Genomic DNA, 44,149 nt, shown 5'->3' with positions numbered 1-44,149 from the left:
CTGGTTGCCAGCGTGACCGACAGCCTGGGCAGCACCGGCAGCAGCGCAGCGGTGGTCGATACGCTCGACAATATCGCGCCGACGGTGACGATCACCAGCGCACCGGAACCGGGTAATGCCGGGGCACAGACGATCTCGGGCTTGGTCGCGTCGGGAGGCACTGCAACCGTAACTGGCCAGACTGTCACCCTGACGGATAATGGAAGCTCGCTGGGTACGGCAATCGTGCAGTCAAACGGAAGTTTCTCGACGTCGGTGACGTTGCCTAGTCAGGCCGACAACGCGATCTTGGCGAGCGTGACCGACAGTTACGGAAATACAAACAATAGCTACCTCGTAACGACGGGCAGTGGTCAAATAGCGGTCAACGCTCAGCAAGGCACCGGTACGACCAACACTCTCGGTTTCACCGGTAATATTGACGATCAGAATCTGTGGTTCTTGCAGTCGGGCAATAATCTCGTGATCGACATCGTCGGTACAAGCACGAGCGCCACTGTCAACAACTGGTTCTCGATCGACAGTCCGGGTCAGCTTCAGGAAATTGTGGCCGGAGGTTTGAAAATCGACAGCCAAGTATTTCAGCTTGTGCAGGCCATGGCGACCTATTCCTCCAATCACCTCGGGTTCAATCCAGCATCATCGGGGACGAGCATGCCGAACGACAGTAACCTTCAATCAGCAATCAGTGCAGCATGGCACACCTGAGAAGATTGCAGAGCCGGCGCAACGAGCCAGACCGGATGAACTTGCACGTGTCAATCTTGTGCGCATCGCTTGATTGTATCTGGAGGAGATTGTCGGTACCGCGAGACGGACGGCAGTAGGCCTTACGGCGGGTACGGCGCTTGCGCACCACGAGCCCTTCCTCCCGGTAGAGCCGGTGGATCCGATTGATCCCGGACGGCTCGCCCTCCCGCCGCAGCAGGATGAACAGCCGCCGATAACCGAAGCGCCGCCGCTCGCTGGCGAGCTCACGCAAGCGCCCCCGAAGCTCGGGGTCAGGTGGCCGACGGGACCGGTAGCGGACCATCGTCTGGTCCGCTCCGACAATCGAACAGGCCCGCCGTTCCGACAGGCCCAGCTTGGCCTGCAGATGCGCCGCCGCAGCGCGCTTGGCGGCAGGCCCTACCATTTTTTTGAGAGCAGTTCCCGCAGTGCGGCCGCATCGAGCATCTGTTCTGCCAGCAGCTTCTTCAGCTTGGCATTCTCGTCCTCGAGAGCCGTTTCGCCTTGACCTTGCCCCTGGGGCTTAATCCAGTTTGAAGTTCGTTCTGGCCCCAACGAGGACCAGAGCATGAAGCGCAGCCGCTTTACGGAAGAGCAGATCATCGGGATTTTGAAGGAGCACGAGGCTGGCGTTCCGGTCGCCGATCTGTGCCGCAAGCATGGCGTGAGCGACGCCAGCATTTACAAGTGGAAGGCCAAGTTCGGCGGCATGGACGTCTCGGAGGCCAAGCGGCTGAAGACGCTGGAGGGCGAGAACACGCGGCTCAAGCGGCTGCTGGCGGACGCCATGCTGGACAATGCAGCGCTGAAGGATCTTTTGGGAAAGAAGTGGTAACGCCCGCTGCGAAGCGGAAAGCTGTCGCACATCTCATGGGCGTTCACGGGATGAGCGAACGGCGGGCGTGTAAAGCCATCGGATGTTGTCGCATGACGGTCAGATATCAGACGAGCCGGGCCGACGATGCGGGGCTGCGGCAGCGCATGAGGGCGATCGCCCATGAGCGTCGCCGCTTCGGCTATCGTCGCCTGCACGTCCTGCTCAAGCGGGAGGGCTACCTGGTCAATCACAAGAAGCTGTTCCGGCTGTACCGGGAGGAACGGCTCAAGGTGCGCCGCAGAGGTGGCCGCAAGCGGGCCCTCGGCACACGAGCGCCGATGACGGCGCCGCTGCTCCCGAATGATCGCTGGTCGCTCGACTTTGTGTCGGATCAGATGACCGATGGCCGGCGCTTCCGCGTCCTGACCGTGGTCGACGACTGCACCCGCGAGTGCCTTGCGCTGGTGGCCGACACCTCACTCTCGGGCGCCCGGGTTGCTCGGGAGCTGGACCGGCTGGTCGCCGAGCGCGGCAAGCCCGGGATGGTGGTGAGCGACAACGGCAGCGAGCTCACCAGCAATGCCATCCTGACATGGACCGATCAAAGCCGTGTCGCCTGGCACTACATCGCGCCGGGCAAGCCCATGCAGAACGCCTTCATCGAGAGCTTCAACGGCCGCCTGCGGGATGAACTGCTGAATGAGACGCTGTTCACCTCGCTCGCCCAGGCCCGCGTCGCGCTCCGATGCTGGCAGGCCGACTATAACGACGCTCGACCGCACTCCCAGCTCGGATGGAAGACGCCATCCGAGTTCGCCGCCACCTGCAATCCGCGTCGGGATCTGGCGCTGCGCTATGCCGAGAGCTCCGCGCCAGCTCCCGCCGCTACGACCGCCCAGATGGGCACATCAAACCGCCCGAACGAACTCAGATCTGGATAAAACTTGGGGGCAAGGTCACGCATTTGCGCGAGCAGCCGGATGGCCTGACGATATCAAAAGGGACTCCGGCTACACGAACGACGGCGAGGAACCTTCCGGGTCTGATGCGTCGCGTAACAGCGGCTACGACGACAAGCTCATGCACCGCTATTGGCACTATAAGGACATCCCATTCTCGCCCGACGGCACGCCGACCAAGGGTAGTCCGGAGCCGAATGCCGAGACGCAAATCCTTGCATTCAGGAGTGTTCTGGCGTCACCGACCGCTTCGGACGACCCGAAGTCCTACGATCTGGTCTGGCTGCTGCATTTAGTTGGCGATGTACACCAGCCCCTGCACGCGAGCTCCCGGTTCACCGCTGATCTGCCAGACGGAGACCGAGGCGGAAACTTGGTGAAGCTATGTGAGAGGCCATGCAGGAACGAGCTGCATGCGCTATGGGACAATGCGCTAGGCACGGGTACCAGCACGCGCGCGGCCATCAACGCTGCTCGCAATATCAATGATGCGCCAGAGGCGAGCGGTACCAATCAGGATGTCCATAGTTGGATCCAGGATAGCTTCGAGGTGGCCAGGTCCTCTGTTTACAGGAAGCCTGTAGGAGAGAGCGGAGGACCCTTCACGCTCACGGATACTTACAAAAGGGCGACGAAGAGGATCGCGCAAGAATGCGCGGCTATCGCGGGGGCGCGATTGGCGAAGCTTATCAATGATAGCTTGCAGTGACACGCAGAAGAGCCCGGCGCCCTCAGAGCAAGACGGCCGCGGGAGCCCCCTTTGTGGCGGCGGAGCTGGGCGCGGGACCGGCACTCGTCCGAAGCGTTCCGTCTTTCTTAGGCGGCCCTTGCGAAGTAGGTTGTGCACCAGGATCGTTACGATTGCACATCACGCGTGTCGATGCGCGCCGCGGCCCGCCCACGACGGAACCGGGTGCGGGCTCCGGGCGGATATGCCCGTGCGAGCCGGTTGTGCTCGATCCGATGCTGCATCATGTCTCTGCGGGTTTGACGCTCATCCTGGCTCAGGACGAGGTCTGAACGCGGCATGGTTGAGCACAGCAGAAGAAAGCCGCCTTCGACGTCCTCCGGGTACACCGTGAGCGCGCCGGAGCGATCGACGTCGCCCGCCAGAAGGCGCGCTGCGCAGGCGATGCACCAGCCTTGCTCGCAGATGTAGGGACTGTCGATTCCGGCATCGATCATGGCATAGAGGAGATACTCGTCGGCCGTCGCGTCGAAGCTGAAAATGCCATTCGGCCGCTCGAGCCGGACGCGAAATGGCTTGGCGCCGCCTGCATTGGTCTTGGCTGGGAGCTCCGTCATCGTTCACCACCGGCTGTCGGGCAGCGCGATTTCGCCGATGCGGCCGGTCGCGTAACAATGCGCCGCCTCGATGATGCGTATGGCAATCGCCAGCTCGCTCTCATCGCGTGGCGCGTAGATGATCAGGCTCTGCGGCGGCACGGCGCCCGCCATGTAGCGCGCGAAGGGATGCACCGTTCCCCAGCCCTTCGCCGCAATCTTCTGCGCCCATTCCGGCCGCAGGGTCAGATGCAGCGATGCGTCGGGGCGCACGATCAGCCACACCGGGGCGAACACGAAAGCCTCCGGCTGGCCCATCGCGTGCGCGTCGTCGAGCGCGAAGGCGTGGCCGGCGGCATTCAGCGGCGCGGGCGCCTCGTCGACGCCCGCCAGGGTACGCGCGTAGGAGCCAAGCTGCGTGGCGAAATTGGCGGGCGCGCCGTCGTCGAGATGGTGGCATGGCCAGGTCCGCGCCAATCGCGGGCCGTCGCCGCGACGCGCCGCGAGGCGGCGCAATCCAGGGGCCATCGCCCAGACCGGAGGAATCCGGCGCAACCTTGGCCTAGCCGAAACTGTCATAATGAACCTGCGTGATCGGAACGTCGGCGCTGCGTAGCAGCGACTTGACTGCGTTCACCATGACCGGAGGTCCGGCGACGTAGAACTCGGCCGCGGCGGGCTCGGCGATCGTCGATGTGATGGCGTCGGTGACGAAGCCTGACGCATGCGGCCAACCCCCCGGCGCGATTTCGACCACGGGCAGATAGCGGGCCTGGGGAATCCATGCGACTGCCGACGCCAGCATGTCACCGGCGGCGAGATCGGCCGGAGCGCGCGCGCCGTACAGGACATCCACGGGCGCTTTAAAATCGAGACGCGCGGCGGCCGCCTCGCGCAGCATAGCCAGGATTGGGGCGAGGCCGGTACCGCCTGCCACGAACACCTTGCGACCCGGCTGGCGCCGCAGGGTGCAGACGCCGAACGGCGCCTCGACGGTGAGGCGTGCGCCGGGCGCAAGTGCCGCGAGCGCGTTGCTGCCTCTGCCGCCATCATAGCGCTTGGCAATGAACTGCAGGAGTCTGCTACCGGGCAGGTTGCTCATCGAGTAGCAGCGCCGCATGTCCTGGCCGAGATGCAGGATCGCATATTGGCCGGGCCGGAAGGCGATCGGCTCTAAAGTCTCGAAGCTGAACTGGCGAATCTCCGGCGCGAGATCCTCGACATCCAATAGGATTGCCTGTTGCTCGATGCATCGCGGCGCCGGCGCGGACCATTCGCCAGGGCCGCGCGCGATGGTGACGTCGGAGATCGCGCGCGACTGGCAGGCAAGAATGCGGTTGCGCCCCGCGTCGCGCGGGTTGACGGCCGGCGCGCCCGGAAACATCAGATCGACCTGGCCGTGGACGAGCGTCACCTTGCACGCCCCACAACTACCCCAGCCGCATTCGTAAGGCAGCACGACGCCCCCGCGTCGCGCTGCCTGCAGGATGGTGTCATGGTCGGCGACGTCGACAGCGACACCGTCGGGCTCGATGCGGAGTTGCCGGGTCATGATTGCCATCCTTTCCGGCTTGGCGGTCGGCGCCGCACGCCGACCGCGCCTACCAACTACAAGCCGCACTCCGCAACCTGCCGGGCCTGGGCGGTCATGGTGCGCGCGAGGATCGCCTGCGCACCGTCGGCCCCTGGCGCGATGGACAGCGCCTCGCTGAGCCCGCGCGCGGCGCGCTCGCCGAGCGGCAGCCACTTGGCAATCCACTCCCGCAGCAGATCCGCATGCGCCGGGAGCTTGCCGGTGGCGTAGCCGACCAGGGCCTTGGTGGTCTCGACCGCATAGGCTTCGTCGTAGTTGCGGAAGTCGTCGTGCAGCAGCGCCAGCAGATCATCGTCGTTCGCGCGCGCCAGCTCGACGATTTCACGATTGAAGATGTGATCGAAGATCGGCCGCAGCACCAGATTGCGGGAGACGAAGGCCTCGCCCCAGTCATAGGCGATCAGCTGCTTCTCGATCAGCTCGCGCAGACCCTGCCAGTGCGGTGCCTGCGTCCAGATCGCCCGCGCGATGTTGCTGTCGGCGAGCTCCGGTCGGCCGGCATCGAGCGCGACCGCCTTGGCCAAATAGGCTTGGCGCTGTACCCGGCGCATCTCGTTACCCATCTGGAAGTAGAAGGTGTTGGTGACGAAGGCCGACGGCGCCATCTGCGCGACATAGGCCGCGCTCATCTGCATCGCATGTCCGGGGAAACGCACCGGCAGATAGGCCTGGCCGAGGAAGTCGAGCCATGCCGCCGGCAGCTTGCGATAGCTGTCCTGGCGTTCGAACTCGTCGATCAGATTGTCGCAGTAGACCTCGCGGTCCTTCTGATCGCCAACATAGCGCCGATAGGTGTAGGTGAGGGGATCGCGATAGCCCTCCCAATCATCGAGGTTGAACCTCGAGCCCTCGCGGTTCCGGACGTAGAACTGGTTGACCGGCCAATTCTCCGACAATTCGAACGGCGCCGGCGCGCGGCGGAAATGACTGTGGAATTTGTAGGTGACGGCCTCGTATTCCGAAGGCAGCCGGCGCTCGGTCCACAGGCTCCATGTCTTCTTTGGCTTGCGCGCAGCCGGCTTTGCGGTCATTGCGGTCATGACGTGTCCTCCCGGGATTTATGCTGTGTGGATGGTCCAGACCCACGCGTCGTCCATCGATTCCAGCCGGCCGCCGAACGACACCAGGCTCGGTTCGATCTCGGCCAGCCGGAATGGCCGCCCCAGCGCCGCCTGCATGCTCTTCTGCGTCAGACGGAAGCTCCGGTCGGCTTGGATGCGGACGTAGCCGCCGCGGTCCTCGACGACGATCTCGACGTCCGGATTGTCCTGCTCGCTCGCCGCGATGACGGCGTCGATGATGTCCTCGTCGACGCCGCGGATGACGGGCCCGACCAGTTTCGGTGCTGCTGTCGTGGTCATGAGCTTTGTCCTATGCGTCCTGTTCGGTCTTATGGCGCAGGCGGCGCAGCCGGCCATCATGCGGCACGCCGACGAGAATGGCTTCGCCATCCCTCTTCACCTCATAGCGGAAGAGGCGGCAGTCGCGCGGGTTGAGGCCGCGGCCGTCATCCATGCTGAATTCCCACTCATGGGCCGAGCAGGTGATGGTGCCGGCTTCGAAATCGACCTTACCGTCGGCCAGCAGGATTTCCTGATGCGGGCACATGCCCTGGAAGCAGCGCAGCTCGCCGCCCGGCAGATGCACCACGATTACCTCCTCGCCGTCGACCTCGACACCGAGGAAGTCGCCTTCCCAGAGGTCGTCCAGGGTGGCGACCTGGCGCCACGTCAAGCCGGCATCGTCAGACATAGGCCACCTCGATCCAATCCATCGGCTGGATGCCGGATTGCGCGACCGTCATCGACGAGGGCAACTCGCGGCCGTTGTAATAGACGCATTTCGGCGCGCTCTTCTCGGCGACACGCAGTCCGACCGCGTGCTGTGCGACCTTGTCGGCCACGATGCTCATGTCGTCACCGTCGTCGACCGGGATGAGCAGGACGACGAAGTCACCCCGGAAATTGGCTTGGAGCGGGAACAGGGCCACGCTTGCCTCCCATATTGGTTGTTTGTCTTGATTGGTTGCTTGTCTGGGATTGTGTCGGTCAGCTGCGTCGCTCGTGAGCGGCGCCTTTGGCCATGCCGGCCGCGGGTGGCGCCCGGGTCACTCCGCCGCGAGGCGGGATGCGCCGTTCCAGGCGTAGGCCTGGGCGTCGTTGCCGGCGACGTCGGGTGTGATGCCCATGTATTGCAGCGCGCCTTCCAGCGTCGGCGGCTGGATGTGGCCGGCGAGGAAGCGGTCGACAATCGAGAGATGGGTGCCGTAGCGCTCGGGCTGGCTCTTCCACACCCACTCGCAGATCTCGCAGCAGAAGTTCAGCTTGCGGCCGTTATGCGTGGTGATGCTCGGCGCCTTGCCGATGCTCGGGCTGCAGATCGGGATGTGGCAGCAGTTGCAGACGATCGGCAAGGTCGCCGGATAGGTCTTCTCGATTTGGCCGGTACGGACGTTGTCGCCGATCACGTCCCACAGCTTGCCGAAGCGGTCGTTCCAGCCGGGATATTTCTGTTCCAGCCAGTCCCGCTCGGCGGCCGACACGCCGGCGTCCGGATTCCACCACACGGTCGGCCGCCAGAACCAGACGCCCATGTGATAGGCGTGATGGATCCAGTCGAGCTCCGGCAGGAAGTGCTCCTCCCAGTACCATGGCACGTTCATGCCGAGGTCCTTGAACTGGTCCATGAACTGCCGGCAAATCCAGTCCTGCATGAATTCCTTGAATGACATTGTCCGGCTTTCCAGCGGCGTGTAGTAGTCCATGGAGATGCCGGTGAGCAGCGCGAACAGCTTCCACGATCGCCAGAACATCTGATCGACCATCTTCTGCGCCTCGGCCTTCCTGCCGTTGTTGATCATGATCTTCAGCGTCGGCTCGCCCTGCTGCGAATGCCGCGCCTCGTCGGTCTGGATCGAGGAGATCAGCGCGCCGAACTCGATGTCGCCGACGTGCAGCGCGTCCGAGGCCATGCCGAGGAATTGCAGGTTGGTGAAGCCGGTCTCGAAGGTGAAGGTCAGCTGGATCGCCGTCGACACCGCGTCGTTGGCGGTGAACATGTCGTCGAACAGGCTGCGCGCCGCGATCACGCCCCATTCGTTGGTGTGCATCGCCTTGTGCGCCCAGTCGAACTGCGGGTCCTTCGCCAGCAGGCAATAAGGGAAGTAGATCTGCGCCTGGCCGTGGCGGCATTCATCGAGGGTGCCGAACGCGGCCATGTTGCGCCAGGCGGCGGCACGGCCGAATCGCGCCATGCGTGCCTCGCCGATTGAGGCGAAATATTCCGGAACCGGAATCGCCCCGTAATGCGCCTTGATCGCCGACTTCCAGCCGGCGTCGAGATTGTCATACAAATTGGAGCGCGCGATCGTCGAGCGGATCGAATAGATGCCGTCGTCCTTGCCGGCCTGGTTGTGAACGTATTCGCGATAGGTCAGCTTGTACGGCTCGTCCCAGCCCCACCATTGCTCGCCATGGATGCCGAAGCTCTTGGAGAGCTCCTCGGGAAAGACCTCGTCCTCGCTGACATAGGAGAAGACCCAGTTCATGTCGCGGGCTGTGTCGTAATAGTCCCGCCGCTGCAGCTTCGGCATGCGTTGCTCCTCCCGAGCTTGATGGTCGCGTTCGTTCTTCTTCGTTGCGGCCGCTGCGCCGCCCTTGAACGGGCGATCCTTGTGCGGCTGCTGTCGGGCGTACGATCTGTTGCCTTAGGACTGATCGGTCGTCGCTCGATGTTATGTGCTCCAGTGTAGGACGCGTCCTTTGGTTTTTCTTTAGGTCGTCCCGAGCAGCGATCGGCGGCGCGCAAGCTGCGATTCAAGTGCAGGCGACCGCAGCGATGCTGCGGCATCACTCACGAGATGATGCGATGCGGAATGATGGATCGGTGGCGCCGAATCGACGCGTCGACCTGCTCGAGCGAGCAGCTCGGGGCGCGTCATAAGCCGGTTGTGTGGAGGAGAGGAGCAGGCCAGCGCTGCCTTTGGACTCAGCGGCTGCCGCCGACGACGCGCAACGTCAGTCCATCGAGCGCGTCGGTGATCGTGATCTGGCACGCCAGGCGGCTCTCCGGCCGCACGTCCGTGGCCTCGAACTCGAGGACGTCGGCCTCGATCTCACCCGCTGGGCCGATATGGTCGAGCCAGGCGACGTCGACGTGGCAATGGCAGGTGGCGCAGATGCAGGAGCCGCCGCATTCGCCGATGATGCCGTCGACACCGTTGCGCTTCGCCGCGTGCATGGCGCTTTCGTCGCGCTCGGCATCCACCGTCCGCACGGTGCCATCGGGCTCGATGAAGGTGATACTGGGCATGAGCGTTCGCGTCCCTAATTGAACTGCCGGCCGCCGTCGACGATCAGGGTCTGGCCGGTGATGAAGGCGGCGGCGGGCGAAGCGAAGAACAGCGCGCCGCCGACCATGTCGTCGACATCGGCTGCACGTTTCAGCGCGCCGCGCGAGACGCCGTATTCGGCGGCGTTCTCCATCAGGCCGAGGCTGGCCTCGGTGAGTGTGAAGCCGGGCGCGATGACGTTGACGGTGATCCTGTCGTCGCCGAGCTCGCGCGCCAGCGCGCGGGTCATCGCGATCACAGCCCCTTTCGACGACACGTAGTGCAGCCACATCGGCGAGCCGCTCATCACGGTCGCCGAGGAGACATTGACGATGGCGCCGCCGCCTGCCCGTCGCATCAAGGGGGCGGCCGCCTTGCTCATCATCCACACGCCCTTGACGTTGACGCGCATGACTCGGTCCCACTCGGCTTCGGGGATCGCCTCGAAGCCGCGGCGCTCCAGCCCGGCATAGATCGCGGCATTGTTGACGAGAACGTCGACGCCGCCCATGCGCGCGGCGGCGAATCGAGCCAGCGCTGCGGTCGAATGCTCGCTCGTGACGTCGACCTCGGCGGCATGCGCCTTGCCGCCGGCGTCGCGGATCAGCTGCGCGGTGTCCTCGACCCCGCCAAGACGGATGTCGGCGGTCACGACCTCCGCGCCTGCGGCGGCGAAGGCCAGGGCGAAACCGCGGCCGAGCCCGCCGGCCGCGCCGGTGACGATCACGCGCTTGCCATGCAGCTGGATCGTGCTCATGCGGACACCTCGATATGCAGCAGGTCGGTCATGTAGGCGGAGGCCATGCCCTCGGCCATCAGAGCCTGGGCCATGCTGGTGCCGGCGTCGGTCAGCATCGACGGCAGCACGAAGCTCTCGAGCATCGCCAGCGTCTCCTTCGGCTGTGTATCGAACCAGCCGCCGATCGTGGCGACGCCGTGGCCGGTGAAGCGCCACAGCTTGTCGGCATCCTTCATCAGCGCATCCTCCCGCGAGATCGCGGCCTTGCGGGTGTCATGACCGTCGATGATGGCAAGGATGGTCTCGACCTGAAGGCCGGGGATCGCCAGCCGCCCGAACGCTTCAGCCGCAATCTTCACGCCTTCGATCTCGTGGGCGCGCTGCAATTCGGGATACTTCGGATTGGGACCAACGGCAGCGGCGAGCTGCTCCGGCGGGAACTTCTTCCAGCCGACGTCGTGCATGAGGATCGCGGGCAGCACCACGGAGGCGTCCGCCTCGGGATGGATCCGCAGCAGCGCCTGGCCCAGCCGATAGGAAATCAGGGTGTGCTCGTCGTTCGAGCGCACGTCGAGCCAGGGCCGCGCGGCGAGCCAGATCGGCAGATCCTGGTCGCGCAGAAAATGCGTCATCGCAGCTCCGCGTCGTAGGTGAGATAAATGGTCTTGTATTCGAGATACTCCTCGACGCCGTAGCGGCCCTTCTCGCGGCCGATGCCGCTTTGTTTGACGCCGCCGAACGGCGCGCGCTGGCTGGAGCGCTGGATGTCGTTGACCCAGATCGAGCCGGCTTCGAGGCGTTCGGCCAATGTGAGTCCGGTCGCGAGATCGCGCGAGAACAGGAAGGCGGCGAGGCCATAGACTGTCGCATTTGCCAGCCGCAGCGCCTCCTTGCGATCGTCGAAGGGAGCGACACCGAGCACCGGCCCGAAGGTTTCCTCGGTCATCACGAGAGAGGCCGGATCGGCATCGGCGATGACCGTGGGTGGCAGGAACCAGCCCTTGTCGTAGAGCCCGCCCGTCAGCCTTGCGCCGCCGGTCAGCAGCCTCGCGCCGCGAGAGCGCGCATCGGCAATCTGCCGCTCGCTGTTGCGATAGATCTTCTCGTTGACGAGGGGGCCGAGCGCGCAGGTCGAGGTCAGGCCGTTGCCGACGTCGAGCTGCAGAACCTTGTCGGTGAGTGCATCGAGGAATCTCGCATAGGCGGCCCGCTCGACATAGACGCGATTGACGCGGTAGCAGAACTGCCCGGAATTGGCGAAGGCGTGACGCGCGATCGCAGCCGCCGCGGCGCCGACATCGGCGTCGGCGCAGACGATGGCTGGACATTGGCCACCGAGCTCGAGCGTGACGCGCTTCATCGTCCCTGCGGCCGCCGCGGCAATCGCCTTGCCGGCCCGCGTGCCGCCGGTGAAGGCGATCTTGCGCGGCGCCGGATGCTCGATCATCTGCATGCCGATGTCGGGGCCGCGGCCGGTCACGACGTTGAAGCAGCCGTCGGGATAACCCGCCGTCTTGAACAGCTCGGCGAGCCGCAAAGTCGACAGCGGCGTATCCTCGGCGGGCTTTGCGACGACCGTGCAGCCGGCCATCAGCGCCGCGCCGAGCTTGAAGCAGAGCAGGGTCACCGGATAGTTGAACGGCGTGATCGCGATGACCACGCCGACCGGCTCTCGGGTGACGATGATCTTCTCGCCGGCGACACCCGTCAGCGGCATCTCCGCGTGCAGCCCCAGGCCTTCCTCGGCATAAACCTCGAGCAATTCGGCCGAGCGGTGGATTTCGGTGATGGCGCCCGCCAGCGGACGGCCGAGCTCGCGGGTCAAGAGACGGCCGAGCTGCTCGGCGTTCTCGCGCATTAGCCGCGCGGCGGCCTTCTGCAGGCGTGCGCGCTCCGCGACCGGGGTTGCCTTCCAGGCCTGGAATGCCGTCTCCGCCGAGCGGATCGCGGCATCGACGTCGGCACGACCGGCATTGGGAACGCTGTCGATGGCCTCGCCAATGGCGGGATCGAGCACGTCGAAGGTCGCGCCGCTCAGGGCTGCAACCCAGCGGCCATCGATGAACATGTCCATGGCCGCGGGCCCTCTGGTCAGATCAGGTCGAGCATGAGCGCAACGCGGGTCTTGGCCAGCGCCTCCTCGGCCATCTGTCGTCCGACCTCGGTCTCGAGCAGGGCGAACTGCGCCGTCAGGCGCGCGGCATATTGGTGTGGCGTCATCTTGAACCAGTCGCAGGCGACGGCTACGCCCGTGGTGGTGAAGCGCCACAGCTTGTCGGCGTCGCGCACGATCCGGTCGTTGAGCGAGCGCGGATAGGGGCGCGTGTCGTGTCCGTCGATGATCTCGGCGACTGCGACGATGACGGCTTCCGGCCAGTCGGCCTGCTGCAGCACCTCGCGCGACATGCGGACGCCTTCGCTCTCGTGAAGGAAGCGCACGTCGGACTGCATCATGTTGGGGCCAAAACCCTTCTCGATGATGTCGGTCATGTCGATCGAGTACCAGCCGATGTCGTGCAGGATGATCGCAAGCGAAACAATGTCCTCGTCGGCGTCCGGATAATGCGCCAGCAGCTTGCGCGCATAGGCGTAGGACAGCGGGATATGAACGTCGTTCTTGCGGGCGCGCATGTACGGCTCGCTGATGCGCCATACCTGATCATAACGGCTGCCGATCTCGGGCCTGTCGAGCATTGCAATGTCCCATCTGGCGGGGAAGGCCGGCATCGCCGGCCTTCCGTGGTTCGGGGGTCAGGAGAGAACGGTGACTTCGCCTGTGGAACCGTTGACGCGCAGCATCTGGCCGTTCTTGATCGAGGAGCTGGCGCGCCCCGTGCCGGTGACGGCGGGCAGTCCGTATTCGCGACACACGATCGCGGCGTGGGACATCATGCCGCCGATGTCGGTGACGATCGCGTTGATCTTGCCGAAGATCGGCGCCCAGCTCGGCGCGGTCACCGGCGCAACCAGGATCTCGCCCTGCTCGATCTGGCCGAGCTCGTCGGCCGAACGCACCACGCGGGCGCGCCCCTCGACGATGCCGGGCGACGCGGCCATGCCGGACAGCTTGGTCGTGTTCGCGGCGCCATCGAGCCAGCGGCCGATGCTTTCCGTGGTGATGCCCCAGAGCATGATCGTAAACGGCTCGGTGATGACATCGGGCGGATTGTTGAGCGCGGGCTGCGGCGGCGTCGTCGCGAGCGCGGCGAGGATCTTCTTGCGCCGCTCGATCTCCGGTGGCCAGTAGGTCGGGCCGATTGCCGGCGCGCCGACCGCCCAGCCATTGCCGTAGTCGAACAGCGCGTCGCGGACCTCCTGGCGGTTGAGATAGAACAGGTCGTCGGCGTCCTTCCAGAAGCCGGCATCGCGGAAGATCGCGCCGAGCTCGCGCATCTTGCGCCAGAACACGCTCATCGACCAATGCTCGATGTAGAAATTGTGGTTCTCGACGTAGGGGAACACGGTGCGGGCGAGCCCGAGCTTGCCCTCGAAGGCGGCGCGGGCGTCGGCATCGAGCATCTCGGCATATTCAGAGGTGATGCGGTCGCGCTCGCGCGCGATGGCTTCCGTGGGCCGGTCGATCTCCTCGCCGCGCTGGACGCGGACGACGTAGTCCCTGATGTAGCCGAGCGGAATGTCGAGATGCTCGATCCAGTATTTGTCGGTCGAGTAGAAGCCGTTGCCTGAGGTGAAGTTGAACCAGGGGTCCTGCGCCTCCTTCCAAGCCTTCAGCCATTCGGCGCCGTTCGGTTCACAACCGACTGCGGCCAGCGCTTCGTCGACTGTGCCGCTCTTCATTGCCTCGGTCACGCCGAGCTTCACCGCGAGCTTGGCGAGCTTCTTCAGCTCGTCGTCGGGGCGGAACAGGTCGACCTCGACGCCCTGCACCATCTTGGCGATGGCCTGGTCCGGAATGGTCGGGAACTGCCCCTTCATGAAGCTGAAAAAGTCGAGATAGGCGGCGTAACCGAGATTCAGGAACTCGAAATGGTACTGCCAGGTCTTGTACAGCAGCTGGATCGCCCGGTCGTAGGTCTCGGTGAGTGCATAAGTGTTGTCGAGGCCGACGCCGCCGGTGATCCAGTCGAGCGGTACGGCATCGGGCAGCGGCTCGAAATTCAGCGCCTCGAGGTCGGCGATGTTGGCGCGGACCTTCTTGTCCCAGTTGGCCAGCAGGCGATCCCAGTTCTGAAAGTAGTAGCCGGCGCGCTCCATGAAATGCGGCACGCGGCCGCCGATCAGCTCGGGCGCGACCGCGACCGGGCTCATGTAGCAATAGCCGTTGTGGATGCGGTATTCGACGCCGTTGGCCGGCGGGATCAGATAATGCCGGGTGTTGTATTGGCCGAGGCACTTCACGGCGAACTCGACGGTGACGGCATCGAACGGCTTGAACGGGCTCGGCCAGTGCTGCGAATCGCAGAACCAGAACTTGCCGTCCTCCTTGTCGCGCAGGCTGTTCTGGAACTGCAGATAATACGGATAGAGCCGCTCCCAGCCTTCGGCGCCCGCAGGCGTCTTCAGGTCATAGGGACTCGGAAATTTCGCGTGCGCCGTCATGATCGTTTCCCCTCGTTCTCTCTGTTGTTCTTTGTCGTGATGCTCAGCGCTTGGCCTGGACCGGGGCGAGCAGCGTCCCCAGCACGCCGGCAATGCCGGTTTCGTAGACAGCTGTCGTCTGCTTCTTCTTCTGGCTCCACACCGTCTCGGGCCGGCTCTGCAGCGCGACCAGATTCTCGTCGTCCGGCAGATCGGCATCGATCGCCCATTCGACGTCCTGCGGGCAGCCCATGCTGCGCTCGAGCGATTTGGCGAGCCGGGCGACGGCGAGGACCTGGGCATTGGTCAGAGAGGGTAGGGTACGCCGCTCCGGCGCGATGACGCGCTCGACCGTACGCCGCGCCGCCCGATCGGCGACCAGCTCGAAATCCTTCTCCGAGATGCGCTGCTTGATCACCTGCAGCAGCACCTTCTCGACGACGAAATTGTCCGGCGTGATCTCGCCGGAGACCACGGGCTCGCCGAGCCCAAACGCGGCATCGATCACGATCTTGGTGCGATCGCCGTTGATCGGGTCGAGCGTCATCGCCACGCCGGCCGCTGACGCATTGACCATCTTCTGAACGCCGACCGACATCAGCACGTCGATCTGGCCGAGCCCGTTCTCGGCGCGGTAGGAGATGGCGCGGGCATTGAACAGGCTGGCCCAGCACGCTTTGACCTTCTCGACCACTGCGTCCTCACCGACCACCCAGAGATAGGTGTCCTGCTGGCCGGCGAAGCTGGCATCGGGCAGATCCTCGGCCGTCGCCGAGGAGCGCACCGCGACCGGCAGTTCGCCGTTGGGCGACATCCGGCGATAGGCCTCGCGGATCGACTGCTCGACCACGCCGGGCATCGGCTGGGTGATGATCACGTCGCGAATCTCGTGCGACAGCTTCTCCTCGTCATCGACATCGTCCAGCACGATCCGCGACAGGCGTTCGCTGATCGTCGCCTCGAGCCCGTTGCTGCGCAGATGCAGGGCATAGGCGTCGGTCGCGACCGCAAAGCCTGCGGGCACGCGCACGCCTTGCGCGATCATGCGCGCGAGGCTGGCGCATTTGCCGCCGATGCGCGGGAAGTCGGCCTCGCACGCGGCTTCAAACGGCACGATGAAGGATGCGGCTGCGTTGGCGCCCATGCGTCTGTTCCCCACCTTGTGACCCGGATCGCTTCCGGGCTTGTTGTTACTTGTGAAGCGCGTCAGACGAACGGGACGCGTCAGGCCACGTCCCATTCGATCCGAAGCGCCGTCGGCACGCGAAACGAGATGTTGTGAACGAAGTCGATGGTCTGGTCCGCGGCCAGTCGCAGGCCGGGAAGCCTGCGTGTCAGCTCTCCCAGCGCTATCGCGAACTCGATGCGGGCGAGCTGCTGGCCGACGCAGGTATGGATGCCATAGCCGAACGCCAGATGGCTCCTCGCATCGCTGCGCCGGACGTCGAAGCGGGCCGGCTCGGCGAACACCGCCTTGTCGCGGTTGGCGGAGCCGATCAGCAGCAGGATGTTGGAGTCCTTCGGCACGGGCACGCCGCCGATCTCCGCGTCCTTCAGCGCGCGCCTTCGCCACGCCACGATCGATGGGCTGAAGCGCAGCGATTCCTCGACGGCGGTGGGAATCAGCTGCGGTTCGGCGATGATGGCTTCCCAGTTCTCGCGCCGCTGCAGCAGCTCGCGCATGCCGTTTGCCATCAGGGTCGTCGTGGTCTCGTGGCCGGCGAACAGCGCGCTGTAGAGCACGCCGGCGATCTCCTCATCGCTGATCTCGGCGCCGTCCTTCTGCAGCCGCACCAGATCACCAGGCAGATCATCGGTCGGATGATCGTGGCGCTGGCGCACCAGATCGCGGCAGTAGTTCCAGTATTCCACCATGTTGCGGGCGTGCTCGAGCTGCTCGTCGTCGCTGAGATCGCCCCAGGTCAGGAGCGCGCGACTGACCGCCCAGGATTTCACGCGCGGCACGTCCATGTTGGGAATGCCGACTAATTTGAACAGCACCAGGGCCGGCACGTCATAAGCGAACTCGCGGAAGAAGTCGGCATGGCCGCGCCCGGCAAAGGCATCGATCGCCTGGTTGACGATGGCTTTGATTTCCGGCTCGATCGCCCTGAATCGACGTGGTCCGAAGCAGCCCTGGACCAGCTTGCGGATGCGCGTGTGATCGGGCGGTACGCGGGCTGACAGGCCGGAATAGGCGGTGAAGCCGCCCTCGCGCAGGATGCGCCGGCCTTTCTCGCACATCGGGCGCAGGGGCGCCTGTGCGTTCTCCGACGAGAAGGTGCGCCAGTCGTCGAACACCGCCTTAATGTCGGCGTGACGTGCAACGACATAGTATTTCAGCTCGTCAGAGAAGAAGACCGGCGCCTCGGCGCGTGCCCATTCGTAGAACGGGAACGGATCGCGCATCTCGAACGGGTCGAAGTCCTTCGCGGCGTCGTGATAGGGGCATCGCGCCAGCTCAGCAGCCGAACCTGGCATGTGGTCCTCCCATTCGCCGCCCTCGACGGCCACCGTTTGTTATGGGCTCACTCTAAGCGGCGGCCTTTGGGTTTTCTTTAGTCGATAACTCTATGATAAATTGAAACAAATTGTCAATTTGGCGGGGCGACCGCCGTGCTGCGGAGAGCAACCGGCAAGGCCGCGTGATCGATCAGTGGCCAGCGTGCGGGGCTCAAGCCGTCAGCTTGCGATGCAGCTCCTGGAGCGAGGCGCTCTTCGGCCGGTTGTCGAAATGCTTGAGCGCGTCGAGGTAGAGCTTGAATTGGCGGTCGATCGCCTCGCGTCGTCCCTGCGCCTTGAACACCTGCATCGCCTCGGCATGTGCCATCTCGCACAACGGATCGATCGCGAGCGCCTTCTGGCAATGCGCGAGCGCGGCCGAGTAGTCGCTGCGTTCGAGATAGATCCGTGCCGCGTCGCGCTGCACCTTGAAGAACATGTCGCGCAGCCAATAGCGCTTGCTCCAGCACCAGTCGCGCTCGCCGTCATCGGCATATTCGACCGGAATGTCCTCGAACAGGTCTCCTGTGTAGAGACGATCTGCCGCCTGCAGGCAGATCAGCGCCTCGTCGCTGGCGCCGGCCTTGATGTGTCCCTGGGACTGCCGGCACAGCTGCTCGAAGGTCGAAATGTCGAGCCAGCTGCGCTCCGGCGGCACCAGCACGTAGCGCGAGCCCTCGCGCCGGACGTAGTTGCGGCCGCCGTCGCGTCCGTCCGGCTGGCCGAGCGCCAGCCGAAGATAGCGCACGGTGTGATACAGGCGGTTGCGCGCTGCCTCGATGTCGTCGGCGTTGGGCCAGAGCAGATCGGCGAGCTCGTCGGTGCTGGCGCCGTGGCCGCCCTTCTGCAGCAGATAGGCGAACAGCGTCTTGGTCTTGCGGGTGGCGCCGCCCGGCGGGTCCCAGTTCACCTGGCTGCCGTCATTGCGATAGATCCGCAGACGGCCGAAGCAACGGATCTTCCAGCGGTCGCGGCTGTCGAGGTGAACCGCGCCAGGCTCCTCCGCCGATCGGCGCAGCAGCCACATCGGATCGGCGCCTTCGGCGGCATGCAGCGCGGCCGCCGACGTTCCGATCCGCAGCTCCGGCGCGATCGCGCCAAGCCAGAAATCGACCTGCTCGCGCAGCGCGCCGCGTGTCTGCAGCCGCGACGGGAGCCAATGTGGGTTGCTGACCAGTCCGGCGCTGGTGAGAATCTGCGGATGGCCGCGGAGAGCGACGAGCAGCTGCTCGTCGATCAGCAGCCGGCGGTTGTAAAGCGAGGCGATCGAGAGCACGGACTGTCGGGTGAGCGCCTCCGCAAGCGCCGGCCAGCCCTCGAAATTGGCGGTCGCGGAGTTGGTCTCGAGGCCCCAGCTCATGTCAACGACGAGCATGGCAGGGCCGTGATCACGGGTTGGCGAGACCCATTTCTCGATCTGGGCTGCGACGTCACGGAACGAGATCGGGACCCGAAGCAGCGCCATGTCGACGAAGCTCTTGCCCTCGACACATCGGGCCTTGTTGACGCGCCTCGCAAGCCTTTCGGCCACCGCAATCGCGTTTGCGTCCGCCGCAATCACGAAGATCCGCGAGGGGCGTGCAACGGCGAGGTAGTGCTTGAAGAAGTCCGCAAAAAGCAGTCTTTGCTGCGTCGCAAAATGGGCGAGGTTGACACAACTGTTCTCAGCCATCGGTACCCACCCGCAACAACTCCTATCGGAGGCGGCAGACTGGAGCCAGTCTAAGAGTGGCCGTTGGAAACATGCAAGGCCCTGTTCGCAAGCACTCGTTACGAGCTTGAAGTGCTTCTCTCCGTGGATTTCGAGCGCATTCGGCGACGCGAACTGCAGTCCTAATAGTTCCAGATGGCAGGGCTACGACTCCCCCCGAGGCCATTGGAGGTCAGCCGATCCCCGCCTTGCAACAGCGATAGCGAGCTCGTTTCACGATCGTCCCGGATAACGTCTTTGCAAGCCGGCTGTCCGGATCCGGACATGACGCGCACCAAGTCAGCCATCTTCCAGCTGCTACGATCGATGCGCAATTTTTGGAACGGTCCAGACCGACAGCAGCGTCTTCGGAATATCGCTCAAGAAAGCGCACCTGCTTGAGCTCGGGCTTGCGAGCGAGCACAGGGGAATTCTGTATCCCACCGACAAGGGGCTGCGCGCGGTCGAGGTTTTCTTTCCTCGTACCGGCCGGTTGGCGCGACTACCGCTTGTCGACATTGGGCCGGGCGCTACTGGTGCTGCGCGGACGGCCGTTGCGGATCTACGTCGCCGCCTCAGCTTCCCTGCAGGGGCTGACCGAGCAGGACATCAGAAAGCTCGACAACATCATCGTGCAAGCCCGCGTCATCGCTCGACGCACGGCCAAGCCGGAGGCTGGCTGTAACCCGAATGAATCAAGCGAAGGACTGGATGAAGTATCGTATGTTCGGCTGGTGTGGGGAAAGGCGGTAGCGTTCCCCTGACTCGAACCCCCGATACCTCAGGAGGGCGGCTCCTAATGTTGGATCGCAGGCGCGCCGACCTGCAGCGAGTTTTCAGCAGAGAAACTAAATCCAACCCGTGGGTGAGGGAGTGATCTTTGGGCCCGCTTCAAGTCGGACAGTCCAGAAAAGCGATTTCAGTTCAATCACGCCTGGAGCTGCCGTTGTTCGAACCCGCCTTTAAGTGTTCAACTGTCGAAACCCTTCGAAGCTGATTGCCGTGTTCGCCCCACTCCAGATGAACTTATCACTTTCTTTTTTGTTTTCGGTTCCTGTCAGGCAACCCGCACCGAACGAATGGAATGAAGAGTCTCTGGCTTTAGATGCGTGTAGCGACGCAGCATTTTCCAATCTTTGTGCCCGGTGACAAGTGCAACCTGTTCAATGGAAAACCCTGCCTCGAAAAGACGACTCGTTCCCTCATGGCGCAGATCGTGAAAATGTAGGTCATCGATCTTCAATTGTTGGCACTGGCGGCGAAATGCCGTTCCAACGGATCGTCCGTTGTAAGGAAAGATCCGGCCTTCTCGACTGTTCGAGAAGCGACCTTGCTCCTCAAGAATTTTGCACGCGTCATAGCCTGAGACATCCAGCAGGGGAATTCGCTGATCGTTGCCATTCTTCCTTCGGGGATCTTTCCGATTTCGAATGAGGAGCATTCGATTGTCGGCGTCGAAGTCGCGCCATTCGACTCTCGCAATCTCATCTTGCCGCATAGCCGTTGCGATCGCGAATCGGACTACACGACCGACTGGAATTTGTTGCCGATTGTTGATTCGAACGCTGAGATGATACGATCGAGTTCGTCTTGCGTGGGACGGCGGTTGCGCTCATCGCCTTTTCCGACGAGCCCGAGACGTCGAAGAGCATCCGGGCGTGGTCGAGTGGTTCGGTTGACACAGCGATGCCGTGTACTGCGGCGGCGTGAGACAGAATCGTTTTGATATATCCGAGATCGATCCCGACCGTCACCGGGCCGGCCCCCTCCAGCGCGCGCTCCTTTCCAAATTTGATGAACCGCTCTCGATCAAGCTCTGAAAGACGAAGATGCCCAAGTCTTTCGTCCAGGGAGATGAGGCTCGCAGTCTTGGAGCGACCAATGTTCTTTCCCACCTCGGCTAGATCTTGACGATGAAGCGTGACGAGATCGCCGAAGAGTTGGACGTCGCGGGACCTTTGCGTCGATGTCGGTTCTTGGCGGTCGATCCGCCGCTCGATATCGATGGCCCATTCGTCGGCGTCCTTTCGGCGGAGAAACGTCCCGTTGACATATTTTCCCTTTCGTCGGACTTGGGCTCTCCAAGAGCCGGATTTCAGTCTGGTGAAAGTTGCCACGTGTGTGCGCTCCGTGTGCACTGAGGCGGCGAAAAGCCGGAAAAAACATCGCGCTGTGGCGTAGGATAGAGTGCACACAAGGCGACCTAACGAATTGAATATGCTCGAAAAATGAAGCGATATCAATCACATAGATTTGCCGTGGCGCCCATGATGGATTGGACCGACCGTCACTGCCGCGTGTTCCATCGGCTGCTGTCGCGCCGGGCGTTGCTCTATACCGAGATGGTCACCACCGGCGCCGTGATTCATGGCGACCGCCAGCGGCTGCTCGGCTTCGATCGAAGCGAGCATCCGGTGGCGCTGCAGCTCGGCGGCTCCGATCCCGGCGATCTCGCGACGTCAGCCAAGATCGGCGAGGAGTTCGGCTACGATGAGATCAATCTCAATGTCGGCTGCCCATCGGACCGGGTGAAGGACGGCCGCTTCGGGGCCTGTTTGATGGCCGAGCCTGGGCTCATCGCCGCCTGCGTCGCCGCGATGAAGCACGCCGTTCGCATTCCCGTCACGGTGAAGTGCCGCATCGGCATCGACGATCAGGATCCGGAAATCGCACTCGATATGCTGGCGGACGCGGTCGTCGACAGCGGCGCAGACGCGCTGATCGTGCACGCGCGCAAGGCGTGGCTGGACGGCTTGTCGCCGAAGGAGAACCGTGACGTCCCGCCGCTCGACTACGACAGGGTGTACCGGCTGAAGGCGAGGCTGCCGCACGTGCCCGTCATCATCAATGGCGGCATCGGCAGCATCGAGGCTGCGCAAGGTCATCTCGCGCATGTCGATGGCGTGATGCTCGGGCGAGCTGCCTATCAGGAGCCGTGGCGGCTGCTCGATGTCGATCCCATGCTGTTCGGTGAGGCCGCGCCGCATCTGTCGATGCAAGAGGCGCTGGCGGCGCTGGAGCCCTATATCGAACATCAGCTCGGGCAGGGCACGCGGCTGCACGCGATGACGCGGCATCTCGTCGGGGCCTATCATGCGGTGCCGGGGGCGCGCGCCTTCCGCCGCCATCTTGCCGAACGCGGCGTCAAGCCGGACGCGGGCATCGAGGTGCTGCGCGAGGCGGTCGCGATGGTCGAGGATCGTCCGGCGGTTGCGGCGCTCGCCTGAGCGGATCAGGCCGGCGGCAGCAACTCGGTGACGGTCTGTCGCGCGAGCGCATTCTCCTCCGGCAGGGCTGCAACGAGGCGCTGCCCCTCAGCTGCGGTCGGGAAAGCCGTGCAGCATCAGCCGGTCGGAGCGCACTTCCCAACGCTCCAGCCGGTCGAGGAAGCTCATGCCGAGCAAATTGGTCTTCATCTGGCCGTGCGGCACCACCAAGGCCGGAACCGAGCGTTCCACCAGTTTGCCGATCGCAAGCCGGTCCAAGGTCAGGCGCGCCGCCTTGGTGTGACCGCCGGCGGTCTCGACGTCGACGTCGTAGGCGAGCAGTTCGAGCGGCAGGCCTGCGGCCTTGGCGGTCTCGTAGGTCAGAACCACCGATGTGGCGCCGGTGTCGACCACCATCGGCGCGGTGACGCCGTTGATCTTGGCGCGCAACGCGAACTCACCGCCTCTGGTGCGCTCGATCTCGACCGCGTTGGTCGGAGGGCTCGCCTTGGCTCTGAGCGCGCGGCTGCGCAGAACCTCCGACACGGTGTCGCTCGCGAGCGCCGCCTGCTCGGGATCCTTGTAGACGATCACGGCGCCCGCGGTGAGCACCATGGTGACGAGAACGAGCGCGATCTTGTTCATGCCGCGCCTCCCGTCGGCACGGAGGCGCTCAGTCGTGCCGACGCGCCAGCGCGGGCAGGCCGGCGTCGTGCATGCGGGAAGGCAGCCCGTCCATCAGTGCCAGCCGCTCGTCGCGCGACATGCGGCCCCAGCGGGCGATCTCCGGCAGCGTGCGTCCGCAACCGAAGCAGAGCTTCGTCTTCGGGTCGATCATGCAGACGGCGATGCAGGGCGTATCCTGGCTCATGGAGCGAGTTTGAAAGGTTCTGCCACTGTCGTGCAAGTGCAATCATCTCACAGTCCCGTTCCGGCATTCATGATCGGCTTGCGCACCCGGCGCTTCTCCTTAGCGGGGGCGATCGCATGCTCCGGCTGCAATGGCGGGGCCTCGTCCGACAGCGGAGCGAGCGCCGACATCACCCGCTCCGGCGGGAAGGTGACGATCACCTCGGTGCCGATGCGGACCTTCGATTTCAGCGTGAACGTGCCGCCATGCATCTCGATCAGGTTCTTGGCGATGGGCAGGCCGAGCCCGGCCCCCTGTTCGGCCGACTTGATCGAGTTGGAGCCCTGGCCGAACGAGGCGAGCACGATCGGAATCTCGTTCTCGGGGATGCCCGAGCCGGTGTCCTTGACGCTGAGATATTGCCCGCCCGAGGCCGTCCAGCCGGCCTTGAGCCAGATGTCGCCGCCCTGCGGCGTGAACTTGATGGCGTTGGAGAGCAGGTTGAGCACGACCTGGCGGATCGCGCGCTCGTCCGCCCACAGCCGCGGCATCTTCCGCTCGAACACCTCGTGAATGGTGATGCCGCGGCTCGTGGCGCGCAGCTTCAGGAGATGATGGCAGTCGGCGATCACGTGCACGAGCGCCACGGCTTCCTCGTTGAGCTCGTAGCGGCCGGCCTCGATGCGCGAGAGATCGAGGATCTCGTTGATCAGGTTGAGCAGGTGGACGCCCGAATTGTGGATGTCGGCCGAATATTCCTTGTAGACCGGCACCGCGTGCGTTCCGAAGATCTCGCTCTTCATCACCTCGGAAAAGCCGAGGATGGCGTTCAGCGGCGTGCGCAGCTCGTGACTCATCTGCGCGAGGAAGCGCGACTTGGCAACGTTGGCCGCTTCTGCCCGGTAGCGCGCCTCGTCGGAGATCGCCTTGGCCTGCTCGAGCTCGCCGATCAGGGCGTCCTTCTCGGCGCGTGCTTCGAGCGTGGCGAGCGTGGTCGAATGCAGCTGATGGGCGAGCAGCACGAAATAGCCTTCTGCTGCGACCGCGAATCCGGCCAGCAGGTAATTGTCGAACGTGCCCGACAGCACGAGGCTGAGGGTGATCGCGACCGTGACCGGTGCGGTGACCGCGACGGCTGCGACGGGCAGGTTGGCAGCGAGCATGCTGGAGACGGCGATCACCAGCAGCATCAGGAACATCATCAGCGTGCCTGACACCGCCGCGAGTGCGGGGTGGATCAGGATCGCCATCCAGCACACGCCGTAGAGCAGGTCGAGCAGCACGAAGCGCGTGCGCCAACGCCGCGTCGCCGCCATCGACGGCTGGTCGGCGAGAAAGTTCGAGCAGTTGCGGACGATCGCAGCGTGGATGCAAAGCACGCCGGCCGTCCAGGCGCCGGCCGCCAGCGTATGGAGCCAGGCGCTCAGCATCAGGCCGGTTGCGACCACCAGCAGCACGACGATGTAGGAGGCGGAGATGCGGGTCTGCGCGTATTGGCGCAGCAGCTCGCGATCGAAGGCCGGACGCGTTCCCGATGTCGACGTTAACCGGTCGCGCGCCTCGCGCACCCGCTGCTGCGCGGCCCGGCGCTGGCTTGCCGGTGCAAGCGCCGGCGGATCTGCCGGAAGCTCGACGACCTCAGGCTTTTCAGCGGGTTTACTCATCAAACAACACAAATCCTGCCCGCGAGGTACGGGCTGCTTTCTGCATTGTCTATAACTGGGCCCAAATCCTTAAGACGGATTATAGACAACGAAAAATTTGCGTTAACCGCGCGTTAAATCAACGATTGTGGCGAGGCTCAGCGGAGCTTCATTCGCAGGCGGCGCCAGCCGATCACCACGCCCGTGATGCTGAAGACGAGGCCGATCGCGCAAAGGCCGACGATGAGAACCGTGCGCAGCGCCGCATGGGCGAGCAGGGCCGGAAAGTCGAGCGTGTGCAGCGCCTGATAGAGCCACCGATAGGCGCGTCGGGACGGATCGAGCTTCTCGAGCACCGCGCCGGAGGCGGCGTCGACATGATACCAGGTGTCGCCGCAGATCACGCGATGGACCGGCGCGCCCGGCACATCGGAGACGAACGGATAGTCGTCGCCCGGCTCGACTTCGGTCGAGCGCGCGCAATCGTGGCCCAGGCGGGACGTTGCGGCATTGACGTCGGCCGGCTGCAGGAAGCGTCCGATGATCCTTGCCGAAGCGCCGTCCAGCACCGAAATCTGCTGCTGGCCCGGCGCTCGCCGGGTGCGCTGATGGAGGCGGCCGCCGAAGGCGAACCACTCGATCTCGCGAGCCTCGCCATGCACCGCCGCGAGTGCAACCGCAGTCAGGCGGCTCCAATCCGGTGTGCCGACCAGGATGGCTTCCTCGGACGGCGTCAGATGGCCGGTCGCGAACAGCCTGCCATGGTCCATCGACAGCCAACCGCTGACCATCCAGGTCAGCACGAACTGCATGCAGAGCAGACCAGTCCAATGATGCCACAGGTGCCAGCCGCGGTAGCGCGAGCACAGCCGCGCCTCGCGAGGTCGCAGCCTCATCGGACCGAGCAGGGCGCCGGTCACGGCGGCGATGACGGCCGCGAGCGATAGCCACCACACGACGACGTTCCAGGCCGCCCAGTCCTTGCGCAGGACGGTTGGATAGATCCAATGGACAACGCTGCCGACGTAGTTCCAGGCGCGTTCGAAGCGTGTCGTGTCGAGCACGACCTCGCCGGTCTTCGACGACACGTACAGCTCGGTCCCGTCGGGATCGTGGAGCGCGATCCGGTGCAGCGGACGATGCACATCGAACCGGTTCGGCACTGTCCATTGATCGTAGCTGTCCAGCGCCACGATGGCGGCGCGATCGGCCTCGAGCCCGCGTTGCTGGGCTGCTGCGCGTGCCACCGATAGTGCGAGACCGGGATCGTTCACGTCGGCTGCGGCCAGCGTGTCGGCATGAAAGGCCGCGCTGCGGCCGGCGGCCGAGATGACATAGACCGGACCATCCACGCGCTGAAACAGCCGGATGCGGGCGGGATGATCGATGCCACCAGCGGCGAGGGCCTCCGCGGGACTGCGCAGCGGCACGGCGATGTCGAGCACCGGCAGCGCGGCGAAGCGCTCGCTCTCGGTCTGCGCCGGGAATGGCACGTAGTGCATCACGATCCCGGTCGCGAACCACAGCACGAACAGCGGACCGAGCGGGATGCTCAACCAGCGGTGCATGAGGATCAGCGCCTGGATCATGCTGTCATCAGAACTTGAACGAGGCCTCGACCTCGTAGGTGCGCGGCGCGCCGAGGAAGATCTGGTCGGGATAGAACGGATCGCTCCAGGCCGCGTAGCGCCTGTCGGTGACGTTGCGGATGCGCAAGGCGAGGCGCGTGCTGGTCGCGGTGGCGAACATCGGCACCTTCGGCAGATCGACGAAGGCGAACAGGTCGGCGGTGGTGTAGGCGTTTAGCTTCACCGTGTTGGCATCGGTGCTCCAGCGGTCGCCGACGTGACGAACCGAGAAGCCGAGCTCGACCGGCCACCAGCCGGGATTGAGAAAGCGGTAGGAGCCGCCACCGTTGACGATGATGGCGGGAATGTTAGGCGGCGTGTTGCCCGAGAACGAGCCGCCGCCCACGAGATCATAGTCGGCATAGCGGGCGCGGACATAGGCGACGTTGCCCCATAGCTTGCTCTCCGGCGTCGGCCGCACGGCGGCCGCGACCTCGATGCCCTGCGACTTCACCTTGCCGGCGAGGTTGAGCTGCTGGCCGGCCTGGGCGCTGTAGACGTTGTTGCGCGCGATGTCGAAGGCCGACGCGGTCCACTCCGCGCGCCCGTTCCACAGCAGCTGCTTGACGCCGGTCTCGTAGCTGCGGGAGTCGGACAGCGCGAGGTTCTGCGTCGGACTCAAGATGAAGATGCTGTCGGCCGAGATGTCGGTGGCCGTCGCATATTGGCTGTAGAAGGTGGTGCCGGGTAGCGCCTCCCACGTGTAGCCGATGCGGCCGGTGACCGGCTGCCAGCTCTTCGAATAGGGGAAGCCACTTTTCACCGCGCCATTCCTGTCGATCGAGTTGCGATCGAGCGTGAACGGATTGTAGCGCAGGCCGCCGACCAGGGCGAACGTATCGGTGAGCTTCAGCCGGTCCTCGAGGTTCAGGGCGACGCTGTCGATCGTGGCGGTCTGCAGCTGTGTCGTCAGAGTTCCAAAGACGCCCCTGTCGAATCCGACCAGCGGCACGGTGTCGTGAAAGAAATTCGCAGCGCCCGGCCGCGTGAAGTCGGTATGCGAGCTCTCGACCGAGGTGACCAAGCGGTTGGCGAGACCGAAGATGCTTCCGTTCCAGGTCATGTCGGTGGTGTTGCCGACCATGTTATGGTTGTGGTGGACGAAGAAGCGCTCGCGATCGACTCGGCCGGTGTCGGCGTTGAAGGCCGAGACCTCGTTGTTGTACCAGTCGCGGCTGGCATTGTAGTTGTAGATCTGGCTCCGCAGCCTGACGTCGTTGCTGAGGTTCCATTCGAACCCGGTGCGAACCCAGGATTCCTTGATCGTCTTGTGGCCGTCGACGACGTTGTAGTTGGTCGACAGCGTGCGGCCGTCGATCGTGACGGCGCCGAGATCGCTGCCGTTGTAGGCGGATATCTTGGTGCCCGACACGATGCCGCTGGTCGCGTTCGCGCCGCTGTAGGTGACCGGCACCAGCGGCGTGCCTTCGTAGGGCTTGGCCTTGTAGTCCTTGAACTCGGCGGCAAAGAAGGTCTTGAAACTGTCGGACAGGCGGTAGTCGAGCTGGCCCGAGACATGGACGTTCTTGAACTCGGTGTCGTCGATGAAGCCGACCTCTTTCGTTCGGCTGATATCGAAGCGATAGTCCAGGCCCTCGATCGCGGTGCTGCCCCCGGAGCCAAAGCCGCTGCGGAACGTGCCGCGCTGGTCGAAGCCTATGAAAGCCTCGTTCTGGACCGGTCCGGTGTGCGGCGCCTTGGTCACGAAGTTGATGGTGCCGCCGACCGCGCCCTGGCCGGAGATCAGCGAGGAGGGGCCTTTGAGAAACTCGACCCGGTCGAGGTTGAAGGTCTCCATCGTCAGCGCGGTGAAGCCGGTCGGCCCGATGTTGATGCCGTTGTAGAGGACGTTGACCTGGTTGCCCTGGAAGCCGCGCATGGCATAGCCGACATCGTTCGGCGCATCGCCGGCGCTGACGCCGGTGGCGCCTTTCACCGCATCGATCGTGGTGTGATAGCCCTGCTCGCGCAGAGTCGCTGCGACCACGACCTCGATCGATGCCGGCGCCTCGCGCGCGATCAGGCCCAGCCGGCCGCCGACCGCCGGAGCCGCATTGCCGTTGAGCGGCGTCGCCGCTGGGGAGGCGGACGCGTGGGGCGATGGCGCGGCTGCCGGCGATGGCGTCGCTGTGCCTCGGGGCATGGGGTGCACCGTCCCGCTGGCTGTTCTGATCGGTGACGGCGAACGGCCGGCAGCCTGTCGCTGGCGCGGCGCATCGACGGTGACGTCCGGCAGCAGCGTGTCGGCCGCCGGCCTCACGCCGGGATTTGCTGCCTGCTGCGCACGGGCCAGCGGAACAGCTGCGCAGAAGACCTCCGCAACGAGTCCCACCAACGCAATCAAACCCTGGACGTCCCGCATGCTCATTCCGATTCCCCCACGCGGTCCGGCCATGCCGGTGTCCGCGCCCCCTCCAGCGCTCTTGTGACCGGGACCAGAGCTAACGCAGAACGCTAGATATGTAATGTTATAACATTACATATCTTCTCTTCTGGTCAAGCCTGTCTCTGTTCGGCAACACATGCGAACGATTGGCGATTGCAACGGGTATCAGCGAGTCGGAGGGTGCGCAATGGCGCCGGCTGATACGGGTCAGACAGGGCGCGCGAGGTCCCGGCCGACGGCGGTGACGAGCCAGTTGGTCGTCACGGGGCAGAAATAAACGTGCCGCCGCTCGAAGCGCGCGGCGGCACGTTCATCGGATCGCGATCGCGGATTACTTCTCCAGGCGGGCCAGCAGGCTCGACGTGTCCCAGCGCTTGCCGCCGAGCTTCTCGACCTCGGAATAGAACTGGTCGACCAGCGCGGTCACCGGCAGATGGGCGCCGTTGCGGCGCGCTTCGCTGAGGCAGATCGACAGGTCCTTGCGCATCCATTCCACCGCAAAACCAAAGTCGTATTTGCCGTCGTTCATGGTCTTGTAGCGGTTCTCCATCTGCCAGGACTGGGCGGCGCCCTTGGAGATGGTCTCGATCACGGCGGGCACGTCCAAGCCCGACTTCTTCGCGAAATGGATGCCCTCGGACAGGCCCTGCACGAGGCCGGCGATGCAGATCTGGTTGACCATCTTGGTCAGCTGGCCGGAGCCCGCCGGTCCCAGCAGCTTGCACATCCGGGCATAGGCCGCGATTACCGGCTCGGCGCCCGCATAGGCGTCCGCGGTGCCGCCGCACATCACCGTCAGCACGCCGTTCTCCGCGCCGGCCTGGCCGCCGGACACCGGCGCGTCGATGAATTTGAAGCCGGCCTTGGTGGCTGCGGCATCGAGCTCACGTGCCACTTCAGCCGAGGCCGTGGTGTGGTCAACGAAGGTTGCGCCCTTGGTCATGCCGGCGAAAGCGCCGTCCGGGCCGATGGTCACCGCGCGCAGATCGTTGTCGTTGCCGACGCAGCACATCACGAAGTCCTGGCCCTCGGCGGCCTGCTTCGGCGTCGCGGCGGTTTTGCCGCCGAACTTGTCAGCCCATTCCTTCGCCTTGGCCGCGGTACGGTTGTAGACCGTGACCTCGTGACCGCCCTTCTTCACGAGATGTCCTGCCATGGGGAAACCCATGACGCCGAGACCGATGAAAGCGACTTTAGCCATATGAGCTACCTTGACCTTGGGGTTCTGCCGACAGCCTTGAGAGGGCCGGGCCATTCTTGACGGAAAACATCAGCGGCCGGCCGGGTTCCGGCGGCGGCGCTGGACGCCGCACCATAGCCGCTTGCGAAACAGGGGCAACGGCTTCGTGACGGATGCGAAAACGTCCGCCCGTGCTAAAGAGGCATCATCATGACGGCTTGCAAAGTCGTCATCCGGCAACGAAATCCAGTCAACCAACGAATCAGCCAGGGAGTGTCTCGCATGGGCGTCAGCGTCGGCGTGCTCGATCATTTCAACATCCGGACCCGCAACCTCGCCGAGACCGTGCGCTTCTACGAGGACGTGCTCGGGCTCGAGAACGGCGCCCGGCCGAATTTCGCATTCCCTGGCGCCTGGATGTACAGCGAGGGCCGGCCGGTGGTGCACCTCGTCGACATCTCGCCGACATCCGAGGCACAGAAGCCGGATTCCGGCGTCGTCCACCACGTCGCCTTCGTCAGCCGCGGCTTCGCCGGCATGAAGGCCCGGCTCGCCGCCAAGGGCATGCCGTTCGATGCCCGCCAGGTGCCCGGCGGCGAGCTGTGGCAGATCTTCGTGCGCGACCCCAACGGCGTGACGATCGAGCTCAATTACGAGGCGGCCAAGGAGCAGGCCGACGACGCGCCGGTGGAGACCGCCGGCGACATCGGAACCAAGGTGGCGTTTTGAGCCGGCCGGCCTTATGAAGCAGCGCAACGCAGGGCCGGGGGCGGTCCCGTCGCGGACGACGGAAGATCATGTCCGGTCAACAGGATAGGGCGCGACGATGTGGCGCGTTCTGAACTTCTTCAGGAGACGCGCCGTGAGCGTGACGCAGCAGCAGGTTATCGAGGCACTCAAGCGGGTCCGCTCGCCACGCGGCGTGGCGCTGCCGGACGCCGGCGTGCTGTCGCCGATCACCGCCAATGACGGCAAGGTGTTCTTCTCGATCAATGTCGAGGCCAGCGAGGCCCGCGCCTGGGAAGACACCCGCGCGCAAGCCGAAGCCGCCGTGCGCGCCATTCCCGGCGTGACCATGGCGATGATCGCGCTGACCGCCGAGCGCAAGGCGGGCGCTGCCGCCCCGCCGCCGCGGCAGGGCGGCGTGCAGCCGGTCGCGGCGCATCGTCCGCATCAGCACCAGCATCCGGTCGACTCGCCGATGTCCCGGCAGGCTCCGATCCCGGGCATCGCGGCGGTCATCGCCGTCGCCTCCGGAAAGGGCGGTGTCGGCAAGTCGACCACCGCGATCAATCTCGCGCTGGGCCTGCGCGACCTCGGCCTCAAGGTCGGGCTGCTCGACGCCGACATCTACGGCCCCTCGGTGCCGCGGCTGACCGGCCTGCAGGAAAAGCCCAAGCTCACCGACGACAAGAAGATGATTCCGCTGTCGCGGTTCGGCCTGTCGATCATGTCGATCGGCTTTCTCGTCGACGAGGACAGCCCGATGATCTGGCGCGGCCCGATGGTGATGTCGGCCATCAACCAGATGCTGCGCGACGTCGCCTGGGGTACGCTCGACGTGCTCGTCGTCGACATGCCGCCGGGCACCGGCGATGCCCAGCTGACTCTGGCGCAGAATGTGCCGCTGAAGGGCGCCGTGATCGTGTCGACGCCGCAGGACCTGTCGCTGATCGACGCCCGCCGCGGGCTTGCGATGTTCCGCAAGGTCAACGTGCCCGTGCTCGGCATCATCGAGAACATGAGCTACTTCCAGTGCCCGCAATGCGGCACCCGGTCCGACATCTTCGGTCATGGCGGCGCGCGCCACGAGGCCGAGCGGCTCGGCGTGCCGTTCCTCGGCGAGATCCCGTTGCACATGGACATCCGCTCGACGTCGGACGCCGGCAACCCGTTGGTCGAGAGCGAGCCGAACGGTCCGCACGCGGCGATCTACCGGAGCATCGCCGCGTCGGTGCGGGATCAGCTCAAGGACGCCATCGCCGCTGCTTGATGCACTGCAGCGAAGCGCGTGCGACTATTGGACCGTTTGTCATTCCAACGTCGCGTTTTCGCTTAACCGGTTCCGTGCTAAAGCCCGGCCCGGATCGCCTTCGACCGTGTGCGGCCAATCGCATCGGCGGATAAATGCTTTTTCAACGGGAAACGCCCCCAACAAGGAGATGCCCTAATATGAAGCGTCGTGATTTTCTGAAGGTTTCGGCCGCCGGTGCCGCGGCGACGGGGGCCATCGCCTCGCCGGCGATCGCGCAGTCGTCGCCCGAGATCAAGTGGCGGTTGACCTCGAGCTTCCCGAAGTCGCTCGACACGATCTATGGCGGCGCCACCGAGCTGGCCAAGTACGTCGCCGAAATGACCGACAACAAGTTCCAGATCCAGGTGTTCGCGGCCGGCGAAATCGTTCCCGGCCTGCAGGCGCTGGACGCGACCGCCAACGGCACCGTCGAGATGTGCCACACGGTGTCGTATTACTACGTCGGCAAGGACCCGACCTTCGCGATCTTCGCTTCGGTGCCGTTCGGCCTCAATGCCCGGCAGCAGAACTCCTGGCTGTATCAGGGCGGCGGCAACGAGCTCGCCAACGAGTTCTACAAGAAGTTCGGCGTGATCGGCTTTCCCTGCGGCAACACCGGCACCCAGATGGGCGGTTGGTTCCGCAAGGAGATCAAGACCGCCGCCGACCTCTCGGGCCTGAAATTCCGCATCGGCGGCATCGCCGGCCAGGTGCTGCAGAAGCTCGGCGTCGTGCCGCAGCAGCTCGCCGGTGGCGACATCTACCCGGCGCTGGAGAAGGGCACCATCGACGCGGCCGAGTGGGTCGGCCCCTATGACGACGAGAAGCTCGGCTTCCAGAAGGTGGCCAAGTACTACTACTATCCGGGTTGGTGGGAAGGCGGTCCGACCGTCCATGCCTACACCAACCTGGACAAGTGGAATTCGCTACCCAAGAGCTACCAGGCGATCCTGACCAACGCGACCATGGCCGCGAACACTTGGATGGCGGCGCGCTACGACATGCAGAACCCGTCGGCGCTGAAGCGCCTGGTCGCCGGCGGCACCCAGTTGCGTCCTTTCACGAACGAGGTGCTCGAAGCCTGTCTCAAGGCGACCAACGAGCTTTGGGGCGAGATCTCGGCCAAGAATCCCGACTTCAAGAAGTCGATCGATGCCATGCAGGCCTACCGCTCGGACGAATATCTGTGGTGGCAGGTCGCCGAATACACCTACGACAGCTTCATGATCCGCTCGCGCACCCGCGGCTGATCTTCAGCATTTCGATCGGCGGATAGACATTGAGCCCGGCCTCGCAAGAGGCCGGGCTTTTGCGTTGCATTGCGACATCGTTTTGCAATGGCACTCCGACGCACTTTGATCCACACTGGAACTAAGCCTCGCAAGAAGGCTGCCCAGGAAACGAACACAATCACCACAAGGGAGGAAAGAGCATGAAGCGGAGAGACTTCATCAAGGTCACCGGGCTCGGCGCTGCAGGCGCCGCCGCGATCGCATCGCCCGCGATCGCGCAATCGATGCCCGAGATCAAATGGCGCATGACCACGAGCTGGCCGAAATCGCTCGACACGCTGCATGGCGGCGCCGAGATCATGGCCAAGATGATTGGTGAGGCCACCGACAACAAATTCCAGATCCAGACCTTCGCCGCCGGCGAGATCGTGCCCGGCCTGCAGGTGCTCGACGCCGTGCAGAACGGCACCGTCGAGATGGGCCACACCGCGTCCTACTATTATTTCGGCAAGGACCCGACCTTCACCTTCGGCTCGTCGGTGCCGTTCGGCCCGAACATGCGCATCAACCAGGCCTGGTACCTGATGGGCGGGGGCAAGGAGATCCTCAACGAGTTCTACAAGAGCTACAACGTCACCTCGCTGCTGGCCGGCAACACCGGCTGCCAGATGGGCGGTTGGTTCCGCAAGGAGGTCAACTCCGTCGACGATCTCAACGGCATGAAATTCCGCATCGGCGGTTTTGCCGGGCGGGTGCTGCAGAAGCTCGGCGCGGTGCCGCAGCAGATCGCCGGCGGCGACATCTATCCGGCGCTGGAGAAGGGCACGATCGACGCCGCCGAATGGGTCGGTCCCTATGACGACGAGAAGCTCGGCCTCTACAAGGTCGCGCCGCACTACTACTTCCCCGGCTGGTGGGAGGGCGGGCCGATGCTGCTCGCCATGATCAACCTCGACAAGTGGAACGCGCTGCCCAAGCACTATCAGAAGCTGCTCGAGCAGGCCGGCCACTACTCCAACAACTGGATGATGGCCAAGTACGATTCCGCCAACCCGCTGGCGCTGCGCAAGCTGATCGCCGGCGGCGCCAAGCTGCATCCGTTCCCGGCCCCGGTCATGGAAGCCTCGTTCAAGGCCGCCAAGGAGCTGCATGCCGAGGTCGCCGCCGGCAATCCAAACTTCAAGAAGGCGCTGGACTCGCTCACGGCCTATTCGGGTGCGGGCTATTCCTGGTTCCAGGTCGCCGAGGTCGGCTACGACAACTTCATGGCCCGGCGGTCGCAGAGCTGAGCGAGATTCCGTCGTTGCGAGCGCAGCGAGGCAATCCAGGGCTGCGCGCGTGCCCCTGGATTGCTTCGGCGCAAGGGCGCCTCGCAATGACGCGCTGATAGAGACGGTCCCAAACAAAAGAGGCGGCCCCAAACAAAAACCCCGGAAGCGGAGCTTCCGGGGCTTTCTTCATTCGGTCGGAGCCGCCGTCTACTGCTTCGGCGCGCCGAAATCCAGCGGCGGCAGATCGATCTGCGGCACCTCGATCTTGACCTTGTCGAGGTCGACCTGGACCGGCTTGTCGAGCAGGCCGGTCACCGTGACCGGGAACGCGATTACGAGCAGCACCATGATCGCCTGCAGGCCGATCCATGGCATCGCGCCCCAATAGATGTCGGAGCTCTTCACTTCCTTCGGCGCGACGCCGCGCAGGTAGAACAGCGCGAAGCCGAACGGCGGATGCAGGAACGAGGTCTGCATGTTCACGCACAGCATGACGCCGAACCAGATCAGGGCGGCCTCCGGGCCGACCACCGGCGCCAGGATCTTCTGCGCGATCGGTGCGATCATCGGCAGGATGATGAAGGCGATCTCGAAGAAGTCGAGGAAGAAGGCCAGGAAGAAGATGAAGACGTTGATGAAGATCAGGAAGCCCCAGACGCCGCCGGGCAGGGAGGTGAGCAGGTGCTCCAGCCATTCGCCGCCGGAGACGCCCTGGAACACCACCGAGAAGCAGGTCGAGCCGATCAGGATGAAAGTGACCATGCAGGTGATGCGCATGGTTGTCTCGTAGCCCTGCTTGATCAGGTCGCGCAGGTCGGGGAGGGCGACGGCGCGGATGCAGAGCCAGGCAACCGCGAGATAGGTGACCGCGAAAGACAGCTTGAACGCGAGGTTCTCGGTGAACAGCATCGCGATGATGGTGCCGATGCCGGCGGCGACGACGCCGACGATCAGGATGCTGCGATCGCTCTTGGTGAACTCCTTGTGGTGGATCACCGCCAGCACGATCGCGCCGACCGCGCCCATGGCGCCGGCTTCCGTCGGCGTGGCCAGGCCCATCATCATGGTGCCGAGCACGACGAAGATCAGCACCGCCGAGGGAATGATGCCCATCAGGCACTTCTTCCACAGCGCCCAGCCGGTCAGCGTACGCGCCTCCTTCGGCACCGGCGGCAGGTGGCCCGGCTTGACCAGGCCGAGCACGAAGGTGTAGCCGGCGAACAGCACGACCTGGAAGATCGAGGGGCCCCAGGCGCCGAGATACATGTCGCCGACCGACTTGCCGAGCTGGTCGGCCAGCACGATCAGCACCAGCGACGGCGGCACCAGCTGGGTGATGGTGCCGGACGCCGCGAGCACGCCGGTGATGTAGCGCATGTTGTAGCCGTAGCGCATCATCACGGGCATCGAGATCATCGCCATCGCGATCACCTGTGCCGCCACCGTCCCGGTGATGGCGCCGAGGATGAAGCCGACGATGATGACGGAATAGCCGAGGCCGCCGCGGATCGGCCCGAACAGCTGGCCCATCGAATCCAGCATGTCCTCGGCGAGCCCGCATCTCTCCAGGATCGCACCCATGAAGGTAAAGAACGGGATCGCGAGCAGCAGGTCGTTGGCGAGCACGCTGCCGAAGATGCGGCCCGGAATCGCCTGCAGGAAGTTGAGGTCGAAGAACCCTAAGTCGATGGCGAGGAAGCCGAACGACAGGCCGACGGCGGCGAGCGTGAACGCCACCGGGAAGCCGATCAGCATCGCCAGGACCAGGCCGCCGAACATCAGCGGCGGCATCATCTCCAGCGTAATCATTGCGTCGGCCTCTCGTATTTGGCGTCGATCGTCACTTCACCGCGCAGCGCGGCGGCGCGCTTGATCACCTCGGAGAGGCCCTGCAGCGCCAGCATCACGAAGCCCGCGGGGATGGCGAACTTCACCGGCCAGCGAAGCAGGCCGCCGGCATTGGCCGACATCTCGTTGACCGAATAGGACTGCATGAAGAACGGCCAGGACAGGTAGGCCAGCAGCAGGCAGGTCGGGATCAGGAAGAACAGCGTGCCGATCAGATCGAGCCAGAGCTGGCCGCGCTCGGACAGATAGAGATAGAGCAGCTCCACCCGAACATGCTCGTTGCGCCGGAAGGTGTAGGAGGCGCCGAACATGACCAGCAGCGCGAACATGTACCACTGCAATTCCAGCCAGCCGTTCGACGAGTAGCTGAAGGCGTAGCGGATCATGGCGTTGATCGCGCTGACCAGGCAGGCCAGCAGCACCATGATATTGCAGACGTAACCGATCTTTTCGTTGAGCTGATCGATGGCGTTACTGATTGCCAACAAGGGGCGCATCATTGTCTCCGCTGCGGGCGCTGTCAGACGAGCGCGCCTGAGCTCTCAGGAGGCACGGCTTCGCGATCACGCAGAACGTGCATGTCGTCATGACGGCGCGCTTGAAGCGAATCCAACGAAACGTCCTCCCCCTCGATGCCTTCAGCTCTTGTTCGGCGCTTGTATGAAGGGCGAGCGCCCATCGGCCGCGCTGGGCCTGAAAGCGGGGGCACCATTTCAGCGCGCCGTCCTGCCGTCAATCGGAAAATGGACACATTGACGCGCCGGCAACAGTCTGGCGGCGCTGGCTAAACCCGGGTTCGGGGGGCGGCGTCCGGCCTGCCGAAAGAGCGGGCAGTTCGCTGCCGGCCGTCCATCGCTCCGATGGGGGCGGCCGTGGAGGATGGTCGCGTGGGCTGTCTGGGACGGAGCGCGGGATCAGAATGTGGTGTGGTGATCCGGCGAGGCGTCTGATCCCCGGCAAGGGAATGTTGGCGTGGGGCCACAAGCTGGATAAAAAGCGTCGTCGTGGACGTTTGATGCAGGGACCAACCGGATGAGCAAGCCGAGCAAGACCGAAGCCGAACTGATCGCAATGGCGGTGGCCGAGCTGAAGGCTCATACCGAGTACGCCGAGGGCATTCTCATCGCGGTCGTGCGGGACGGAAATTCCTGGGAGTTTCGCGCCAGTGCCGATCAGGAGACGATCGGCAGGCCCGGCTATCCCGAATGCGTCGCCATGTTGGTCCAGATTGGAGACCATCTGTCGAAGCAGTACGCGCTCCAGGAGAAGTGAAATGGCTTCGTGACCGCTGGCGGCGGGCACTCCGACACCGTCGAACCCGCAGGCATCTGGGGATGCCAGGGGCCTGACCCGACGCGGCGAGCCTCTTCAAAAATCAAAAAAACCGGCCGCGCCGCCTGATGTGCGGCGCTACAGCACCACCACGCCGGAATGCTTGGCCTTGTTCTCTGGTTCGACGTGGATGGTGATCCAGCTGTGCTCGTCGTGCTCGCGCAAGGCGGCCTCGATCCGGTCGCAGATTTCGTGCGCCTGGTTGACCGACATCTCGCCGGGCACCACGAGGTGGAACTCGATGAAGGTCAGCTTGCCGGCATGGCGGGTCCGGACATCATGCGCCTCCAGCGCGCCGCCGGCATGCTGACTGATGATCAGGCGAATGCGCGCCAGCGTGGCGTCCGGGACCGCTTCATCCATCAGCCCGCTGGTGGATTCCTTCAGCACCTGCCATCCCGACCACAGGATGTTCACGGCGACCAGCACGGCCAGCGCCGGATCGAGGATCGGCAGCTGCAACATCACCGCGAGGCCGAGGCCGACCACGACGCCGCCCGAGGACACGACGTCCGTCAGCAGATGGCGTCCGTCGGCCACCAGCGCCGGCGACCGCAGCCGCTTTCCTCGCGTGATCAACAGCCAGCACCAGACCGCATTGATCGCGCTCGCCAGCCCATTCACGGCGAGCCCTTCGACGGGCGCCGAAAACGGCCGCGGATTGAAGAAATTCCCGTAAGCCTCATGGATGATGAGCAGCGCCGCCACGACGATCATGACGCCCTCGATCACCGCGCTGAAATACTCCACCTTGTGGTGGCCGAACGGATGGTTGGCGTCGGCGGGCTTGGCTGCGATGCGCACCGCGACGAGCGCGACGGCGGCGGTGACGACGTTGACGATGCTCTCGAGGGCGTCCGAGTACAGCGCGACCGAGCCGGTGATCCAATAGGCAAGATACTTCAGGCCGAGCACGATCGTTCCGACCACGAGGCTGCCGATGGCGAGCTTGAGCGATTGCGAGGCCATGATGTCCTGATCCGATCCCGCGCTGGGGTACTCAACGCTGCGGCGGAACGCAACCTCCGCTGCCGGCCGCTCGCTATCGGAAAAGCTGATATCCTCGGTTCATCGCCGTTGCGAATGCGCCGGGCGCGGCGTTGCCGCGAGCGCAATATGATCTGTGGAAAACAGAACGGCCGCGCCCACGGACATGGACGCGGCCTTGTCGCGGCAAGCGCCGATAGCAATGACGCCGCCGACTACTTCTCTTTGATGACCGTGGTGGTGCTGGTGGAGCTGCCGACCGTGCCTTCGTCCTCGCAGACCTTGGTCTGGCGGATGCGGTCCTCGGCTTCCACGCGGCTGGTGAACGCCATCGGTCCGATCTGCGTGACGACCTCGCGGTCGGCGGGGCGAGTGGTGGTGATGGTGCAGCGATGGCTCGGTCCCTGCACGATGTAGTATTCGTCCGCGAGCACTGGCGCGACCGATCCGATGATCACTGCGCCGGCAAGAAGAAGGGGTGCTTTCATTGTCGCCTCTCTTTCCAAGAACAGCCAAAAGGGGAGCGGGATTCGATGAGGAGTTTTCTGCCTCATCGTTCGATGCTCCGCCTTTGCAACTCGGCCGGCTGGTCGGGGTTCCGGTACGCCACGCGCAGCCTGTGTGATGCGATGCAGTGTCGGCAGCGATGGACGCGAGATCCCGTCAGGATCCAGCGACACGCGCGCACGCCCGCCGTGGCGCGCTTGCCAGTGTCCCAAGCGCGTCGCGCCGCGGTTGGCAGGCGAACATCGATCACGACCTCGTCCGTGCATCGACGGACGTCGCGATATCGACGAGCCGGCGCACTGGCGGCGGTAGCGATTCAGAGCAGCCTGACGGTCACCTTCGCCTTGCCGGTATTGTTCGGATAGAATGCATCGTACACCCAGGGCAGCCCGATCACGGCGTCGTTGACATAGAGGAACAGCTCACCGCCGCGCTCGGCCTTGAACCTCGCCTTGTAGGCCTGAGGCGTGGTGTTGGGGGCGGGAACGGGGTCGAGGAAATATTCGTCGACTCCCGTCTCGCCGACCCTGGCGATCAGCCGATACCAGGGCCGGAAGAGAACGCGGCGCAGCAGGATGCCTGCGTAGAACGTCCCGCGGGCGTAGCCCCGGACCGTCGAGGTGCGATAGCCGGCGGGCGTGACCGGATGCCCGGCGTCCTCCCACGGGTCGGTCATGGTGACGACGATCTCGTAGGAGAAGCCGGGACGGACTCTCAACCCGGTGGGAGCGCAAACCGCATCGGTCGAGAAATCCCTGGCATCCTGCGGAATGCCTTTGTCGACCGCGACGAGCTCGTGGGCAGGGGTGCCATGGCAGAAGGCGCCCATCGAGTCCGCGGCGTTGAACAGGACATGGCTGATCAGCGTGGCCGCGAGCCAGACGGTGCCGAGCGCGAGCAGCAACGGGCCGACATGCCGCTTGCCGTTCCTGATGGCGAACTGATAGGCGCGATTGGTCCGGAGGGCGTAGATGGCTTGATGCATCGGGCCGGACAGCATCGGGGGCGCTGCTCGTTCGCGCCAGATCACGCGCATCAGGTCGCTGATGCGGTCGCTGAGGAATGTCCCGGCCGCAGTCAGCGCGACGAGGATGATGATCCCGCCGGCGAACCATTCGGGATTGGCGGCATACCAGTCCGTCCACCAGTGCAGCGATGTCGGCAGGAACGATTCGACCAGCCGGACCGCCTCGGAGACCATCCTGATGCGCGAGTCGTATTCGTGCGTGCGATCGAGGTCGTGGAACAGCCAGAAGGCCGCGAGGTGGAGGGAGGCCGCCAGCGTCGCGAAATAAGCGAGACGTCTGAACCACACCAGATTCCACAGCTTTTCCTGGGCCGCGAACCGGGCGGCCGCTCCGGCCGGCGTTTCGAACGTGGTCGGCCCGAGAGGCGCCAGCGTGCCGTCGTAGCGGACGATGACGTAGTTGTCCGGCAAGCCGATGGGCGCATAGGCATTGCAGCCGCTGTCGATGCGGTCGAAGACGCTTTCGTGAATCTTCGGCATCGACACCTGGACGCCCGCCGCCGGGTCGTTGCACAGCTCCGACACCTTGCGCGGGCCGTATCGATAATAGGAGCCGAGCCCGGAGCGCGAGTTGTAGAGTCGGCCGTCCTTGTCCTGTGACGTGACGATCGACTTGATCGCATCCGGATCGGCCTCGGGCGCGGTCTTGAAGACCAAGCCGCGTTTGACGGCCTCGTCCACGAGCCAGGTCAGGGGGACGTAGGAGAGGGAATCGTCCGGATAGCCACCGCCGACATTGGCGTGCATGCCGACGAACCAGACCTGCACCAGTCTTTCGTCATCGATCGTTTTGGCATCCTGCGGCTTGGTCTCACCCGCCTCGGTCCAGAGCACCGGATGGAAGGTCGTCCTCTCGTCGTCGAGCGCGAGCGCGTGGCGCGCGCATGTCACCCGCGGGCTGAGCACGCGGTTGGGAAGCTCGAGCGGCCACACCCAGTTGGAGATGCCCCGCGTCATCTCGTCGATCGGTAGCCCATAGGCCGCGACGGTATCCCACAGCCCGATGAACTCGATCGCCGGGAGGCTTTTTCGCACGATGAGGTCGAGCGATTTGCGGCCCATGATGCGGTCGATCACCGGCACCAGCACATGATCGCGAAGCCAGCGGAGCGGCACCTCGATCAGCCAGATCGAATGGTATCCCTTGGCGCGATAGGCGCGATAGGCCTTCACGGCGCCGTCGTGCAGCTCAGCCTCGGTGTCGGCAACGATCAGCCCCTGATCGAGCATCAGCGCGGCGAGCACCCGGACGGTGAAGGCGCCGCGGCTGAAGCCGAACAAATAGATCTTCGAGCCGTCCGCGTGGTCGTAGTTGCGGCAGACGAACTTATAGGCATCCAGGATGTTGCGCTTGAGGCCGAAGCCGAACGCGCCGCCGAGCAGGGCGAGCGGAACGAACGACGATGTGCCGACGCCGTCATCATACTTGGCCGCCTGGGCATTGCCCTGCAGGTCGAGCGCCTGGAATATGCGCCAGACGTTGGTTCGCCACACGCTCGAGGCGGCGTTGCCTGTCCCGTCGGACAGGATGATGATCTTGGGACTCGCCATGCAAAGGACCCCGCTCGACATTCAGAGCCGAGGAGCGGAAGCGTAAACCGCGCGGGGGAGAAATCAACCTGAGATGGTATGGCGCCTTCTGCTGCGTGGCGGGGGGCTCGGGTGCGCCGCTGGAGCGACGCGGCGGGCGGGTAAAAAATGCACTGTCACCGAAATGCTCCGACGTGCTCGACGAGATGCGCGCGCGAGGGCGCTGCGTCGAAGGGATCACTGAAATATTGCGTCTCGTGCGCCACTCCGCCGTCGCGGAACTCCATGATGCTCACCACGTAGGAGGGTGCGCCATCATAGGTCAGGACCAGTTCGGTCACCCAAAGATCGCCGCTGCCCAGGATCCGCCGCACTGAGAAGCGCTTGTGGTTGGGCTGCACGAAGCGGCTTTCCTGAATGTTGCGCCGGCCGTGGATCCGCTCGCCGGATTGCGGATAATCCAGCATGGCATCGTCGCGATAGATGGCGTGCTCGGCCTCAAAATCATTTGCGTCCGATGCATCCCAATGGTGCTGCAGGGCAGCGCGCGTGGCGCGGTCATCCATGGCAATCTCCCATTCAGCTGCGCGCTCTCGTTGCAGAGCTACAGGCTGCAGGCCGGAGAATGGAGCATCCTCGAGGCTTTCGCGCGTGGATGCGGGCATCCGCAGGCCTCGCAGCCGCTGACGCATCATAGGACGATGGCCGACGTGTCACCACTCCGATCCGAACGGGAGATGTGAGCGAGGTGACCCAGTCGCTGGAGAGAGTTCTCCGGGCCAGTAGCACCGCGCTGAGCTACGCGCGGCAACGACGCTGTCACGCTGGACGGGTGGCAATCCAGATCACGTGGCGGGCGCCGCCGCCACCGCGGCCGGTGGCGCGGATGTTGATCTCCTCGGCCGCGAAGCCGGCCTTGCGCAGGCGCGGCGCGAAGCGATCGTCGGGATGTGACGACCACACCGCCAGCACGCCGCCGGGGCGCAACGCGGCGAAGGCGGTGCGCAGGCCGGTGGGATCATAGAGCGCGTCGTTGGATTGCCGTGTCAGTCCCTGCGGGCCGTTGTCGACGTCGAGAAGGATAGCATCATAGGCGCCGCGTGCGGCGGCGATCAGCTTCACGACGTCGGCCTCGCGGATGTCGACGCGCAGATCGGCAAGGCTGGCGCCGGACAATTCGGCCATCGGCCCGCGCGCCCAGGCGATCACTGCCGGCACCAGCTCGGCGACGGTGACGCGGGCCCGCGAACCCAGCACCTTCAGCGCCGCCCGCAACGTGAAGCCCATGCCGAGGCCGCCGATCAGCAGCCGCGGAGCGGGCTCGGCCTTGATGCGGGCGCAGCTGAGGGTCGCCAGCGCCTCTTCGGATCCGTGCAGCCGGCTGTTCATCAGCTCGTTCGAACCGAGCTTGATCGAGAACTCCTTGCCGCGCTGCATCAGCCGCAGCGGCTCACCGCCGCCGGGCACGTCTGCGGTGTCGATCAGCTTCCAGGGAATCACGGGCGTCTCGCGTCAGTTCGGTTGCGGCATTCCAGGCGACAGAGTCGCCACGCTGAAGCCTGCTTACCATGTTGCCCGCATCCCGTGCCAAGGGGCAGTCGCCACTCTCGCGACGACCTGCATCGCGTCGTTGCGCGTCATTGCGGTGGGGACACCAGCATCCAGGCGCCCGCGGCACTGCAAGCAATGCCGGCCGCGCGCGCGATCCATCGTCCGACCGGAGTCAGTTTCTCAAACAGCACGAGCAGGGTCAGAATGGCAATCCACATCACGCTCATCACCCCGCCGACGAACAGCAGCGCCATCAGAGCCCAGCAGCAGCCGACGCAATAGCCGCCGTGTCGAAGGCCCAGCAGCAGGCAACCCTGCAGGTCGCCGCGAAAGCCGCCGTGGCGCATCAGGAACATTAGCGGCGACTGGCATTCGGCAAGGCAGGCGCTCTTCAGCGGCGTCCACTGATAGACGCCTGCCGCGATCAGCACGATGGCGCCGAGCAGATGGTCGTCGATCGCCATCCGCGAATCCAGCAGCGCAGTCCGCTCCACAACCCATTGCAGGCAGGTCGCCACCAGCGAAAAGCCGCTCCAGGCGAGCAGATAGCCGGCCGCAAACCAGCCGGTCGCCGCGAACGGCTGGCCCCGCGCGCGACCGTGTCGACCCACACGGGCGTACATCAGGACCATGGGCGCGGCCGAAGGCGCCATCATCCCGACCATCATCACCGCCCACATCAGGAACACATAGGCGAATTCGATCGCGCGCCAGGGCTCGCTGGCCGGCAACATGATTCCGATGCCGGCCGGGATCATGCGAAAGCCGGTCATG

Annotated in this window: 43 protein-coding genes and 1 pseudogene (1 of these 44 cut by a window edge); 10 read left to right on the top strand and 34 right to left on the bottom strand. The window is 64.6% G+C overall.

Annotation, left to right across the window (positions count from 1 at the left end; translation table 11 throughout):
* Positions 1-708 (top strand): hypothetical protein (locus QW881_RS14885; protein ID WP_315759746.1); only part of this gene is annotated, 708 nt, incomplete at its 5' end.
* Between the two features lie 118 nt (positions 709-826).
* Here QW881_RS14885 and QW881_RS14880 read toward each other — a convergent pair.
* Positions 827-1,224 (bottom strand): annotated as a pseudogene (locus QW881_RS14880) (IS3 family transposase); the annotation flags it as partial.
* A 73-nt stretch (positions 1,225-1,297) separates the two neighbouring features.
* Here QW881_RS14880 and QW881_RS14875 point away from each other — a divergent pair.
* Both QW881_RS14875 and QW881_RS14870 read left to right on the top strand, forming a co-directional pair.
* Positions 1,298-2,487, top strand: a protein-coding gene (locus QW881_RS14875) for an IS3 family transposase (protein ID WP_316158513.1) whose coding sequence is annotated in 2 segments (ribosomal slippage) — positions 1,298-1,547 and positions 1,547-2,487 — 1,191 coding nt in all. Because the reading frame shifts where the segments join, the coding sequence is not laid out codon by codon here.
* On the top strand, positions 2,402-3,214 hold the full coding sequence (locus QW881_RS14870) for a S1/P1 nuclease (protein WP_316158512.1): 813 nt from the start codon (positions 2,402-2,404) through the stop codon (positions 3,212-3,214). Before QW881_RS14875 ends, QW881_RS14870 begins: the two co-directional genes overlap by 86 nt.
* Before the next feature lie 146 nt (positions 3,215-3,360).
* Here the strand turns inward: QW881_RS14870 and QW881_RS14865 are convergent, their stop codons facing one another.
* From QW881_RS14865 to QW881_RS14785, 17 genes are all read right to left on the bottom strand, one after another.
* On the bottom strand, positions 3,361-3,810 hold the full coding sequence (locus QW881_RS14865) for a 2Fe-2S iron-sulfur cluster binding domain-containing protein (protein WP_315759616.1): 450 nt from the start codon (positions 3,808-3,810) through the stop codon (positions 3,361-3,363).
* Between the two features lie 3 nt (positions 3,811-3,813).
* Entirely contained in the window at positions 3,814-4,305 is a 492-nt protein-coding gene (locus QW881_RS14860) for a hypothetical protein (protein WP_315759617.1), read from the bottom strand.
* A gap of 46 nt (positions 4,306-4,351) precedes the next feature.
* Complete coding sequence (locus QW881_RS14855; protein ID WP_315759618.1) at positions 4,352-5,341, bottom strand: 2Fe-2S iron-sulfur cluster binding domain-containing protein; 990 nt, start codon at positions 5,339-5,341, stop codon at positions 4,352-4,354.
* 56 nt (positions 5,342-5,397) lie between these two features.
* The gene (locus tag QW881_RS14850) at positions 5,398-6,423 is read right to left on the bottom strand and encodes a toluene hydroxylase (protein WP_315759619.1); all 1,026 of its coding nucleotides are present in this window, start codon (positions 6,421-6,423) and stop codon (positions 5,398-5,400) included.
* Positions 6,424-6,441: 18 nt separating this feature from the next.
* Complete coding sequence (locus QW881_RS14845) at positions 6,442-6,744, bottom strand: MmoB/DmpM family protein (protein ID WP_315759620.1); 303 nt, start codon at positions 6,742-6,744, stop codon at positions 6,442-6,444.
* A gap of 10 nt (positions 6,745-6,754) precedes the next feature.
* Positions 6,755-7,135, bottom strand: a complete 381-nt coding sequence (locus tag QW881_RS14840) for a Rieske 2Fe-2S domain-containing protein (protein ID WP_315759621.1) — start codon at positions 7,133-7,135, stop codon at positions 6,755-6,757.
* On the bottom strand, positions 7,128-7,373 hold the full coding sequence (locus QW881_RS14835; RefSeq protein ID WP_009030997.1) for a toluene-4-monooxygenase system B family protein: 246 nt from the start codon (positions 7,371-7,373) through the stop codon (positions 7,128-7,130). Before QW881_RS14835 ends, QW881_RS14840 begins: the two co-directional genes overlap by 8 nt.
* A gap of 117 nt (positions 7,374-7,490) precedes the next feature.
* On the bottom strand, positions 7,491-8,975 hold the full coding sequence (locus tag QW881_RS14830) for an aromatic/alkene/methane monooxygenase hydroxylase/oxygenase subunit alpha (RefSeq protein ID WP_315759622.1): 1,485 nt from the start codon (positions 8,973-8,975) through the stop codon (positions 7,491-7,493).
* 395 nt (positions 8,976-9,370) lie between these two features.
* The gene (locus QW881_RS14825; RefSeq protein WP_315759623.1) at positions 9,371-9,694 is read right to left on the bottom strand and encodes a 2Fe-2S iron-sulfur cluster-binding protein; all 324 of its coding nucleotides are present in this window, start codon (positions 9,692-9,694) and stop codon (positions 9,371-9,373) included.
* A gap of 14 nt (positions 9,695-9,708) precedes the next feature.
* Positions 9,709-10,470: an SDR family NAD(P)-dependent oxidoreductase gene (locus tag QW881_RS14820; protein WP_316158511.1), complete on the bottom strand. Its 762-nt coding sequence runs from the start codon at positions 10,468-10,470 to the stop codon at positions 9,709-9,711.
* On the bottom strand, positions 10,467-11,084 hold the full coding sequence (locus QW881_RS14815; protein ID WP_315759625.1) for an HD domain-containing protein: 618 nt from the start codon (positions 11,082-11,084) through the stop codon (positions 10,467-10,469). The genes QW881_RS14820 and QW881_RS14815 overlap by 4 nt, the downstream gene beginning before the upstream one ends.
* On the bottom strand, positions 11,081-12,526 hold the full coding sequence (locus tag QW881_RS14810; protein ID WP_315759626.1) for an aldehyde dehydrogenase family protein: 1,446 nt from the start codon (positions 12,524-12,526) through the stop codon (positions 11,081-11,083). The genes QW881_RS14815 and QW881_RS14810 overlap by 4 nt, the downstream gene beginning before the upstream one ends.
* Before the next feature lie 17 nt (positions 12,527-12,543).
* Complete coding sequence (locus tag QW881_RS14805) at positions 12,544-13,146, bottom strand: HD domain-containing protein (protein WP_315759627.1); 603 nt, start codon at positions 13,144-13,146, stop codon at positions 12,544-12,546.
* A 57-nt stretch (positions 13,147-13,203) separates the two neighbouring features.
* Positions 13,204-15,012: a PEP-utilizing enzyme gene (locus QW881_RS14800; RefSeq protein WP_315759628.1), complete on the bottom strand. Its 1,809-nt coding sequence runs from the start codon at positions 15,010-15,012 to the stop codon at positions 13,204-13,206.
* A gap of 43 nt (positions 15,013-15,055) precedes the next feature.
* Positions 15,056-16,135, bottom strand: a complete 1,080-nt coding sequence (locus QW881_RS14795; protein ID WP_315759629.1) for a PEP/pyruvate-binding domain-containing protein — start codon at positions 16,133-16,135, stop codon at positions 15,056-15,058.
* Between the two features lie 80 nt (positions 16,136-16,215).
* Positions 16,216-17,472: a cytochrome P450 gene (locus QW881_RS14790; protein WP_315759695.1), complete on the bottom strand. Its 1,257-nt coding sequence runs from the start codon at positions 17,470-17,472 to the stop codon at positions 16,216-16,218.
* A 193-nt stretch (positions 17,473-17,665) separates the two neighbouring features.
* A complete protein-coding gene (locus tag QW881_RS14785) occupies positions 17,666-19,165 on the bottom strand; it encodes a BTAD domain-containing putative transcriptional regulator (RefSeq protein WP_315759694.1) in 1,500 nt (499 codons plus the stop codon).
* Positions 19,166-19,692: 527 nt separating this feature from the next.
* Between QW881_RS14785 and QW881_RS14780 the strand changes: the two genes are divergently transcribed.
* Positions 19,693-19,947 carry a hypothetical protein gene (locus QW881_RS14780; protein WP_315759693.1) on the top strand — a complete coding sequence of 85 codons (255 nt, stop codon included), beginning with the start codon at positions 19,693-19,695 and terminating at the stop codon, positions 19,945-19,947.
* 293 nt (positions 19,948-20,240) lie between these two features.
* Here the strand turns inward: QW881_RS14780 and QW881_RS14775 are convergent, their stop codons facing one another.
* Both QW881_RS14775 and QW881_RS14770 read right to left on the bottom strand, forming a co-directional pair.
* Positions 20,241-20,681 carry a site-specific integrase gene (locus QW881_RS14775; RefSeq protein WP_315758974.1) on the bottom strand — a complete coding sequence of 147 codons (441 nt, stop codon included), beginning with the start codon at positions 20,679-20,681 and terminating at the stop codon, positions 20,241-20,243.
* Positions 20,668-21,300 carry a hypothetical protein gene (locus QW881_RS14770; protein WP_315758973.1) on the bottom strand — a complete coding sequence of 211 codons (633 nt, stop codon included), beginning with the start codon at positions 21,298-21,300 and terminating at the stop codon, positions 20,668-20,670. Before QW881_RS14770 ends, QW881_RS14775 begins: the two co-directional genes overlap by 14 nt.
* A gap of 111 nt (positions 21,301-21,411) precedes the next feature.
* On the opposite strand from QW881_RS14770, the gene dusA reads away from it, so the two are divergent.
* Entirely contained in the window at positions 21,412-22,410 is a 999-nt protein-coding gene (gene dusA, locus QW881_RS14765) for a tRNA dihydrouridine(20/20a) synthase DusA (RefSeq protein ID WP_315758972.1), read from the top strand.
* 87 nt (positions 22,411-22,497) lie between these two features.
* Here the strand turns inward: dusA and QW881_RS14760 are convergent, their stop codons facing one another.
* From QW881_RS14760 to QW881_RS14735, 6 genes are all read right to left on the bottom strand, one after another.
* Positions 22,498-23,034, bottom strand: a complete 537-nt coding sequence (locus tag QW881_RS14760; RefSeq protein ID WP_315758970.1) for a TIGR02281 family clan AA aspartic protease — start codon at positions 23,032-23,034, stop codon at positions 22,498-22,500.
* A 28-nt stretch (positions 23,035-23,062) separates the two neighbouring features.
* A complete protein-coding gene (locus QW881_RS14755; RefSeq protein ID WP_315739608.1) occupies positions 23,063-23,260 on the bottom strand; it encodes a DUF1289 domain-containing protein in 198 nt (65 codons plus the stop codon).
* Between the two features lie 47 nt (positions 23,261-23,307).
* Positions 23,308-24,903 carry a HAMP domain-containing sensor histidine kinase gene (locus QW881_RS14750; RefSeq protein ID WP_315739609.1) on the bottom strand — a complete coding sequence of 532 codons (1,596 nt, stop codon included), beginning with the start codon at positions 24,901-24,903 and terminating at the stop codon, positions 23,308-23,310.
* Positions 24,904-25,040: 137 nt separating this feature from the next.
* Complete coding sequence (locus QW881_RS14745) at positions 25,041-26,471, bottom strand: PepSY domain-containing protein (protein WP_315758969.1); 1,431 nt, start codon at positions 26,469-26,471, stop codon at positions 25,041-25,043.
* A 7-nt stretch (positions 26,472-26,478) separates the two neighbouring features.
* Entirely contained in the window at positions 26,479-28,878 is a 2,400-nt protein-coding gene (locus QW881_RS14740; RefSeq protein ID WP_316158509.1) for a TonB-dependent receptor, read from the bottom strand.
* Between the two features lie 349 nt (positions 28,879-29,227).
* The gene (locus QW881_RS14735) at positions 29,228-30,097 is read right to left on the bottom strand and encodes an NAD(P)-dependent oxidoreductase (RefSeq protein ID WP_315739612.1); all 870 of its coding nucleotides are present in this window, start codon (positions 30,095-30,097) and stop codon (positions 29,228-29,230) included.
* A 261-nt stretch (positions 30,098-30,358) separates the two neighbouring features.
* On the opposite strand from QW881_RS14735, the gene QW881_RS14730 reads away from it, so the two are divergent.
* From QW881_RS14730 to QW881_RS14715, 4 genes are all read left to right on the top strand, one after another.
* Positions 30,359-30,805 (top strand): VOC family protein, encoded by a 447-nt coding sequence (locus QW881_RS14730; RefSeq protein WP_315776914.1) that lies wholly within the window; start codon positions 30,359-30,361, stop codon positions 30,803-30,805.
* 133 nt (positions 30,806-30,938) lie between these two features.
* Complete coding sequence (locus QW881_RS14725; protein ID WP_316158508.1) at positions 30,939-32,069, top strand: Mrp/NBP35 family ATP-binding protein; 1,131 nt, start codon at positions 30,939-30,941, stop codon at positions 32,067-32,069.
* Positions 32,070-32,203: 134 nt separating this feature from the next.
* Positions 32,204-33,340 carry a TRAP transporter substrate-binding protein gene (locus tag QW881_RS14720; RefSeq protein ID WP_409997703.1) on the top strand — a complete coding sequence of 379 codons (1,137 nt, stop codon included), beginning with the start codon at positions 32,204-32,206 and terminating at the stop codon, positions 33,338-33,340.
* A gap of 182 nt (positions 33,341-33,522) precedes the next feature.
* A complete protein-coding gene (locus tag QW881_RS14715; protein WP_315758965.1) occupies positions 33,523-34,611 on the top strand; it encodes an ABC transporter substrate-binding protein in 1,089 nt (362 codons plus the stop codon).
* 189 nt (positions 34,612-34,800) lie between these two features.
* Here QW881_RS14715 and QW881_RS14710 read toward each other — a convergent pair whose 3' ends face one another.
* Both QW881_RS14710 and QW881_RS14705 read right to left on the bottom strand, forming a co-directional pair.
* Positions 34,801-36,402, bottom strand: coding sequence for a TRAP transporter large permease subunit (locus tag QW881_RS14710; protein ID WP_315739619.1), 1,602 nt, complete (start codon positions 36,400-36,402; stop codon positions 34,801-34,803).
* Positions 36,399-36,938, bottom strand: coding sequence for a TRAP transporter small permease subunit (locus QW881_RS14705; RefSeq protein WP_315739620.1), 540 nt, complete (start codon positions 36,936-36,938; stop codon positions 36,399-36,401). Before QW881_RS14705 ends, QW881_RS14710 begins: the two co-directional genes overlap by 4 nt.
* A 535-nt stretch (positions 36,939-37,473) precedes the next feature.
* Here QW881_RS14705 and QW881_RS14700 point away from each other — a divergent pair.
* Complete coding sequence (locus QW881_RS14700; RefSeq protein WP_315739621.1) at positions 37,474-37,713, top strand: hypothetical protein; 240 nt, start codon at positions 37,474-37,476, stop codon at positions 37,711-37,713.
* Positions 37,714-37,851: 138 nt separating this feature from the next.
* Here the strand turns inward: QW881_RS14700 and QW881_RS14695 are convergent, their stop codons facing one another.
* The 6 genes from QW881_RS14695 to QW881_RS14670 form a co-directional block, all read right to left on the bottom strand.
* Positions 37,852-38,742 carry a cation diffusion facilitator family transporter gene (locus tag QW881_RS14695; protein ID WP_315739622.1) on the bottom strand — a complete coding sequence of 297 codons (891 nt, stop codon included), beginning with the start codon at positions 38,740-38,742 and terminating at the stop codon, positions 37,852-37,854.
* Between the two features lie 233 nt (positions 38,743-38,975).
* Positions 38,976-39,248 (bottom strand): hypothetical protein, encoded by a 273-nt coding sequence (locus QW881_RS14690; RefSeq protein ID WP_315717640.1) that lies wholly within the window; start codon positions 39,246-39,248, stop codon positions 38,976-38,978.
* A 335-nt stretch (positions 39,249-39,583) separates the two neighbouring features.
* Positions 39,584-41,845: a DUF2235 domain-containing protein gene (locus tag QW881_RS14685; protein WP_316158507.1), complete on the bottom strand. Its 2,262-nt coding sequence runs from the start codon at positions 41,843-41,845 to the stop codon at positions 39,584-39,586.
* A 155-nt stretch (positions 41,846-42,000) separates the two neighbouring features.
* On the bottom strand, positions 42,001-42,390 hold the full coding sequence (locus QW881_RS14680; RefSeq protein WP_315781103.1) for a nuclear transport factor 2 family protein: 390 nt from the start codon (positions 42,388-42,390) through the stop codon (positions 42,001-42,003).
* A gap of 253 nt (positions 42,391-42,643) precedes the next feature.
* The gene (locus QW881_RS14675; RefSeq protein ID WP_315758960.1) at positions 42,644-43,324 is read right to left on the bottom strand and encodes a spermidine synthase; all 681 of its coding nucleotides are present in this window, start codon (positions 43,322-43,324) and stop codon (positions 42,644-42,646) included.
* A gap of 137 nt (positions 43,325-43,461) precedes the next feature.
* A protein-coding gene (locus tag QW881_RS14670; protein WP_315758959.1) for a DUF2182 domain-containing protein crosses the window boundary here: on the bottom strand, positions 43,462-44,149 show its 3' portion. The gene runs 134 nt beyond the window's last position; the window shows 688 of its 822 coding nt (coding positions 135-822); its start codon lies off the right edge, out of view; the stop codon is at positions 43,462-43,464.

Origin of the sequence: Bradyrhizobium sp. SZCCHNS3016 (assembly GCF_032484535.1) — a bacterium.
Lineage (GTDB): Bacteria > Pseudomonadota > Alphaproteobacteria > Rhizobiales > Xanthobacteraceae > Bradyrhizobium.
The sequence above is the reverse complement of the archived record's forward strand: the minus strand, read 5'-3'. Positions and strand labels throughout refer to the sequence as shown.

Excerpts from the sequence above, each read along its gene's own strand:
- QW881_RS14740 (WP_316158509.1), bottom strand. The coding sequence starts at position 28,878 with ATGAGCATGCGGGACGTCCAGGGTTTGATTGCGTTGGTGGGACTCGTT.
- QW881_RS14735 (WP_315739612.1), bottom strand. The coding sequence starts at position 30,097 with ATGGCTAAAGTCGCTTTCATCGGTCTCGGCGTCATGGGTTTCCCCATG.
- QW881_RS14775 (WP_315758974.1), bottom strand. The coding sequence starts at position 20,681 with ATGCGGCAAGATGAGATTGCGAGAGTCGAATGGCGCGACTTCGACGCC.
- QW881_RS14865 (WP_315759616.1), bottom strand. The coding sequence starts at position 3,810 with ATGACGGAGCTCCCAGCCAAGACCAATGCAGGCGGCGCCAAGCCATTT.
- QW881_RS14745 (WP_315758969.1), bottom strand. The coding sequence starts at position 26,471 with ATGATCCAGGCGCTGATCCTCATGCACCGCTGGTTGAGCATCCCGCTC.
- dusA (WP_315758972.1), top strand. The coding sequence starts at position 21,412 with ATGAAGCGATATCAATCACATAGATTTGCCGTGGCGCCCATGATGGAT.
- QW881_RS14845 (WP_315759620.1), bottom strand. The coding sequence starts at position 6,744 with ATGACCACGACAGCAGCACCGAAACTGGTCGGGCCCGTCATCCGCGGC.
- QW881_RS14805 (WP_315759627.1), bottom strand. The coding sequence starts at position 13,146 with ATGCTCGACAGGCCCGAGATCGGCAGCCGTTATGATCAGGTATGGCGC.
- QW881_RS14815 (WP_315759625.1), bottom strand. The coding sequence starts at position 11,084 with ATGACGCATTTTCTGCGCGACCAGGATCTGCCGATCTGGCTCGCCGCG.
- QW881_RS14680 (WP_315781103.1), bottom strand. The coding sequence starts at position 42,390 with ATGGATGACCGCGCCACGCGCGCTGCCCTGCAGCACCATTGGGATGCA.
- QW881_RS14840 (WP_315759621.1), bottom strand. The coding sequence starts at position 7,135 with ATGTCTGACGATGCCGGCTTGACGTGGCGCCAGGTCGCCACCCTGGAC.
- QW881_RS14730 (WP_315776914.1), top strand. The coding sequence starts at position 30,359 with ATGGGCGTCAGCGTCGGCGTGCTCGATCATTTCAACATCCGGACCCGC.
- QW881_RS14720 (WP_409997703.1), top strand. The coding sequence starts at position 32,204 with ATGCTTTTTCAACGGGAAACGCCCCCAACAAGGAGATGCCCTAATATG.
- QW881_RS14785 (WP_315759694.1), bottom strand. The coding sequence starts at position 19,165 with ATGGCTGAGAACAGTTGTGTCAACCTCGCCCATTTTGCGACGCAGCAA.
- QW881_RS14705 (WP_315739620.1), bottom strand. The coding sequence starts at position 36,938 with ATGCGCCCCTTGTTGGCAATCAGTAACGCCATCGATCAGCTCAACGAA.
- QW881_RS14870 (WP_316158512.1), top strand. The coding sequence starts at position 2,402 with ATGCCGAGAGCTCCGCGCCAGCTCCCGCCGCTACGACCGCCCAGATGG.
- QW881_RS14795 (WP_315759629.1), bottom strand. The coding sequence starts at position 16,135 with ATGGGCGCCAACGCAGCCGCATCCTTCATCGTGCCGTTTGAAGCCGCG.
- QW881_RS14810 (WP_315759626.1), bottom strand. The coding sequence starts at position 12,526 with ATGGACATGTTCATCGATGGCCGCTGGGTTGCAGCCCTGAGCGGCGCG.
- QW881_RS14830 (WP_315759622.1), bottom strand. The coding sequence starts at position 8,975 with ATGCCGAAGCTGCAGCGGCGGGACTATTACGACACAGCCCGCGACATG.
- QW881_RS14855 (WP_315759618.1), bottom strand. The coding sequence starts at position 5,341 with ATGACCCGGCAACTCCGCATCGAGCCCGACGGTGTCGCTGTCGACGTC.
- QW881_RS14850 (WP_315759619.1), bottom strand. The coding sequence starts at position 6,423 with ATGACCGCAATGACCGCAAAGCCGGCTGCGCGCAAGCCAAAGAAGACA.
- QW881_RS14825 (WP_315759623.1), bottom strand. The coding sequence starts at position 9,694 with ATGCCCAGTATCACCTTCATCGAGCCCGATGGCACCGTGCGGACGGTG.
- QW881_RS14800 (WP_315759628.1), bottom strand. The coding sequence starts at position 15,012 with ATGACGGCGCACGCGAAATTTCCGAGTCCCTATGACCTGAAGACGCCT.
- QW881_RS14820 (WP_316158511.1), bottom strand. The coding sequence starts at position 10,470 with ATGAGCACGATCCAGCTGCATGGCAAGCGCGTGATCGTCACCGGCGCG.
- QW881_RS14710 (WP_315739619.1), bottom strand. The coding sequence starts at position 36,402 with ATGATTACGCTGGAGATGATGCCGCCGCTGATGTTCGGCGGCCTGGTC.
- QW881_RS14790 (WP_315759695.1), bottom strand. The coding sequence starts at position 17,472 with ATGCCAGGTTCGGCTGCTGAGCTGGCGCGATGCCCCTATCACGACGCC.
- QW881_RS14685 (WP_316158507.1), bottom strand. The coding sequence starts at position 41,845 with ATGGCGAGTCCCAAGATCATCATCCTGTCCGACGGGACAGGCAACGCC.
- QW881_RS14750 (WP_315739609.1), bottom strand. The coding sequence starts at position 24,903 with ATGAGTAAACCCGCTGAAAAGCCTGAGGTCGTCGAGCTTCCGGCAGAT.
- QW881_RS14695 (WP_315739622.1), bottom strand. The coding sequence starts at position 38,742 with ATGGCCTCGCAATCGCTCAAGCTCGCCATCGGCAGCCTCGTGGTCGGA.
- QW881_RS14760 (WP_315758970.1), bottom strand. The coding sequence starts at position 23,034 with ATGAACAAGATCGCGCTCGTTCTCGTCACCATGGTGCTCACCGCGGGC.
- QW881_RS14690 (WP_315717640.1), bottom strand. The coding sequence starts at position 39,248 with ATGAAAGCACCCCTTCTTCTTGCCGGCGCAGTGATCATCGGATCGGTC.
- QW881_RS14700 (WP_315739621.1), top strand. The coding sequence starts at position 37,474 with ATGAGCAAGCCGAGCAAGACCGAAGCCGAACTGATCGCAATGGCGGTG.
- QW881_RS14755 (WP_315739608.1), bottom strand. The coding sequence starts at position 23,260 with ATGAGCCAGGATACGCCCTGCATCGCCGTCTGCATGATCGACCCGAAG.
- QW881_RS14715 (WP_315758965.1), top strand. The coding sequence starts at position 33,523 with ATGAAGCGGAGAGACTTCATCAAGGTCACCGGGCTCGGCGCTGCAGGC.